The organism is Actinomyces naeslundii (genome assembly GCF_001956585.1).
GTDB lineage: Bacteria > Actinomycetota > Actinomycetes > Actinomycetales > Actinomycetaceae > Actinomyces > Actinomyces naeslundii.
The window spans coordinates 1-41,723 of the sequence record NZ_MSRR01000028.1; the positions used below are offsets into that span (position 1 = coordinate 1).

The 41,723-nt window shown below is 68.4% G+C and carries 38 protein-coding genes; 21 read left to right on the forward strand and 17 right to left on the reverse strand.

From position 1 onward, the window contains the following. Positions 1-66 precede the first annotated feature (66 nt). From rpsT to BKH33_RS11515, 13 genes are all read right to left on the reverse strand, one after another. A complete protein-coding gene (rpsT, locus tag BKH33_RS11455; protein ID WP_003780210.1) occupies positions 67-327 on the reverse strand; it encodes a 30S ribosomal protein S20 in 261 nt (86 codons plus the stop codon). Positions 328-567: 240 nt separating this feature from the next. Next, a complete protein-coding gene (locus BKH33_RS11460; RefSeq protein WP_003780188.1) occupies positions 568-1,212 on the reverse strand; it encodes a type II toxin-antitoxin system PemK/MazF family toxin in 645 nt (214 codons plus the stop codon). 141 nt (positions 1,213-1,353) lie between these two features. Continuing rightward, a complete protein-coding gene (locus BKH33_RS11465; protein ID WP_003780186.1) occupies positions 1,354-2,865 on the reverse strand; it encodes a hypothetical protein in 1,512 nt (503 codons plus the stop codon). Between the two features lie 172 nt (positions 2,866-3,037). Beyond that, on the reverse strand, positions 3,038-4,615 hold the full coding sequence (locus BKH33_RS11470) for a hypothetical protein (RefSeq protein ID WP_050998456.1): 1,578 nt from the start codon (positions 4,613-4,615) through the stop codon (positions 3,038-3,040). Positions 4,616-4,770: 155 nt separating this feature from the next. Further along, positions 4,771-6,300, reverse strand: coding sequence for an immunoglobulin domain-containing protein (locus tag BKH33_RS11475; RefSeq protein WP_003780190.1), 1,530 nt, complete (start codon positions 6,298-6,300; stop codon positions 4,771-4,773). Positions 6,301-6,495: 195 nt separating this feature from the next. Beyond that, positions 6,496-7,152, reverse strand: coding sequence for a hypothetical protein (locus BKH33_RS11480; RefSeq protein WP_003780201.1), 657 nt, complete (start codon positions 7,150-7,152; stop codon positions 6,496-6,498). 212 nt (positions 7,153-7,364) lie between these two features. After that, entirely contained in the window at positions 7,365-8,240 is an 876-nt protein-coding gene (gene trpA, locus BKH33_RS11485) for a tryptophan synthase subunit alpha (protein ID WP_076071297.1), read from the reverse strand. 1 nt (position 8,241) lies between these two features. Beyond that, positions 8,242-10,512, reverse strand: coding sequence for a tryptophan synthase subunit beta (gene trpB / locus BKH33_RS11490; RefSeq protein ID WP_003783032.1), 2,271 nt, complete (start codon positions 10,510-10,512; stop codon positions 8,242-8,244). Positions 10,513-10,521: 9 nt separating this feature from the next. Next, entirely contained in the window at positions 10,522-11,634 is a 1,113-nt protein-coding gene (gene trpD / locus BKH33_RS11495) for an anthranilate phosphoribosyltransferase (protein WP_003783010.1), read from the reverse strand. A 111-nt stretch (positions 11,635-11,745) separates the two neighbouring features. Then, positions 11,746-12,468, reverse strand: coding sequence for an anthranilate synthase component II (locus tag BKH33_RS11500; protein ID WP_003783012.1), 723 nt, complete (start codon positions 12,466-12,468; stop codon positions 11,746-11,748). A gap of 3 nt (positions 12,469-12,471) precedes the next feature. Beyond that, a complete protein-coding gene (locus BKH33_RS11505; protein ID WP_003783022.1) occupies positions 12,472-14,178 on the reverse strand; it encodes an anthranilate synthase component 1 in 1,707 nt (568 codons plus the stop codon). Between the two features lie 211 nt (positions 14,179-14,389). After that, complete coding sequence (locus BKH33_RS11510; RefSeq protein WP_232621447.1) at positions 14,390-15,988, reverse strand: S8 family peptidase; 1,599 nt, start codon at positions 15,986-15,988, stop codon at positions 14,390-14,392. A 146-nt stretch (positions 15,989-16,134) separates the two neighbouring features. Further along, on the reverse strand, positions 16,135-16,623 hold the full coding sequence (locus tag BKH33_RS11515; protein ID WP_003783034.1) for an SNARE-associated domain-containing protein: 489 nt from the start codon (positions 16,621-16,623) through the stop codon (positions 16,135-16,137). A gap of 193 nt (positions 16,624-16,816) precedes the next feature. On the opposite strand from BKH33_RS11515, the gene lepA reads away from it, so the two are divergent. From lepA to hemW, 5 genes are all read left to right on the forward strand, one after another. Next, positions 16,817-18,700: a translation elongation factor 4 gene (gene lepA, locus BKH33_RS11520; protein WP_003783029.1), complete on the forward strand. Its 1,884-nt coding sequence runs from the start codon at positions 16,817-16,819 to the stop codon at positions 18,698-18,700. Positions 18,701-18,775: 75 nt separating this feature from the next. Beyond that, positions 18,776-19,600, forward strand: coding sequence for an MOSC domain-containing protein (locus BKH33_RS11525; protein WP_003783008.1), 825 nt, complete (start codon positions 18,776-18,778; stop codon positions 19,598-19,600). Positions 19,601-19,676: 76 nt separating this feature from the next. Continuing rightward, the gene (gene trmB, locus BKH33_RS11530) at positions 19,677-20,687 is read left to right on the forward strand and encodes a tRNA (guanosine(46)-N7)-methyltransferase TrmB (protein WP_003783014.1); all 1,011 of its coding nucleotides are present in this window, start codon (positions 19,677-19,679) and stop codon (positions 20,685-20,687) included. After that, the gene (locus BKH33_RS11535) at positions 20,684-22,003 is read left to right on the forward strand and encodes an MFS transporter (RefSeq protein WP_003783038.1); all 1,320 of its coding nucleotides are present in this window, start codon (positions 20,684-20,686) and stop codon (positions 22,001-22,003) included. Before trmB ends, BKH33_RS11535 begins: the two co-directional genes overlap by 4 nt. Continuing rightward, positions 22,000-23,274, forward strand: coding sequence for a radical SAM family heme chaperone HemW (gene hemW / locus BKH33_RS11540; RefSeq protein ID WP_003783023.1), 1,275 nt, complete (start codon positions 22,000-22,002; stop codon positions 23,272-23,274). The genes BKH33_RS11535 and hemW overlap by 4 nt, the downstream gene beginning before the upstream one ends. Positions 23,275-23,700: 426 nt before the next feature. Here the strand turns inward: hemW and BKH33_RS11550 are convergent, their stop codons facing one another. Continuing rightward, entirely contained in the window at positions 23,701-24,072 is a 372-nt protein-coding gene (locus BKH33_RS11550; RefSeq protein ID WP_003783015.1) for a VOC family protein, read from the reverse strand. Between the two features lie 66 nt (positions 24,073-24,138). On the opposite strand from BKH33_RS11550, the gene BKH33_RS11555 reads away from it, so the two are divergent. The 5 genes from BKH33_RS11555 (at position 24,139) to BKH33_RS11575 (ending at position 29,150) form a co-directional block, all read left to right on the forward strand. Continuing rightward, entirely contained in the window at positions 24,139-24,570 is a 432-nt protein-coding gene (locus BKH33_RS11555) for a MarR family winged helix-turn-helix transcriptional regulator (protein ID WP_043539311.1), read from the forward strand. Positions 24,571-25,038: 468 nt separating this feature from the next. Next, on the forward strand, positions 25,039-25,671 hold the full coding sequence (locus tag BKH33_RS11560) for a DUF2189 domain-containing protein (RefSeq protein ID WP_043539309.1): 633 nt from the start codon (positions 25,039-25,041) through the stop codon (positions 25,669-25,671). A gap of 168 nt (positions 25,672-25,839) precedes the next feature. After that, the gene (gene hemH / locus BKH33_RS11565; RefSeq protein ID WP_076142760.1) at positions 25,840-26,883 is read left to right on the forward strand and encodes a ferrochelatase; all 1,044 of its coding nucleotides are present in this window, start codon (positions 25,840-25,842) and stop codon (positions 26,881-26,883) included. 133 nt (positions 26,884-27,016) lie between these two features. After that, positions 27,017-28,438: a sodium:proton antiporter gene (locus BKH33_RS11570; protein WP_003784362.1), complete on the forward strand. Its 1,422-nt coding sequence runs from the start codon at positions 27,017-27,019 to the stop codon at positions 28,436-28,438. A 97-nt stretch (positions 28,439-28,535) separates the two neighbouring features. Continuing rightward, complete coding sequence (locus BKH33_RS11575; protein WP_003784364.1) at positions 28,536-29,150, forward strand: VOC family protein; 615 nt, start codon at positions 28,536-28,538, stop codon at positions 29,148-29,150. 72 nt (positions 29,151-29,222) lie between these two features. Here BKH33_RS11575 and BKH33_RS11580 read toward each other — a convergent pair whose 3' ends face one another. Beyond that, positions 29,223-30,305, reverse strand: coding sequence for a DUF3097 domain-containing protein (locus tag BKH33_RS11580; RefSeq protein WP_076142761.1), 1,083 nt, complete (start codon positions 30,303-30,305; stop codon positions 29,223-29,225). Between the two features lie 210 nt (positions 30,306-30,515). Here BKH33_RS11580 and hrcA point away from each other — a divergent pair, with 210 nt between their 5' ends. Beyond that, positions 30,516-31,595 carry a heat-inducible transcriptional repressor HrcA gene (hrcA, locus tag BKH33_RS11585; protein WP_003783993.1) on the forward strand — a complete coding sequence of 360 codons (1,080 nt, stop codon included), beginning with the start codon at positions 30,516-30,518 and terminating at the stop codon, positions 31,593-31,595. Positions 31,596-31,688: 93 nt separating this feature from the next. Beyond that, the gene (dnaJ, locus tag BKH33_RS11590; RefSeq protein WP_003784024.1) at positions 31,689-32,813 is read left to right on the forward strand and encodes a molecular chaperone DnaJ; all 1,125 of its coding nucleotides are present in this window, start codon (positions 31,689-31,691) and stop codon (positions 32,811-32,813) included. Between the two features lie 43 nt (positions 32,814-32,856). On the opposite strand, the gene BKH33_RS11595 is transcribed toward dnaJ, so the two are convergent. Then, complete coding sequence (locus BKH33_RS11595) at positions 32,857-33,657, reverse strand: YggS family pyridoxal phosphate-dependent enzyme (RefSeq protein WP_043539521.1); 801 nt, start codon at positions 33,655-33,657, stop codon at positions 32,857-32,859. Between the two features lie 60 nt (positions 33,658-33,717). On the opposite strand from BKH33_RS11595, the gene BKH33_RS11600 reads away from it, so the two are divergent. From BKH33_RS11600 to BKH33_RS11630, 7 genes are all read left to right on the forward strand, one after another. Further along, positions 33,718-34,530 carry a 16S rRNA (uracil(1498)-N(3))-methyltransferase gene (locus BKH33_RS11600; protein ID WP_076142762.1) on the forward strand — a complete coding sequence of 271 codons (813 nt, stop codon included), beginning with the start codon at positions 33,718-33,720 and terminating at the stop codon, positions 34,528-34,530. 86 nt (positions 34,531-34,616) lie between these two features. Then, positions 34,617-34,841: a hypothetical protein gene (locus BKH33_RS11605; RefSeq protein WP_050998531.1), complete on the forward strand. Its 225-nt coding sequence runs from the start codon at positions 34,617-34,619 to the stop codon at positions 34,839-34,841. Then, a complete protein-coding gene (locus BKH33_RS11610; protein WP_232621446.1) occupies positions 34,832-35,176 on the forward strand; it encodes a type II toxin-antitoxin system PemK/MazF family toxin in 345 nt (114 codons plus the stop codon). Before BKH33_RS11605 ends, BKH33_RS11610 begins: the two co-directional genes overlap by 10 nt. Before the next feature lie 153 nt (positions 35,177-35,329). Beyond that, positions 35,330-35,947 (forward strand): TetR/AcrR family transcriptional regulator, encoded by a 618-nt coding sequence (locus tag BKH33_RS11615; RefSeq protein ID WP_003783996.1) that lies wholly within the window; start codon positions 35,330-35,332, stop codon positions 35,945-35,947. A gap of 333 nt (positions 35,948-36,280) precedes the next feature. Then, positions 36,281-36,985: an ABC transporter ATP-binding protein gene (locus tag BKH33_RS11620; protein WP_003783989.1), complete on the forward strand. Its 705-nt coding sequence runs from the start codon at positions 36,281-36,283 to the stop codon at positions 36,983-36,985. Then, on the forward strand, positions 36,985-37,731 hold the full coding sequence (locus BKH33_RS11625) for an ABC transporter permease (RefSeq protein ID WP_003783992.1): 747 nt from the start codon (positions 36,985-36,987) through the stop codon (positions 37,729-37,731). Before BKH33_RS11620 ends, BKH33_RS11625 begins: the two co-directional genes overlap by 1 nt. A gap of 87 nt (positions 37,732-37,818) precedes the next feature. Beyond that, positions 37,819-38,688 carry an EamA family transporter gene (locus BKH33_RS11630; protein ID WP_003783998.1) on the forward strand — a complete coding sequence of 290 codons (870 nt, stop codon included), beginning with the start codon at positions 37,819-37,821 and terminating at the stop codon, positions 38,686-38,688. A 77-nt stretch (positions 38,689-38,765) separates the two neighbouring features. On the opposite strand, the gene BKH33_RS11635 is transcribed toward BKH33_RS11630, so the two are convergent. Further along, positions 38,766-39,710, reverse strand: coding sequence for an AraC family transcriptional regulator (locus tag BKH33_RS11635; protein WP_003783984.1), 945 nt, complete (start codon positions 39,708-39,710; stop codon positions 38,766-38,768). A 342-nt stretch (positions 39,711-40,052) separates the two neighbouring features. On the opposite strand from BKH33_RS11635, the gene BKH33_RS11640 reads away from it, so the two are divergent. Together BKH33_RS11640 and BKH33_RS11645 are read left to right on the forward strand one after the other, a co-directional pair. Beyond that, positions 40,053-40,550 (forward strand): anthrone oxygenase family protein, encoded by a 498-nt coding sequence (locus tag BKH33_RS11640; RefSeq protein ID WP_076142763.1) that lies wholly within the window; start codon positions 40,053-40,055, stop codon positions 40,548-40,550. 126 nt (positions 40,551-40,676) lie between these two features. Further along, positions 40,677-41,543, forward strand: coding sequence for an NmrA family NAD(P)-binding protein (locus tag BKH33_RS11645; protein WP_003784020.1), 867 nt, complete (start codon positions 40,677-40,679; stop codon positions 41,541-41,543). Positions 41,544-41,723 lie beyond the last annotated feature (180 nt).

The following is a 41,723-nucleotide window of genomic DNA, read 5'->3' on the forward strand; positions in this document are numbered from 1 at the left end:
ACGGAAAAAGGGGAGGGCGCCTCCCCGGTGGGAGGCGCCCTTCAGATGCTCACTGCTGCGGTGGCCTCAGATCGAGGCGACGCGCTTGGCGAGCTTGGACTTGCGGTTGGCGGCCTGGTTCTTGTGGATGACACCCTTGGAGACGGCCTTGTCCAGCTTGCGGGAGGCGGCCTTGAGGTGCTCGAGCGCGGCGTCCTTGTCACCGGCCTCGACGGCCTCGCGCACGCGGCGCACGTAGGTCTTGAGCTCGGACTTGACGGACTTGTTGCGCAGGCGGGCCTTCTCATTGGTCTTAATGCGCTTGATCTGGGACTTGATGTTCGCCACGGTGAAACTTTCTCGCGTCTGATTGGTCGATGGCCGGAGAGAGGGTTCGCGCCACGGGCTGACATGAGGTGGTGGGGCACCTGGCTGACCCGGTCGCCGGACCCCGCAGCCGGCCAGGCCAGAGGTCCAGTAGGCGACTGTATCATTCAGGATCCCCGTGTCCCCAGGCGTGAAACGGGGTGCAGGCGTGAGGTGTATCGCCCCATGACCCGCTGCGCTCGGGCTGCGCTGTGCAGGCGCTCAGGAGTGGTGGTGGCGCAGGGCGGCCACGACGCCGTCGAAGACCTCCCGGTTCATCGTGGCCCCCTCGCGTCGCACCGAGGCCGGCTCCACCAGGAGCAGGCGGTCCAGGCGCACCTCGCTGGGGCGGCCCTGGCGGTCCCAGTCGCCAGTGCCGACGTCGTGCCAGAAACGGCCCCAGCGCGCCTCCTGGGCGGCATCGCGGTCGTGGTCCTTGCTCGTCATCTGGGCCACGACCAGGCGAGTCTCATGACGTGCCAGGACCAGGACCGGCCGGTCCTTGCCCTGAGCGGGATCCTCCTCGAAGGGAACCCAGGCCCACACCACCTCACCGGGGTCGGCGTCGCCGTCGGGGTCGGGGGAGTAGCCGAAGGCGGGCAGCCCCAAGGTGGAGACGTCGTAGACGCTGACGCCTCGCGACGAGGGGGCCGCCGCTCTCGTCGAGGAGCCGTTGTCGTGGGAGCGGGGATGAGGCGGGGTCGGCTTCGTCGTCGATGACGGCTTGGGATCGCGAGCCCGCGCGGGCGCGGCGGAACCGGAAGCCGTGCTGCCGGAGGTGCCTGACGGCGCGGAAGGCTTCTGAGTGAGGGCGTCGGAGGCGGCACGCCCGAGCAGGGTGAGGATCCGGTTGAGAAGGCTGGCCATGGGCGTCACCCTACCGTCGGACGTGATGGCGGTTCATAGACGACTCGGCGGTCCTCTCCCAGGTGTGGTGAGAGGACCGCCGGTGATGGCGCCAGTGACCGCGACCGTGCGGCGCGCCCGGAGGCTCGCCTTGGTGAGGTGCTAGTTCCCTGTGCGTGTCACGGGGGTACAGATCGTGTGGGTCCCGGCCTCGGTACCGCCCTCACTGCCGGCGAGGTCGATTCGGGTGGTCAGTCCCTTGGAGGGGTCTTTGGGATCGCAGGTGCCCAGGGACTTCCAGGTCTCCGCGGTGACCGCCTCGGCGTTGACCTGGTAGGTGCTGGTGAAGGTCATCGTGGTTGACGAGTGGGCGTTCAGGGAGTCACCGGTGCGCAATGACAAGGAGCCGTCATCCTGGATGGCGTAGCTGTCCGGGCCGACCCACCACGGGGTACCGGTACCTGTCACGCTCTTGAGGGAGAAGCCGGCCGGAACCCCGGGCCGCAGGACGATATCGGAGCTGGATCCGTTGGCGTCGGTGGTGTTGGTGAAGGTGACGGTGTAGCCGACCTCGACCTCGTAGGTGCCGGTGGGGGCGGCCTCGACCAGGAGATCCGTGGGATGAGTCTCCACCTCAATCACCGGCCGGTGGTTGACGTAGTCGCTGGAGAAGGTCTGGTTGCCGGTGGTGAGTGCGGCCTTGACCCGGTTGCGTCCCACGACGCCGGTCAGGTCCACCTGGCAGGTGATGTCCTTGCCCTGGGGGACCTTCGCTGTACCGCTGGAGACGGTGAGGTTCTCGGCCGGTCCCGTGGCGGAGACGACCTTGCCTCCGAAGGCGGTCAGGTCGCAGGTCAGGGTGCCCACCTGGGCCTGTCCCTTGGTCCGGCCGGCGGAGATGGTGAAGTCGGACAGGGGCGTGGTGGAGTCGTTCCTCGCCGTCATGGTGAAACGGGAAGTGTCCTTGGCGGCGCCGTCGACCCTGACGTCCTCGACGGACACGGTGGCGTGAGCCTCGCTGGCAGCGGGCTTGTGCGCGCTGACAGTGGGCCGAAGAATCGCGTTGCGTGTGGAGACCTCGATGGTGGGGGTGAAACGGTAGCTGCGCGCGTCCGCGCCGGGAGCCGCCACCGTGGTCCCCAGATCCAGGTCGAGGTAGCTGCTCTTGTCCCATTGGGTGTAGAAGTTGATCTCATAGGTCAGCTTCAGGTGCTCAGGAGTGCAGGAAACGGCTTTGACCGAGCCGATGGGCTCACCCAGCAGTGGGTTGTACAGCTCAGAGATGGAACTCAGCTCGGAGTCCACGATCAAGGCCGGGGGCTCACCCTCGCCCTTGTCGATGTAGAAGGAGCTCGTCCCGGCCACCTCGTCACCGTTCTGGGAGGGGCAGGTCCAGGTCCACTGGCCCGGCACGGAGTCGGCCTCAATGGTGACGTCCGTGGCGCTCTTCGGGGCAATAGCTGATGGGATGCGGACCTTCCAGCTCAGGCAGCCCTCGGCATTGCCGGAGCCATGGCAGCCGGCACCGGCCGTGTGGTAGAGCCCCTCCACGGTGATGTCGGTATCAGCGGAGGCCGGGGCTGCGACGGCTGCGGCGGCAAGCAGGGGAAGAGCCAGGGCAATGCGCAGGAGGCGCCGCCAGGGAAGAGCGGGTGGGGAGGATGGGAAGTGCATGAGCACGCCTTTCGGTGAGGTGAATGGAGTAAGGAACGAATTGCGTCTTCAACGGACTGCTTCTTACTGAATGGGATTCCCGTTGTGGGAGACAGCCATATGAAGGTCGGATAGGTGAAATACTCACCTATCCGACCTTCAACCAGCCAGGTTGACCGGCCTGAGCTCGTGCTCAGTTCTTCGTGCGCGTCACGGTGGTGCAGGTCGAGTAGGTGCCGGGCTCAACCCCATCGCTGCCGACGACGTCGATCTGGGTGGTCAGTCCCTTGGAGGGGTCTTTGGGATCGCAGGTACCCAGGGCCTTCCAGGTGTCCTCGGTGACCGCCTCGGCGTTGACCTCGTAGAAGGTGGTGAAGGTCATCGTGGTTGATGAGTTGGCGTGCAGGGTGTCTTCCGTGGACAGCGGCACGGAGCCATCCGGTTGGATCGCGTAGTCGTCCATGCTGATCCACCACGGGACACCGCTGCCCCACACGTACTTGAGGGTGAAGCCGGCGGGGACCCGGGGGTGCAAAACGATATTGGAGGTCTGTCCGTCGGCGTCGGTGTTATTGGTGAAGGTGACGCTGTAGCCGACCTCGACCTCATAGGTGCCGGTGGGGTCGGCCTCAACGCCGCGATCAGTGGGCTGGACCTTCACCTCGCTGATGGGGTGGTCCTTGGTGTAGTCGCTGGAGAAGGTCTGTCCGTCGGTGGTGAGTGCGGCCTTGAAAGTGTTACGTCCCACGACGCCGCTGAGGTCCACCTGGCAGGTGATGTCCTTGCCCTGGGGGACCTTCGCTGTACCGCTGGAGACGGTGAGGTTCTCGGCCGGTCCCGTGGCGGAGACGACCTTGCCTCCGAAGGCGGTCAGGTCGCAGGTCAGGGCGGTCACCTGGGCCTGTCCCCTGGACCGGCTGGCGGAGATGGTGAAGTCGGACAGGGGTGTGGCCGAGTCGTTCCTCGCTGTCATGGTGAAGCGGGAGGCGTCCTTGGCGGCGCCGTCGACCCTGACGTCCTCGACCGACACGGTGGCGTGAGCCGCGCTGGCAGCCGGCTTCTGAGCCGTAGCGGTGGGCGTGAGAACCAGGCTGGCCGCGGAGGTCGTGATCTTCGGGCTGAAGGTATAGCTGCGTGCGTCTGCGCCGGGAGCCACCACCGTGGTCCCCAGGTCCAGGTCGAGATAGGAGCTCTGGTCCCAGGCGGCGTCGAAGTTGACCTCATAGGTCAGGCTCAGGTGCTCAGGGGTGCAGGAAACCGCTGTGACCGAGCCGGCGCTGTCCCCCTTCTGGTTGTAGTACAGGTGGTCGAAGAAGCCCAGGCCGGAATCGGCCAGCTTCGATGCGGGCTCGTCCTTGCCCTTGTCGATGTAGAAGGCGCTGGTCCCGGCTACCCTGTCGCCGTCCGGGGAGGGGCAGGACCAGGTCCACTGACCCGGCACGGAGTCGGCCTCAATGGTGACGGTGGTGGATGAGTTCGGGGCGACGGTCGAGGGGACGCGCACACCCCAGCTCAGGCAGCCGTCGGCACTGTCGGAGCCGTGGCATCCGGCGCCGGCCGGGTGGTAGCGCCCCTCCACGGTGATACCGGTGTCCGGGGTGGCGGTCGGGACGGCTGCGCTCACCGGAGCGGCAACGGCGCCGACGGTGAGCAGGGGAAGAGCGATGGCGACGCCCAGGAGGCGTTGCCGCAGCCCAGCGGGAAGAGAAGGTGGGGTGTGCACGAGCACGCCTTTCTCCGAGGGGATCGGGATGGGAACCAATTGCCTCATTAATATATCGTCAAGAAGGACATTATCAAAAGGTTGGAATACTCCCTACATGCGACCTTTTCCCCGTTAGGAATGGCGAAGACGAAGGTCGGGTAGGCGACGACTTTCGCCTACCCGACCTTCGTCCAGTCGGATCGACCGACCGATATTCCTGGTCAGCTCTTCGTGCGCGTCACGGTGGTGCAGGTCGAGTGGGTCCCGGCCTCGATGCCGGCGTAGCTGCCGGCGATGTCGATCCGGGTGGTCAGTCCCTGGGAGGAGTCCTGGGGGTTGCAGGTGCCCAGGGCCTTCCAGCCCTCCTCGGTGATGGCGTCGGCGTTGACCGTATAGGTGTTCGTGAAGGTCATCGTGGTGGAAGAGTTGGCGTACAGGGCATCGCCCGTGGACAGCGGCACGGAGCCATCCGGTCGGATCGCATAGTCGTCCTCGTGGATCCACCAGGGGGTACCAGTACCTGTCACGTTCTTGAGTGTGAAGCCGGCGGGGACCTGTGGTCGCAGGACGATATCGGAGCCGGATCCGTCGGCGTCGGTGGTGTTGGTGAAGGTGACGGTGTAGTCGATCTTGACGTCGTAGGTGCCGGTGGGGGCTGCCTCGACGTTGCTCTGCGCACCCTTGACCGAGACCTCTCCCACTGGGCGGTCGTTGATGTAGTCGCTGGAGAAGCTCTGGTCGCCGGTGGTGAGGGCGGCCTTGAAGGTATTGCGTCCGACGACGCCGGTCAGGTCCACCTGGCAGGTGATCTCCTTGCCCTCGGGCACCTTCGCTTTGCCACTGGAGACCTTAAGGCTCTCGGCCGGGCCCTTGGCGGAGACGACCTCGCCGCCGAAGGCGGTCAGGTCGCAGGTCAGGGCGGTCGCCGAGGCCTGCCCCCTGCTGCGCGAGACGTCGATGGTGAAGTCGGACAGAGGAGTGGTCGAGTCGTTCTTCGCCTTCATGGTGAAGCGCCCGGCGTCCTTGGCGGCGCCATCGATCGTGACCTTCTCGGTGGTGACGGTGGCGTGAGGGGTACTGGCGGCAGGCTTCTGCGCCGTGGCGGTGGGGGTCTGCGGCGTGCCATCAACCGAGGTCGTGATCTTCGGGCTGAAGGTGTAGGAACGCGCGTCCACACCGGGGGCTGCGACTGTCGTCCCAATGCTCAGGTCCAGGTAGGAGCCCTCTTCCCGGACCAGTGAATCGATCTTGTAGGTCAGGCTGAGGTGCTCGGGTGTGCAGTCCACGTTGGTGGGAAATCCAGCGCTCAAGCCGTGCTTGTCGTAAACGAGCTGGTCGGCTACTCCAAGGTCGGAGGAGGCCAGCTGTTTGAGCTCTCCGTTGGCGGAGTGGTTGAAGAACGCCGCCGTGCCGGCGACACGGCTCGTCGAGGGGCAGGTCCAGGTCCACTGGCCCGGCACGGAATCAGCCTCGACAGTGACGGTGAGCTCCTGTTTGGGCGCGATGGTGGACGGGACTCGCAGGCCCCAGCTGAGGCACTCGGCGGAATTCTCCTTGCCGTGGCAGCCCGAACCGCCGGGGTTATAGCTTCCGGACACGGTGATTCCGCTGTCCGTCGGAGCCTGAGGCGCCGGCTCCGCCTGAGCCGGGGAGGTGATGAGGCCGGCGACCAGGAGTGGAAGGGCCATGGCGACGCCGAGCAGGCGCCGCCATGGCCGTGAGGGATGGGAACGTAAAATACTCATGAGCATGCCTTTCTCCGAGGTTATCGGCTGAGGTGGGTTGTCTCATCAACATATAGATGAGTTGGTCGATATTGGATGTGTATTATTCCCCTCCAATCGGGTCGTCTGGAGTTGGATGAGAGTGGGGCGCCCATAACGACAGAGGTCGGGCGCGCGAAGGTTTTGAAGCGCCCGACCTCTGTCATTCCGTTTTCCGTGGCTCTAACGGGGCACTGCGTTCTCAGCAGGCTTCTTCACAGTTGCTGTGATCTTCTGAGGTGTGTTGTCTGCGGAGGTCGTGACAGTCGGCGAGAAGGAGTAGGTGTACTCGCCGGACCCTGGGGTCGTCGTAGTCGTTCCAAAGCTCAGGTCGAGGTATGAGCCTCCGGAGCGCACCAGGTGATCGATCTTGTAGGTGATGCTCAGATGCTCCGGGGTGCACGTGACGGCCTCGACCTGTCCGGCGCTGTCTCCGTATACGCCGTAATGAAGCTTTGCGGAGGACTTGAGGCTGGACTCGCTCAGCTTGTTGCTCGGGGAGTCGTAGAACGCTGCCGTGCCGGCGATCCGGTCGCTCGCGAGGCAGTTCCACGCCCACCGGCCGGGGGTGGAGTCGGCCTCGATGGTCACGGTGAGGTCCTTCTTCGGTGTGATGGTGGACGGGACTCGCAGGCCCCAGCTGAGGCAGTCGGCGCTGGTGCCCGAGCCCTGGCATCCGGCGCCGCTCGAGTTGTAGATCCCGGAGGCGATGATGCTCTCGGGGGCGGGGGCGGCCTGCGCTGGTGAGGCGAGCAGGCCGGCGACGAGTAGGGGCAGGGCTGCGGTGACGCCGGCAAGGCGTTGCCATGAGCGCGTGGAATGGGTGCGTAGTAAGCGCATCGGTCTGCCTTTCTCTGGGGTGGCCGGGTGGGTGCCGGGTGGATATGGACTGTCCGACCAACATATAGTCCGAACAGTCAATATCGAAGGGGGATTGTTCCCCGTGGAGTTCTATCCCCGGCGAGCAGGACACCGACGACGAGGGTCGGTGACACAGGTGCTTCCGTGTCACCGACCCTCTGCTGTCCCGGACGGCCTGCTGATGTCGGCCGTCAGTGCTGACGCGTGGCCTCCTTCATGGTGGCGGTGAAGGCGACGAGATCGCTGCGCAGCGCCCCGAGCGCGTAGTGGCGCCGCTCCTCATTGCCGCTCCCGTCGCTGCTGGCGGAGGCGGTGGCCACGATCTCGGGGGCGTAGCGCTCAACGATCTTGACCGTGGCCGAGCCGCTGATCGCGCCGTCGGCGCCCGCGGCGATGGCCTCGGAGACCTGCTCAGGCGTGGAGATGCCGAAGCCCAGCATGACGGGAGCGGCGGCGTCGGCTCGCAGGCGCTCCACCGACTCGGCGAGCCCCACCGTGGACGAGGCTCTCTCGGTGCCGGTCACGCCCACCCGGGAGACGGCGTAGACGTAGCCGCGTGAGGCGGCCGCGACCGCGTCCAGGGTCTCGGTGGCGGCCGACGGCGGGGCGATGTAGACGGCGTCGATGCCGGCCTCCTCGGCGGCGCGGCTGAAGAGCGCCGACTCGCGGATCGGTACGTCGGGCAGCAGCACTGAGTCGATGCCGGCCTGAGCGCATTCGGTGTAGAAGCGCTCCAGGCCCATCGCGAAGGGGACGTTGCCGTAGATGAGCATGCCGATGGGCGTCTGCGGATGGCGCCGGCGCACCCGCGTGACCACCTCCAGGCAGTCGCGGAAGCCGGCCCCGGCGGCCAGGGCCCTCACGTGCGCCTTCTGGATCGTGGGCCCGTCAGCGACCGGGTCGGTGAAGGGCACGCCCAATTCCAGGGCGTCGGCCCCGCCGGCGATGAGGGCCTCAATGACGGCCTCGCTGGTGGCCGGGTCGGGGTCGCCGACCATGACGAAGGGGACGAAGGCGCCCTCACCGCGCTCCTTGAGAGCGGCGAACATCGCGGGGTAGCGGCTCATGTCAGAACTCCTCGTCCGGGCCGGTGCTCGTGCCTGCGTTCAGGCCGGCGTACTCAGTGCGCTTGCCCATCTGCTCCACCATGCGTGCGGCCCGGGCGACGGCACCGTCGGTGGAGAACGAGCCTCCCAGTCGCGCCCGCACCTGATCAAGGTCCTTGTCCCCGCGACCCGACAGGCACACCAGCAGGATCGGGGACTCCTCGCCATCGGGCACCTCCCGGGCCATGGCCAGGGCCTGGGCCAGGGCGTGGGCCGACTCCACGGCCGGGATGATCCCCTCGTGGCGCGAGAGCAGCCGGAAGGCCTCGATCGCGTCGTCATCGCCGATGCCGACGTAGCGGGCCCTGCCGGTGTCCGACAGCCAGGCGTGCTCGGGTCCCACACCCGGGTAGTCCAGACCCGCCGAGACGGAGAAGGACTCCTCGACCTGTCCCTCGGAGGTGCGCATGAGGTAGCTGCGGGCCCCGTGAAGGATGCCCACCAGCCCCTTGTTGATGGGGGCGCCGTGGCGGGGCGTGTCCAGCCCCTCACCGGCGGGCTCGACGCCGATCAGCTCGACGCCGGGGTCATCGATGAAGTCCGCGAACATGCCGATGGCGTTGGAGCCCCCACCCACGCAGGCGATGACCGAGTTCGGCAGACGCCCTGTCAGCCCCAGGACCTGGGCGCGGGCCTCACGGGAGATGACCCGGTGGTACTCGCGCACGATCGTGGGGAAGGGGTGGGGGCCGGCGGCCGTGCCCAGAAGGTAGTGGGTGTCGGCGAAGGAGGCGGTCCAGTCGCGCAGCGCCTCGTTGACGGCGTCCTTGAGCGTGCCGGCGCCGCTGTCCACCGGCACCACCGTGGCGCCCATGAGCTCCATGCGCTCCACGTTGGAGGCCTGGCGCACGACGTCGGTGGCCCCCATGTAGATGGTGCAGTCCAGTCCCAGCAGGGCGCAGACCATGGCGGTGGCCGTCCCGTGCTGGCCGGCACCGGTCTCGGCGATGATGCGCTGCTTGCCCATCCGCTTGGCCAGCAGGGCCTGGCCCAGGACCTGGTTGCCCTTGTGAGCGCCGCCGTGGACCAGGTCCTCGCGCTTGAGCAGGATGCGGGCGTTGCCCTCCAGCGGCAGGTTGCGCAGCTCGGTGACGGTTGTGGGGCGGCCCAGGTAACGGGTCATGAGCGTGTCCAGCTCGGCGGCGAAGGCGGGGTCCGCCTGGGCGTCGATGAAGGCGTCCTCGAGCTGGTCCAGGGCCGGGATGAGCAGCTCGGGCACGAACTGTCCACCGTAGGGTCCGAAGAAGGCGGGCAGGCGCGGGTGGTGTCCCTCCCTGCCGCCCTCGTCCGGCTCCCGGCCCGACGACGATGCTCCCTCCCCGTCCGGCTGAGGCAGTGGCACCGCGGTGGCCAGGTCCCTGGCGGACTCGCCCGGGTCCGGGGCACCGGACAGGGACGAGCCCACCAGGAGGGCGTCCACCAGTCCGGACAGGCGCCGTACGTCGTCGGACGTGCTGACCCCCGACTCGCCGATGAGGACCACCCCGGCCGGGGCCAGCGGGGCCAGCTCCTCAGTGCGAGCCAGATCCGTGGCCAGCGTGCGCAGGTCGCGGTTGTTGATGCCGATGACCTCGGCGCCCAGCGCCGCTGCCCGGTGCATCTCCTCAGGGGTCGAGACCTCCGTGAGCACCTCCATTCCCAGGCTGTGGGCCAGCTCGGCCAGCTCGCGGTAGACGTCGTCGGGCACCACCGAGAGCATGAGCAGAACCGCGTCCGCTCCCAGGCTACGGGCCGCCAGCACCTGGACCTCATCGACGATGAAGTCCTTGCACAGGACGGGGACGTCCACGACCTCGCGCACGGCCGCCAGGTCGTCGAAGGAGCCATTGAAGCGGTCGGGCTCGGTGAGCACCGAGACCGCGGCGGCATAGGGCGCGTACTGCGCGGCCAGCGTGGCCGGGTCGTAGTCGGAGCGGATGGTCCCGCGAGAGGGCGAGGCCGCCTTGCACTCCATGATGAGGGCCGGCTGCGGGCTGCGGCTCCGGCCGCTGCGGGTGCGCAGGGCTGCGGCGAAGGAGCGCTGCGAGCGCGGCAGCTCCTCGGTGCGCAGGTGCCCGAAGCGGGTGCGCAGCTCCTCAATGCGCTCACGGCGCGCCTGGACGATCGAGTCCAGGACGGTGCCCGTGGCGATGAGCCGGGCCTCCACCGGCTCGCGGTGCGCGCGCTCGCCGGGGCCCTCGGCCGGGGAACCGGGATCCACGGAGTCAGTGGGGGCGGTATTGGGGGTCGTCACAGTCTCTCCTCAGGCCCGCTCGGCGGCTGAATCACTGGCCGGGTCACTGGCCAGATCGTCGGCTTTGGTCATGGACTCCAGGTGACGGGCCACGCCACCGGAGCGAATCTGCTCCAGCGCCATGGCGGTCCCGTCGGCCAGGTTGTCGGCCGGACCGGCCAGATACAGCAGGGCCCCGGCGTTGACGGCGATGGCGTCGCGGTGCGCCGGCTTGCCCTCACCCGAGATGGCCTCGCGCAGCAGGCGGGCGTTGTCGGCCGGCTCCCCGCCCAGCAGGTCGGCCAGCTCGTAGGTGGGCACTCCCAGATCCTCGGGCGTGACCTCATAGGCCTTGACTCCGCGGGGAGTCGCCTCGCGCACAAGGGTCGGCCCGTGGACGGCGATCTCGTCCAGACCCGAGCCGTGCACGACCAGTGCCCGCTTGCGCCCCAGCTGCACCATCGCCTCGGCGATCATGTCCAGCATGTTCGGGTCCCACACGCCCATGAGCTGGAAGGTCAGGTGGGCCGGGTTCACCAGCGGCCCCAGGACGTTGAAGATCGTGGGGGTCGCCAGCGCCCGGCGCACCGGAGCCACGTACCGCATGGCCGGGTGGTAGGCCTGGGCGAACAGGAAGGTGAAGTGGTCGCGCGCCAGCAGCTCGACCGCCGTGGCCGGGTCCACGTCCAGGGGCAGTCCCAGCTCGGCGATGACGTCGGCCGCCCCCGTCTTGGAGGAGACGGCCCGGTTGCCGTGCTTGGCCACCGCGATCCCCATCGAGGCGGCCACCAGACCCGCCCCCGTGGAGATGTTGATCGTGCCCACGCCGTCGCCCCCGGTACCGACGACGTCCACCAGCGGGAAGGTCACCGATGGGAAGGCCCTGGCGACCTGGCGGAAGGCGCTCGCGGCTCCGGCGACCTCCTGGGGCTCCTCGCCGCGGGCGTGCAGCGCCGCCAGCAGTGCCGCCGTCTCCGCCTCGGACAGGTCCCCGGCGCCCAGGGCGGCGAAGACCGTGGAGGCCTGCTCACGGGTGAGCCGCCGGCCCTGAACGACTTCGCGCAGCAGCTCGTGGGCCTCCTGCGCCGTGGCAACATGCGTGCCGTCCGTGGCGGCGGGGGCCGCGCTGTTGGTCTCACTCATCGGTCTGTGGCTCCTTCGCGGGTGGTTGAGGCTTGGGGTGCCCGGGGACGATTCTGCCCGAGCGGTGGCGCAGACGCCGGGATCTGCGGAATGACGGGGCGGTGGCGTGGCTCAGGGAGTCCGGGCCAGGCCCGCGGTGATGGCCCTGAGCAGGGCCGGTCCCTGCGGGGTGAGGATCGACTCGGGGTGGAACTGCAGCCCGATCGCCGGCAGCGACCGGTGCCGGGCCGCCATCACGATGCCGCCGCTTCCGCCGTCGTCCACCTGTGCGGTACGGGCCAGGCTGACAAGCGCCTCGGGCAGCGTGCGTGTGCCCAGGGAGTGATAGCGGGCCACGTCCAGCGGTCCGCCGTCGAGAACCTCGAAGGCCTCATCCGCGCGGCCCGCCTCAGTAACCTCGACGCGGTCGGAGCGGCCGTGGACCGGGCCGACCGGGGTGACCCGTCCGCCGCAGGCCTCGACGAGGGCCTGGAACCCCAGGCAGATACCCAGCGTGGGAACGGCCTGCTCCAGGGCGGTGGTGGTGAGCTCCATGAGGCAGCCCGACGTCGCCGGGTAGCCCGGGCCGGGGGACAGGCACAGGACCGGGCGCCTCCCGGCCTCCCTCTCGGCCGCAGTGGGCTCGAGGGCGGTGAGCACTCGAGAGGCTGGCACGTTGTTGCGGTAGACCTGGATCTGGGAGCCCAGCGTGGCGAACTGGTCCACGAGGTTGTAGACGAAGGAGTCGCGGTTATCGAGCAGAACCACCCGAGCCGGGGCCTGGGCGGCTGCGGTGGCGTCCTCGGGATGCTTGCCCACGTTCGGTCCGTGGTGCTGAGGGTTGCTGATGGTCATGGCTCAGGCCTCCTTGCCGGTCGTGTCGATGACGAGCGCGGCACCCTGTGCGGCGGCGACCGCCTCCAGGACTGCCCGGGCCTTGTGGACGGTCTCAGCGGCCTCGGCGGCCGGGGAGGAGGCCGCCACGACGCCGGCCCCGGCCTGGACCAGGGCGGTGCCGTCGACCACGAAGCCGGAGCGGATGACGATGCAGGTGTCCAGCTCGCCGTCGCCGCGGATGTATCCCACCGAGCCGCCGTAGGAGCCGCGGCGCACGCCCTCGGCCTGGCGAATGAGTTCGGCGGCCCGCAGCTTGGGGGCACCGGTGAGGGTGCCCATCGTCATGGAGGCGCGGAAGGCGTCCAAGGCGTCCAGGTCCTCGGCCAGCTCACCGGAGACCTCCGAGACCAGGTGCATCACCCGGCTGTAGCGGTCCACGCGCAGGAGGTCCTGGACACTGCGGGTGCCCGGGCGGCTGACCCGGGCGACGTCGTTGCGGGCCAGGTCCACGAGCATGACGTGCTCGGCGACCTCCTTGGCGTCGGTGCGCAGCTCCAGCTCCAGACGGGTGTCGCGCTCGTGGTCCACCGAGCCGTCGGGGTGCAGGCCGCGCGGCCGGGTCCCGGCGATCGGGCGGATGGCGACCCGGCCGCTGCGCACCGAGTACAGCAGCGCCGACTCCGGGGAGGCTCCGAAGAGCTCGAAGTCCGGGGCGGCCAGGTAGAACATGTAGGGACTGGGGTTGGCGTGACGCAGCACGTGGTAGGCGGCCAGAGCGTCGGGGCAGTCAATGGTGAAGCCCCGCGAGGGCACCACCTGGTAGACGTCGCCGTCGGCGATGTAGCCGCGCATCGTCTCCACAACCGCCTCGAAGTCGGCATCCGAGGTGGTGGGCACGGCGTGCAGGACCGCGGAGTCGGCGGCCACCTCGGGCGGAGCCGGAGAGTGCTCGGCCGCGTCGGCTGCAGTGTTGATGGCGGCGGCCAGCGCGTCCAGGCGCCGCTCCAGCTCCGCGGCGTCGACCGAGGCCCCCACCAGGGTCGCCTCCTGCGTGGGGTGGTCGACGACGAGGATGATGCGCGCGTCGTAGAAGAGGTAGTCCGGGCAGGTGTTGGCGCCCTGAGCCACCTCGGGCAGGGACTCGAAGGTGGACAGGTAGTCGAAGGCGAAGGCCCCCGCCTCCAGCGGCAGGTGGGGGTGGTCGACCTCTGCCTGGGCCAGTACCCGCAGCGGCTCGATCGTGGACAGGGCCGTCAGGCGCTCGCGCTCCTCGATAGTGGCGTCGTCGTCGGCGCTGGTGGGCAGGGCGAGAGTCAACCGGCCGGGGGAGCGGTCGGCGAGATGCTCGCTCAGGCGCTCCTCCAGGCGGGCCAGGGCCGCGAGGCCGTCAGCTCCGGGACCCTCGCCGTCGACGGTGGACAGTGCCTCAGCGGTGACGGTTCCGCCCCAGCAGGTCAGCCTGGCCGACGCCTCCAGGACGGCGACCGTGGTGCGCGAGGCCTTGGTCGTGATGTCGGCGCTCTCCAGCAGCACGCAGTCCACAGGGCGTACGCCGGCGGCCTCGCCATCGTCGACAGAACGTCCGGCGGAGCGCAGCAGACCGGCACGGGTCAGGTGCTCCAGCAGCGCACCGCCGTCGGCGTGGTAGCGCACCGGGCGCGTGAGAACGGTAGGTGAGGTCGCGGACGGTGCGGCGGGAGGTGCAGTGTCAGACACGGTGGGCGGCATGGGGCCCCTTTCCTGAGATCGTGGGTCAGGCGGGCCTCTCACTCATGCGTCGGGCGGGCCCGCGGTGAGCGAGCCGATACGTCCTAGCGCGTCAGGGTGGCGGCTCGCCTCAGGGGGAGCCACCACCACTGGCGGTCGCGGAACGCTGTCATGGCACCGAGGGTAGAACGATGTCATGAAGCGACCAAATCGTCGGCGAGGGATGAGACGCTCATCCGCGTCGGCTGCCGCGGCGCAGGGATCTCTCAACGGGGGTGGCACTGGGCTTGGGGCTCTTGCCGGTTACCTGGGACACGGCGGAGGCTGCGTTGACAATACCGGCGCCGCAGGAGTCGCGGTCGCATCCGGCCATTGTCGTGGCCGTGTCCTGAAGTATGGTGACGATCTCCTCGGTCTTCAGGTCGGGGTTGGCGGCCAGCATCAGCGCGATGGTGCCAGCCACGTGCGGGGCTGCCTGGCTGGTGCCCACCATGGTGGCGTAGGTGGAATCCTGCGGGGCTGTTGTGGACTTGTCGGTCAGGGACAGGATTCCGGTCTCGACATCCATGTCGCCGCCGGGGGCGGAGATGTCGACGCTGGCGCCGTAGTTCGAGAAGGGGGACCGGACGCCGTTGTTCGTGGAGGCGCCGACGGTGACGACGTTCTCACAGCTCGCAGGGGCGACTTTACTGGCGTCCTGATCCTCGTTTCCGGCTGCGGCGACGATGACTGCGCCGCGTGCGACGGCAGCATTGATGGTCTTCTGGTAGAAGCGGGGGCAGGTACCGGGGCCGCCCATGCTCATGTTGATGATCCGGGCGGGGTTCTTGTTGACCGGCACGCCGTTGACCTCGCCCCCCGAGGCCCAGGTGATGGCGTCGATGGTGTCGGCGCTGGTGGAACCGCATCGGCCCAGGACGCGGATGGGCACGATCTTGGTGTCCGGGGCGACACCTGCTACGCCACCATTGTTGTTCGTGTGTGCGGCGATGGTGCCGGCCACATGAGAGCCGTGCCAGCTCGAGCTCTGGCCCTTGCTGGCTCCGCTTCTGGAAGGGCAGACACCCGGCTCGGCCCAGTCGCCCTCGTCGGATGGATCCGCGTCGTAGCCGTCATTGTCGCGGGCTCTCTCGGCGTCGGAGATGAAGTCGTAGCCGGGCAGGAGCTGCCCCTCCATGTCCGGATGGTTGGTCAGGATGCCGGTGTCGATGACGGCGACCGTGATGCCCTTGCCGGTGGACTGCGACCATGCGTTGGTGGCGTTGATGCCGTAGGATCTCGAGGTCATGTCCCACTGCTCGGAGAAGTAAGGATCGTTGGGGACGTTGCTGTCCTTGGTGGAGCTGTTGTCCAGGGCGGTCATGTGCATGTCGGGCTCGACTGCCTCGATGCCGTCGGCGGCCTCGAGCGTGGAGATGAAGTCCTTGACCTGGTCCACGGTGAGCTCGTCACTCAGCTTGACGGCGGCCGTGCTCATGGCGTGAGCGGTAACGGACTCCAGCTTGACCGAGAACTTTCCAGCTGCGGCGGTCAGTGCCTGCCTGTCCTTGGCGGGCAGGGAGTCGAGGACGTTCTCGCCGTAGGCCTTCGCAGAGGCGATGACCTTGGCCGCCCCCGAACCCTCGGCGTAGGAGATGATGAAGCGGTCGCTGGGCTCGGTGGCGTTCGCGGCAGCGCGGCTGCGTTCAGAGGCTGTTGCCGACGCCGCTGCGGAGGCGCCGCGGCCGCCGAGGACTCCGGCACGAACCAGGCCGACGGCGATGACGGAGACCACCGCGATGGCGGCGGCAATGATGATCAGGACGCGTTTTCTGCTGAGGGTCATAGCCATGTGGAGAGACTTTCGGTGGGGACGCCCCGGGGCTGGGGTGGTCGGGAGCCCGGAGTGCGACGAGTCTGGCATGGAACGGCGGCACAGGCCCATCGGCGACTGTGGGTAGGTCTCCCCAGCAGGTTCCGCGAACAGGTCTGGCTGGTTCAGAGGTGCTTGCCGCGCCTGCTGCCCTGGTTGTCGCGCACGACCCGACCGCCACGAATCACAACGATCACCACCAGGACCGCGACCGTCAGGAGGCAGACGATGCGGCCGATCGGGCCGGTGATCCAGGCCGTCAGGATCGCCATGCCGATGGTCGTGTAGACGCTCGCCCAGGCGATCGCCCCGGCGGCCGTGGCCGCCGCGTAACGGTGCAGCGGCATGCGGGCCACGCCCGTGGAGATCTGGATGAAGCTCTGCAGGCCGACGGTCAGGAAGGACATCGGCACGGCCAGCACACCCCAACGGGCCGACCACGCCTGAGCGCGGGCGTACATGGGGGACTCGATCAGCGAGACCCACCGGGTGCGGGCGGTGCCCGCGGTGATGCCTCGACCGATCCAGTACATGGTGTGCGAGCGCATCATGGCCAGGCACCAGAAGAACAGGAAGACCCAGGGATAGGGCAGGCTGTGGATCCGTTCCAGCATGCGAGGAAGGCTAGCCTAAGCTGATCGCTGCCCGGTTGTGGAGTCGCCTACGCCCATGGGAACCATGGGAGGCCGGTGCGCGGCCGCACCTCACACCGCGGGCGGCCCGGCGGGCTGGGGCAGGGGGCCGCAGGCGTGGGACACTTAGGCCAGACCCATGCCAGTTTTGAGGAAGAGTCAGGAACCGAGCTCCGTGTCACCGATCCCCACACCAGAGCAGATGACCAGCGTCCAGCCCGCCGCCACCGAGCAGGCGCGGCTGCGCAACTTCTGCATCATCGCGCACATCGACCACGGCAAGTCCACCCTGGCCGACCGCATGCTCCAGGCCACCGGCGTCGTCCAGCCCCGCGACATGCGCGCCCAGTACCTGGACCGTATGGACATCGAGCGCGAGCGCGGCATCACCATCAAGTCCCAGGCGGTGCGCATGCCCTGGGCCCTCGAGGGCGACGACGGCGTCACGCGGGCCTACGCCCTCAACATGATCGACACCCCCGGGCACGTCGACTTCTCCTACGAGGTCAACCGCTCGCTGGCCGCCTGCGAGGGTGCGGTCCTCCTGGTCGACGCCGCCCAGGGCATCCAGGCCCAGACGCTGGCCAACCTCTACATGGCCATCGAGGGCGACCTGACCATCATCCCGGTCCTCAACAAGATCGACCTGCCCGCCGCCGAGCCGGAGAGGCACGCCGAGGAGATCGCCTCCCTCATCGGCTGCGACGTCGACGACGTCCTCAAGGTCTCCGGAAAGACCGGACAGGGCGTGCCCGAGCTGCTCGACCGGATCGTCGAGACCGTCCCGGCCCCGCACGGCGCCCCCGACGCCCCGGCCCGCGCCATGATCTTCGACTCCGTCTACGACACCTACCGCGGCGTGGTCACCTACGTGCGCGTCGTCGACGGCGCCCTCAAGCCCCGTGAGCGCATCGAGATGCTCTCCACCGAGGCCGTCCACGACCTGCTGGAGATCGGCGTCATCAGCCCCGAGCCCACGCCGTCGGCGGGGCTGGGGGCCGGCGAGGTCGGCTACCTCATCACCGGGGTCAAGGACGTGCGCCAGTCCAAGGTCGGTGACACGGTCACCTCCGCGGCGGCCCCGGCCGCCGAGCCGCTGTCGGGCTACCAGGACCCCAAGCCGATGGTCTTCTCCGGCCTGTTCCCGGTGGACGGCTCGGACTTCCCGGCCCTGCGCGATGCCCTGGACAAGCTCAAGCTCAACGACGCGGCCCTGACCTACGAGCCGGAGACCTCGGTGGCCCTGGGCTTCGGCTTCCGCTGCGGCTACCTGGGCCTGCTGCACCTGGAGATCATCCGTGAGCGCCTGGAGCGCGAGTTCAACCTGGACATCATCTCCACCGCCCCCTCCGTGGTCTACGAGGTGACCATGGAGGACCGCACTGTGCACACGGTGACCAACCCCAGCGAGTTCCCCGAGGGCAAGGTCGCCTCCGTCTCCGAGCCGGTCGTGCGGGCCACGATCCTGACCCCCAGCGAGTTCGTGGGCACGGTCATGGAGCTGTGCCAGTCGCGTCGCGGCACCATGCAGGGCATGGACTACCTCTCCGAGTCCCGCGTGGAGATGCACTACGTGCTGCCGCTGGCGGAGATCGTCTTCGACTTCTTCGACGCCCTGAAGTCACGCACCCGCGGCTACGCCTCTCTGGACTACGAGATGGACGGCTCTCAGGACGCCAACCTGGTCAAGGTCGACATCCTGCTCAACGGGGACAAGGTGGACGCCTTCAGCGCCATCGTCCACCGGGACTCGGCCTACTCCTACGGTGTCATGATGACCAAGCGTCTCAAGGACCTCATCCCGCGCCAGCAGTTCGAGGTGCCCGTGCAGGCGGCCATCGGCACCCGGGTCATCGCCCGCGAGACCATCCGGGCCCTGCGCAAGGACATGCTCGCCAAGTGCTACGGCGGCGACATCACCCGCAAGCGCAAGCTGCTGGAGAAGCAGAAGGAGGGCAAGAAGCGCATGAAGGCCATCGGCCGCGTCGAGGTGCCCCAGGAGGCCTTCATCGCGGCCCTCGGCGCCGACACGCCCACCGGCGCCAAGCCCGGCAAGTAACGGCGAGCGGCAGACGGGTACGGTCAGGACGACTCAAGGCAAGGACACACGGACCAGGGAAGGATGAACACCGACATGGCCGACATGACAGGGAGGAACCCGGACGGCGCGGTCGAGGCGGCCTTGAGCGACGACGGCTCCGGCCTGGCCCTCACCCGCGAGCTGGCCCGGGTCCTGGGGGAGCCGCACGCGGGTGCTGACGGCCGCCACCGCGACGAGCCCTCCCCGTTCCACGACGGCGACCTGGTGGGAACCGTCAGTGCCGTGTGCACCGTCCAGCGGCTGCGGCCCGACGCCGGCCCGGCGGGCGTCTCGGCGATCCACAAGGGCGCCGTCGACGGGCCGGTCGAGGTCGGCCGGACCGGCATCCTCACCGACGAGCACGGGGACCGCGCCCACCACGGTGGCGCCGACAAGGCCCTCTACGTCATGAGCGCCGCTGAGCAGCGCCACTGGTCGCAGGTCCTGGGCGGTATCGAGCCGGGCAGGCTGGGGGAGAACCTCCTCATCGAGGGCGATATCGACGACGTCGAGATCGGCGCGATCCTGTCCCTCGGCGACCCCTCCGCCGGAGGACTGCGGGTCAGGGTGACCGGCGTGCGCAACCCGTGCGCCACCTTCGCCCGAGGTGTCGGCCGGGCGGACTGGGTGGAGGTCTTCTCCGCGCGCAACCGGGTGGGCGTCTACCTCGCGGTGCTCAATGAGGGCGTGGTGCAGGCCGGCGACGAGGTGCGCATGGTCTCCTCCCCGGGCCACCGGGTCACCTGTCGGCGCTGGTTCGCCCACCACGACCCGCGCGACGCCCAAGGGCTGCTCAACTCCGAGATCTTCGGCAACTGCGTCATCGCGCCCTTCACCAGGAAGTACGTGAGCGCCGCCGCCCACGAGCAGGTCGGTTGACGACGTTGCTCAGCACCAGCCGGCACCAGGCAGACGGTATCGAGACGTCACAGAAGTAAAGGACCCAAGGCTCCGCATGGCTCAGCACCACCCGCCCCGCTCCCACGCCATCCACTCGCGGGTGCGCTCCTTCTCCCGTGCCGGCGGCAGGCTGCGTCCCGTCCAGGCCGAGGCCCTGGCCGAGCTCGGCCCCCGCTACGTCGTCAACGTGCCCCGGGCCGACGCCGTGCGCACCGTGTCCCCGAGCTTCCGCCTGGAGCCGGACCGGCTCTTCGGGCACGTCGGGCAGGTGCGGCCCCTCATCATCGAGGTCGGCTCGGGCAGCGGCGAGGCGCTGCTGGCTCACGCGGCCGCCCATCCGGGCGCGGACTACCTGGCGGTGGAGGTCTGGGAGACGGCGATCGCCCGTCTGGTGACCTCCATCCACCGCCAGGGCCTGCACAACGTGCGCGTGGTTCCGGCCGACGCCTCCCAGCTGCTGGCCACGGCCCTGCCGGTGTCCTGTGCCAGCGAGGTGTGGGTCTTCTTCCCCGACCCCTGGCGCAAGCCCCGCCATCGCAAGCGCCGCCTGGTGACCACCGCCTTCGCAGACTCGGTGGCGCGGGTGCTGCGTCCCGGCGGCATGTGGCGCCTGGCCACCGACTGGGCCGACTACGCCTGGCAGATGCGTGACGTCGTCGAGGACGTGGCGGCCCTGCCCGCCGGCTTGAGGCCCGACGCGACCCTGCCCTACTTCCGACACGACGACGCCGGCGCCCACCCCGACCTGGGGGCCGAGACCGCTGAGGACGGCAGCCTGGGCAACGGCCTGGACCCGGGCTCCCCAGCGGGCGTGCGCGGTGGCTGGTCATCCCGTTACGAGGGGCGGGTGATGACCCGCTTCGAGCAGCGGGGCCTGGACGCCGGGCGCACGATCCGCGATCTGACCGCTGTGCGCACCGAGGTGGCCTGGATCCCAGAACGGGGTGCCTCCATGCTGGAGCGGCTCGAGGCCGAGGGCCAGGCCTGGGACCATCTGGAGTCCCAGCCCTGGCGCCTGCGTGAGGGGCGTGGCGACGGTCTGCTGCACCCGGCGGACCGACCGTGAGTGCTGCTGCCAGGCTGCCCCGCCGCGCCTGGCTCATGGTCATCGTCGCCGGCTTCCTGGGCTTCTGCGCGGTGCTGCGGGCGCCGGTCGGCGTCATCCCGCCCCTGCTGACGCGCTTGGGGCAGGACCTGGGCATGGGGGAGGTGGCCCGCGGCGCGCTGACCTCGGTGCCGATCCTGTGCTTCGGGCTGCTCACGCCGCTGGCCTCGATGGTGGTTCGCCGTGTCGGCATCAACACCGCGGGTCTGCTCACCCTGACCATGGCGCTGACCGGGGCGCTGCTGCGCTCGGCCGGCACCACCTGGGCGGCCTTCGCCGGAACCGTCATCATCGGGGCCGGGCTGACGATGGGAAACCTGGTGGCTCCCATGGTCATCGGCCGCGACTTCTGGCACCGCACGTCGCTCATGAGCGGCCTGTACTCCTCCACCTGCAACGTCATCGTCACCGCGGCCACCGCCCTGGCGGTGCCGCTGGCCCTTGTCATCGGCTGGCAGGGCTCTGCCGCTGCGTGGACAGCGATCCCGGTGCTGCTGGCCGGTGCCATGTGGCTGTGGGTCTTTCCGCCCGGCAGCCAGGCGCCCAGGCAGAGCCTGCGGGAGCGATCGGGGATGACCTCCTGGGTGACGGAGCGCTCCCTGGCCCGGCCGACGTCGTCGAGTGGTGCCGCCGTCTGGAGACGTCCGCTGACCTGGGTGATGGCCGTGGCCTTCGCCGCCCAGACCTTCTCCTACTACGCGGTCTCGGGCTGGCTGCCCACGGCCCTGGTCGATGAGCTCGCCATGAGCGAGGCCGGCGCGGGCGTGGCCGCCTCCGTGTTCTCCCTGCTGGGAATCGTGGGGCCCCTGCTGGTTCCGGTCATGTTCGAGGTGCTGCGGTGGCCGGCAAGCCGGGCACTCGGCGTCATCTGCGCCTGCTGGCTCACCCTGCCGGTCTGCCTTGTCGTGGCTCCCGGCTACTGGCTGGTGCCCTGCATGCTCTCCGGCATTGCGCAGGGCGCCTTCTTCGCCGCGCTGTTCACGCTGGTCATCCGCCGCTCGGAGTCTGTTGACGAGAACCGCCGGACAACCGCTCTCATCCAGACGACCGGCTACTGCGTGGCCGCGGTGGGACCCGTGGTGATGGGCTGGGTCCATGAGCGCAGTGGCGGCTGGATGGCCCCTTTCGCCATGGTGACGGGGGTCGTGGTGCTCATGACCGTGTGCGCCCAGATCGCGGCCCGCGCAGGCGACGACGGCAGACCTGAGACGGCCGTTCCTGCCGGCGTTTTGGAGGGCGGCGACGAGCGGCCCGAGGCTCAAGGCGGTACCGAGTGAGCCCGGCCCAGCCGGTGGGCGAGCCCCTGCCGGGAGCGGGTGAGCTGCCCGCTCAGGTGGCCGCGCCCGCGCCGGATGGGAGTGCACGCCCGTTCTCGGTGTACCTGCACGTGCCCTACTGCCGGGTGCGTTGCGGCTACTGCGACTTCAACACCTACACGAACCTGACCATGGGGCAGGGTGCCTCGGTAGAGGACTTCCTGGGAACTCTTGCCGGCGAGCTTCGCGACGTCCGCCGTGCCATGGACACTGTGGGCCTGCCGGTGCGTCCGGCCCAGACCGTCTTCGTGGGCGGGGGAACCCCCACCATGCTGCCCGCCTCCGACCTGGTGACCATGCTGGAGCTGGTGCGCGAGTGCTTCGGCCTTGCACCGGATGCGGAGGTGACCACCGAGGCCAACCCGGACTCCGTGGACGAGGCGGACCTGGTGGCCCTGGCGGGAGGCGGCTTCACCCGGGTCTCCTTCGGGATGCAGTCGGCCGTGCCTCACGTGCTGAAGGTCCTGGAGCGCACCCACGAGCCCGCCCGGGTGCCCCGCGTGGTGGACTGGGCACGGCGGGCGGGCCTGAGCACCTCCCTGGACCTCATCTACGGGGCGCCGGGGGAGTCGCTGGAGGACTGGCAGCGTTCTTTGGATGCGGTGACCCGGATCGGTCCGGACCACGTGAGCGCCTACGCCCTGGTCATCGAGGAGGGCACCAGGATGTGGGGACAGGTCCGTCGCGGAGAGCTGCCGATGCCCGAGGACGACGACGAGGCCACCAAGTACGAGATGGCCGATGCCGCCCTGCGCCGGGCCGGCTATGAGTGGTACGAGATCTCCAACTGGGCGCGCCCGGGCGCCGAGTGCCGACACAACCAGGCCTACTGGCTCGACTGGGACTGGTGGGGCGCCGGGCCCGGTGCCCACTCCCACCTGGGTGATGTGCGTCTGTGGAACACCAAGCACCCGGTCGCCTGGGCCGGACAGATCTCCACCGGTCACCTGCCCGTGGCCGGGCACGAGGTCATCGACGCGGGCTCGCGCGAGCTGGAGCGGATCATGCTGGGCATCCGCCTGCGTGAGGGCATTGCGCTGGCGAGCCTCGGGGGCGCCTCAGTGTCCTCGTCCGACGACGTCGGGGCCACACCGCCGCACCTGGTGCCCGTCGTGGCCGGTCTCGTGGCCGATGGGCTGCTCGACGCAGGCGCGGCCATGAGGGGCCGAGCAGTCCTCACCCTGCGCGGCCGCCTCATGGCAGACACCGTCACCCGCGCCCTGACCCAGTGAGTCGGCGCTTGCCGATCCAAAGGCCCGGTAGATTGAGCGACGTCGGATCCACACTAAAAGGAATCCCAGTCGTGCGGCTCCGATGGTGGCTGGCTCGAGCGGTTTGTCATTGACGACAGCGTCAGTGATGTTTGCCAGGGTTCAGGTGCTTGATCGCTATCGCTGACTGACAGCATGTACTCCTGGATCGCTTGGAACAGCTCAGGCGACAGCTCCACGTGGCCGAAGCGTAGTTTTGGTGCTACGTCGCTCCCGCCCGGCAGTGTGCGCAGGACATCAAGCGAAACCTCTCGCACCAGCCTCTGCCACTCGATATCTCGCCTGCAAGCTTCCTTCCTACCGTGTCGGGCTCGGCCTGTACGCCGGTGCGTAGCCGGTATGGCCACCAGGGCCCATTTTGCCTTTCGTCGGCGTCAACGGTTCTGGTCACGACTCCTTCTCGTGAACGGTAATGGCGTAGCCGTCCGGATCGGCGAAGGTGAAGGTGCGGCCGAAGGGACTGGGAGCGGGATGAGTCAGGATCGCAGCTCCTGAGGCCTTGAGTGAGTCATGCAGCTCCTGAACCGCGTCGCAGTGCAGCCAGAGCGCCACCCCGAGACCGGGACGAGGGGTTTCGGAGAGGTCTACCCCGGGAAAGGGCTCTCGAACCGCGAAGGGGATCGGCGCTGTGGTGAACAGGACGGCGCCAGGAGGTGAGGCCGGGGCGCGTCGCAGCCCCAGGGCGTTCTCGTAGAACTCCGCGGAACGCTCGAGGTCGCTCACCTGCAGGGCGATGAAGTCAGGACCGGTGACGGTCACAGTGGTCTCCTCTCAGACAATGTATGTCAGGTTTCTGACATATTGAGAGTATGTCAGAATACTGTCATGAGTCAAGACGACCCCAGGGAGCTTCTCGGTTACCAGCTCAAGCATGTTCAGGCTGTGCTTCGAACGCGTATGGACGAGGCGCTCCGCCCTCTGGGGCTGAGTGCTCCGCAGTACCTCTGCCTCGAGCTGCTCGGTCGCGCACCGGGTGCCTCAACCTCCGACCTCGCCAGGGAGGCCTTCGTGACCCGCCAGACCATGAGCACGCTCCTGCGTGCCTTAGTGGATCGAGGTCTGGCTCAGCGTGCGGCCCAGGCGTCTTCTGGTCGTGCACTGCCTCTGCAGCTCACCCCCGCAGGGCGGAGTCTCCTCAAGGAGGCGGCGAGGGTGACGGTGGAGGTCGAGCGGGTCATGATCGCGCCTCTCAGCGAGTCTCAGCTGCGTACGGTGCGGGAGGCGCTCTCAGCCTGCGTCGCCGCGCTTGAGGAATGATGCTGACGTCGTGGGGTGGAAGGCCGGAGAAGTGGCGGGCTGGGGAATGTGGCCTGGAGCGGGAGGGAGGTCATTGTGGTCGTCGACCGGCTTCGGGTTGCTCAAGATCTCCCTCGGTCGGAGCGCGTCCAGGAGGATTTCAGGGGGTGGTGACAACCTGGCTGGATGACTACTCCGCAGTATCCAGGTTACCCAGACGACGGTTCCCAGCACGGTGGCATCCCTCAGGGTGCGGGTGCCCCTGGCTACGGGGCGCAGCCCGGTTATGATCCCCAGGCTGGCGGCGCTCCAGGCTATGGTCCGCCACCCGGGTATGGGGCCCAGCCTGATGTAGGTCAGCAGCCCGGTTATGGAGCTCAGCCAGGAGATATTCCGGGCTACGGGGCGCAACCCGGTACGGCCCCGGGTTATGGTCCTCAGCCCGGCATGGGCGCCGGGGGAGGGGTGCCTCCCTATCCGGGAGGTGCGATGGGCGGCGTGCCGATGAGTGTCGGTGACGGCTTTTCCTGGGCTTGGTCCAAGTTCAAGGACAACGCGCTCATTCTCACTGTTGGGATCGGTCTGTGGACTATTCTCTCAAGAGCTGGATTCGATGCCCACTTCACCGTCGGTGACCAGGAATATGGTTTCAGTACGGGAATTCCTTTCGGTAACGTCATCTCCTTTGTTGTTGGACTGTTTGCACCCATTGTGATCGCAAACATTTCGCTCAAGGTGGCATCTGGTCGGCCTTTGGAGTGGAGTGACCTCTTCTCCTTCCCGAACTTGGGGGCAGGTATTTTAGCGGTACTTCTGAGTACGCTCGCCACTTTGGTCGGTTTACTCCTGTGCATCATTCCGGGATTCATCGTCGCCTTCCTCCTCTACTATGCTGTCTACTTCACCGTGGATAAGGGCGTGGACGGCATCGCGGGAATGAAGGCGTCATGGGCAACCCTGTCCAGCCATGTCGGAGAGCTCTTCCCCTTCGCTCTGACCGGTGTCGGTCTCTACATCCTCGGTGGGATCACACTGATCGGTTGGCTTGTGACGGTGCCGCTGGTGGCGCTCCTCAGCGCTTATTCCTACGTGCGTATCCAGGGTTACGACGTCGTTCGCTGACCTGTCCCGTCGTCCCTGTTGCCACCCTTCGTCTGCGCCCCGCATGCTCTGGCCTGCGGGGCGCAGACTTGTTGTGATCCGGAGGGCATCCCCGTTCGGCTAGAGTGAGGCCGACGCCGATCGACGTCGTCATTCCCAATCGCCACCCTGCCCGTCGCAAGGACTTCCGTGCCCTCGAGCCCTGCCGCCCTCGACCCGCGTGATGCGGACGAGCGCCCCGCCCTCATCCTGGCAAACCTCGGCACCCCGGCCGAACCACGTCCCAGAGCCGTCCGCTCCTTCCTGCGGGAGTTCCTCTCCGACCGCCGCGTCGTCGAGACGCACCCCCTCCTGTGGCGTCCCGTTTTGGAAGGCATCATCCTGCGGGTGCGTCCCCGGGCCTCGGCTGCGAAGTACGCCACCGTCTGGCGTCCGGGTGAGGAGACCAGCCGCTCCGGCTCCCCGCTCATGCACTACAGCGAGCGACAGGGCGAGCTGCTCCAGCAGGAGTTCGGCGAGTCGGTCCAGGTCCGGATCGCCATGCGCTACGGGCAGCCGGCCCTGCGGCATGTCATGGACGAGCTCATGGAGGCCGGCTGCCGCCGGATCGCCCTCCTCCCGCTCTACCCGCAGTACGCCGCCTCCTCGGCCGGCACCGTCGTCGACGAGGCCGCCCGATTCATCCTGGCCTCCCGCAACCAGCCCGAGCTGCGCACCGTCCGGTCCTTCGAGACCGCCCCGGCCTACATCGAGGCTCTCGCCACCGCCCTGGAAAAGCACTGGCGGGTTCACGGTCGCCCTGACCCGGCTGCCGGCGAGCGCCTGCTGCTGTCCTTTCACTCCATCCCCCAGGCCATGCACGACGCCGGGGACCCCTACCGAGCCGAGTGCGAGCGCACTGTTGAGCTCCTCTCGCAGCGGCTCAACCTGCCCGACGGGCTCGCCCAGCTCACCTTTCAGTCCGTCTTCGGACCCGCCGCCTGGATCGGACCGGCCACTATCGATGCGGTCGGCGAGCTGGGGCGCGCCGGCTGCCCCCGCCTCGATGTCATCTGTCCCGGCTTCGTCTCCGACTGCCTGGAGACTCTTGAGGAGATCAACCAGCTCAACCGCGAGACCTTCACCACTGCCGGGGGCGGCACCTTCCACTACATCCCCTGGGGCAACGACTCCGACGGCGCCATCGCCACCTTGGCTGAGCAGGCCCGAAACGTGCTGGCCGGCTGGATCTGAGTCGGCCTCCCTCTCTGCGGCGTCGGCCCCGAAGGTCGGTCTCAGCACGAGAGACCACAGGCCCTCGCCGGGGAAACTGATGCTCGGGACGGTATGGTGACGTGAACAACCCCGATTCTGTGAGGAAGTCGCCGTGCATCTTGAGTGGTGGTCCGTCCTGCCCTTTGCGGGCATGCTCGCCTGTATCGCCGTCCTACCGCTGATTCCGGCCACGGCCCACTGGTGGGAGAGGCACTCCAGCCAGCTGCTCGTCGCCGTGGGCCTGGGTGTGCCGGTGGCCGCCTGGATGTGGGTCCTCGGTGGCTGGGAGGTCGTCTTCGCCGCTGTGGTGGAGTACTTCCAGTTCATCTGCCTGCTGCTGGCCCTGTTCGTCGTCTCCGGGGGCATCTTCCTCAAGGGCGACATCCGGGCCACTCCCCGCAACAACACGATCTTCCTGGCCATCGGCGGGACCATCGCGTCCTTCGTCGGTACCACCGGCGCCGCCATGCTCCTCATCCGGCCCCTGCTGGCCACCAACAAGGAACGTCACTACCGGGTGCACACGGTGCTCTACACGATCTTCATCGTGGCCAACTGCGGCGGCCTGCTCACGCCCCTGGGTGACCCGCCCCTGTTCCTGGGCTTCCTGCGCGGGGTGCCCTTCACCTGGACCTTCAACCTGCTGCGCGAGTACCTCTTCGTCAACATCATGCTGCTGGTGAGCTACTACGCGCTGGACTCCTACTACTACTCCCAGGAGCCGGCCAAGGCCGTGCACGACGACGACACCGAGATCGAGCCGCTCGGCCTGAAGGGCGCGCTCAACTTCGTCTTCTTCGCCGCCATCATCGCCGCCGTCGCCTTCGCCCCCTCCGTCGACGTCCACGCCATCGAGGAGGGACATGCCGCCCTGGGCGACTGGATCCCCGTGCGCGAGCTCATCATGCTCGCCGCCGCGGCCGGCTCCTACTTCCTGGGAAGCCGCGAGGTCCGCTTCAAGGACAACCAGTTCACCTGGGACCCCATTGCCGAGGTCGGCATCCTCTTCATCGGCATCTTCCTCACCATGATCCCGGCACTGCACTACCTCGACGAGGTGGCCGGCTCGCTGCCGCTCAACGAGGTCACCTTCTTCGTCTTCACCGGCGGGCTCTCCTCCGTCCTGGACAACGCCCCCACCTACGCCACCTTCTTCGAGATGGCCGGTCAGGTCGCTCATCCCGGCGGTGCTGACGTGGCCGGGGTCCCCGAGCTCTACCTCGTGTCCATCGCGCTGGGGGCGGTCCTGTGCGGCGCCATCACCTACATCGGCAACGGCCCGAACTTCATGGTCAAGTCCGTGGCCGAGTCCGACGGCGTCGAGATGCCCAGCTTCGGCGGCTACGTGGGGCGCTCCATGAAGCACCTGGTGCCGGTCATTGCGGCCATGGTCCTGCTCTTCATCGCCCCGGGCGTCCTGTGGAAGGTCCTGGGCGGGGTGCTCACCGTGGGGCTGCTGGCGCTCGACGCCCGTCTGCTGTCCCGGTCCCGCCGTCTGGCCCTGGCCGACCAGTCCGAGGGCCCGGACGACTGAGCCGACTGAGCCGGCTGTCCGACTGCCGGTCCACCAGTCGCATCCGCCCTCGCAAGGGCGGGTTCCCTCCCGGATTACGTGTGCGTAGCCTGAGCGCGTGCAGCTGGGACACGTCATCTACAAGGTCAAGGACCTCTCTCGGGCCGTGGCCGACTTCGAGGCCAGGGGCTTCGCCGTCGAGTACGGCACGGTGAAGCGTCCCTACAACGCGCTCATCTACTTCTCCTCCGGCCCCTACCTGGAGCTCCTGGCCCGCACAGGCATGCCGCCGCTCCTGGGGCGCCTGCTCGCGCTCGGCCCGCGTGGGGGCGCGGCTCGCCGTTTCCTGTCCTGGGACCGAGGCCCCGAGGGGTTGTGCGGCCTGTGCCTCGAGGGCGATGCCTCCGAGCTGGAGGAGGGGACGACCCTGCTGAACGGCAAGGGCCTGCGCCTCAAGCCCAAGCGCGTGGACCCCCACGGGCGGGAGCTGCGCTACGAGGTCTTCTTCCCCGACGACGTCGACCTGCCGTTCCTCATGAGCCACTTCAGCACCGACCCCAGACCCCAGGGCTTCACCCACCCCAATGGGATCGGCTCCATCACCCACGTCGCCTACCCGATGCCCGAGCGCAAACGGGACACCGTCCTCAGGCTGAGCGAAGACGATCGGCTCGAGCTCATGGAACCCGGGCAGGCCATGACGGTGACTTTCGACGACGGCAGTGTCCTGTAAGACTCTCCGTGAGAGCTCTGCGTTGAGGACCGTGGCTCCTCGGTGGCTCCGCGGTGATTCGTCGGTGACTCCTCAGTGCGTGCCGGGGGCGGTGACGAAGTCGATGAGCTCCTCCATCCGCCCCAACAGGCTCGGTTCGAGGTCCTTGTAGGAGCGCACCGTCGCCAGGATGCGCTGCCATCCGCGGGCGACGTCGGCCTGCGAGGCGTGAGGCCAGCCCAGTGCCTCCAGAGTGCCGTGCTTGATGTCGGTGCCCCGCGGGACCTCCGGCCAGCGCTCCAGCCCCACCCGGGCCGGCTTGACCGCCTGCCACACATCCACGTACGGGTGACCCAGGACCAGCACGTTCTCCCCACCGGGCATCTCGGCCACCCGCTGGGCGATCCGCGACTCCTTGGATCCGGCCACCAGATGGTCCACGAGGACCCCGGCCCGCCGCTCGGGGGCCGGGCCGAACTCGGCCATGACCTCCTCGAGGTTGTCGACGCCGTCGAGCATGAGCACGACAACGCCCTCGTGGCGCAGGTCGTCACCCCAGACCTTCTCCACCAGCTCGGCGTCGTGCTTGCCCTCCACCCAGATGCGCGAGGCACGCGCCACCTTGGCCCGCTCTCCCTCGACGGCGTAGGAGCCCGACGCCGTCAACCGCCTCCCGGCGGCGCTCACCGGGCCGGTGGGCCTGCGCCTACGCGCCACCGGCGGGTCCAGGATCACCGGGCGGCCCTCGATCCAGAACCCCGGCCCCAGGGCGAAACCTCGTCGCGTGCCGTGGCGGTCCTCCAGGACCACGACGTGCTGACCGCCTGACTTCTCCACCGCCACCGCGGCGCCGACGAACCCGGTCTGCCGGTCCTCAACCACCAGGCCCGGAGTCACCGGCACGTGCACCGACTCCGGACGTACGGCACCGGGCCCCGTTCGGTGCGGGTTCACCGACAGGACGTCCCCGCCGTAGCGGTCGCTCGACGACGGCCTCCGGGCAGCGGGCGCCTTCGCAGCCGCACCGCGAGCCGCGCGGGAGCGCGAGCCGGTCGGGGCGCCCTGCGCCTGCTGCTTCTGCTCGGCCTCGGCTCGGGCTCTCAGGGCGGCGCGGCGGGCGGCTGTCGAACCGGGAACGGGGGAGCGGTACGGGGCGGGCGTGTTCACCCTCGGCACGGTAGGGGAAACTCACGGCCTGGAGGCGCTGGACCCGCCGGGCCACGGCGTAGGATGGCACTCACGAGGAGTGAGTGCTAATCGCTCGCCCGTACGAGCCGGCGCGGCGGACAGCCGCACCACATCACTGCGCCGGCACTGGACCAGTACATGACCGGCACCGAAACCGTGACGACCGTGACCCGGCACTGACGAGGGAGAGGAGGACCCATGGCCAACGACCGACGGCTCAAGGTCCTGTCCGCCATCGTCACCGACTACGTGCGCACGCGTGAGCCCGTGGGCTCCAAGGCCCTCGTGGAGCGCTACCGCCTGGGCGTCTCCCCGGCCACCATCCGCAACGACATGGCGGCCCTGGAGGACGAGGGCTACATCCACCAGCCGCACACGTCGGCCGGGCGCGTGCCCACCCAGAAGGGCTACCGGCTCTTCGTCGATGAGGTCGCCCGCATCAAGCCCCTGTCCGCTCCCGAGCGTGCAGCCATCACCGCTCTCCTGTCCGGGGCGGTCGACCTGGAGCAGGTGGTGGCCCGTACCGTGCGGGCCCTGGCCCAGCTGACCGGGCAGCTCGCCGTCGTCGAGTACCCCAGCCTCAGGTACGCAGCCCTCCAGCACCTCGAGCTCGTGGCCCTGGGGCCCGAGCGCATCCTGCTGGTCATCATCACCGACACCGGCCGCGTCGACCAGCGCACCGTGCCCCTCAGGACCCGGGCCGGCTCGGGAGGCCGTCATGAGCCCGGCTTCGACATCTCCGACGTCGTCGACCCCCTCGTCCTCGAACGCCTGCGCACCCGCCTCAACGGTGCCCTCGTGGGCCGCCGCGCCGCCGACGTCGGCCCCGTCCTCGCAGCCCTGGCCGAGCAGGCCTCCGCCGACGAGCGACACCTGCTCGATGCCGTGACCGACGAGCTCATCGCCGCGCTGCGCCCCGACGCCGAGGAGCGGCTCGTCGTCGCCGGGACCGCGAACCTGGCTCGCTCCACACCGGACTTCTCCTCCCTGGGGCCCCTCCTGGACGCCATTGAGGAGCAGGTGGTGCTGCTGCGCCTGTTTACCGATGACGCCCCGGCCGGCGAGAACCGGATGCGCGTGAGCATCGGCTCGGAGAACAACGACGACGCCCTGGCCGAGGCCTCCGTCGTCACCACCACCTACGGGCCGGGAACCGGTGAGGCCGTCGCCCACCTCGGGGTCATCGGCCCCACCCGCATGGACTACCCGGCCACCATGACCGCCGTGCGGGCCGTGGCCCGCTACCTGTCCAGGTTCCTGTCCCCGCCGGAGACCTAGGAGCCGGCCGGGCGGGTCCCGCCCCAGAGCCATTCATCCAAGCACGTCACCAGACAACCACCGCAAAAGTCGTAGCCGTAAAGGAAGCACGCAGTGAGCAACTACTACGAGGTCCTCGGCGTCAGCCGCGATGCCAGCCCCGAGGAGATCAAGAGGGCCTACCGCAAGAAGGCCCGCCAGCTGCACCCCGACGTCGCCGGGCCCGGCCACGAGGATGAGTTCAAGGAGGTCTCCACCGCCTACGAGGTCCTCTCCGACGCCGACAAGCGACAGATGTACGACCTGGGCGGCGAGGACGCGGTGCGCGGCGGGGGAGGCTTCGGCGGAGGATTCGCCGGCGCCGACTTCGGCGACCTGGGCGGCATCTTCCAGTCCTTCTTCGGCGGGGGAGCTGCCAGCCGGGGACCCGCCTCCCGAGCCCGGCGCGGCCAGGACTCCCTCGTAGCCGTGGACGTGGAGCTCTCCGACGTCGCCTTCGGGGCGACCCGCTCCATCCCCATCGACACCTACGTCACCTGCGCCACCTGCGGGGGCTCGTGCTGCGCGCCCGGAACCGAGCCGGTCACCTGCTCGCAGTGCAACGGCGTCGGCAACGTCCAGCGCATGACCCGCACCCTGCTGGGGCAGGTCATGACCTCCTCGCCGTGCCCGGGCTGTCAGGGCTACGGCACCGTCATCGTCACCCCCTGCAAGGACTGCTCCGGTGAGGGGCGCACCCGCGTGCGCCAGGACCTGGAGGTCTCCATCCCCGCCGGGGTGTCCACCGGGACCCGTATCCGCATGTCGGGGCGCGGTGAGGCCGGTCCGGCCGGTGGTCCCAACGGCGACCTCTACCTGGAGATCCACGAGAAGCCGCACGAGTTCCTCGAGCGCGACGGCGACGACCTCTACACCGAGCTGCGCGTGCCCATGACCGCGGCCGCCCTGGGGGCCGTCTTCCCGCTGCAGACCCTCGACGGCGAGCAGAACGTCACCGTCAAGGCCGGCAGCCAGCCCGGGGACGAGGTCGTGCTCGACGGCCTGGGCGTGGGGCGCCTGCGCCGCAAGGGCCGCGGGGACCTGCACGTGTCCATCGTCGTGGAGACCCCCACCCGCCTGGACGACCGCCAGCGCGAGCTGCTGGCCGAGCTGGCCCGCCTGCGCGGGGAGGACGACGTCGAGCCCGTGCGCGACTCCAGCGTCATGGGCAAGCTCAAGGAGCGCTTCTCCGGGCGCTGAGAACACGGCGGTCTGCGCCCGCAGCCCGGCTTCTTGCCTGCGGCTACTCGGCCTGAGAGGACTCGGGCCAGTAGTGCGAGTCCGGGGTGGCCCTGGCCCCGAAGATCGCCTGGCCCACCCGCACGCAGGTGGAGCCGCCCTCGATGGCGGCCTCGAAGTCGCCGCTCATCCCCATGGACAGCAGCCCGTCACCGATCGTGCCGGCCTGAAGGGCGGCATCGCGCAGCCGGCGCATGATGCGGAAGCACTCGCGCACGCGCGCCGCGTCGTCGGTGTGGGCCGCCAGGGTCATGAGTCCGCGTACCCGCAGCGAGGAGTAGGCCGGCAGTGCGGCGAGGAAGGCGGCGACGTCGTCCGGCTCCAGCCCGAACTTGCTGGGCTCGCCCGAGGAGTTGACCTGCACGTAGACGTCCAGGGAGCGTCCGGCCGCCTGGAGGCGGCGGTCGAGGGCCTCGGCCAGGCGTAGGGAGTCCAGGGCCTGGAACTCGTCGGCGAAGGCGGCCACGTTCTTGGCCTTGTTGGTCTGCAGGTGGCCGATGACCGACCAGGAGATGCCCAGGTCCGCCAGGTTCTCGCTCTTGCGCTGGGCCTCCTGGACCTTGTTCTCACCCATCTGGATGATGCCCGCAGCGAAGGCGGTGCGCAGGCGCTCCTCGAGGACGGTCTTGGAGACCGGCAGCAGACGGATCTCGGCGGCGTCCCGACCGGCGCGCTCGGCAGCGGCGTCGATCCGGGCGCGGATGGCGGCCAGGTTGCGGCGGAAGTCCTCCACCGTGACGGCGGTGGTGTAGGAGGGGGCTGGGGACGACTGCGGTGAGCGGGAGGTGGCTGAAGACTCGGTCATGTTCGCTGACGCTAGCACCGCCGGCGGTCGCTGGTTCGACACCGCCCGTAGGCTGGGGGCGTGACCGCACCTGTCTTCGTCTTCACACCCGAGACCATCGAGCCCGCCGATGCCGTCGCATCGGCCGGGCCCGGAACCATCCTCATGCTCACCGGGCCCGAGGCCCGCCACGCGGTGACCGTCAAGCGCCTGCGTATGCAGGAGCGCGTGGATCTCGTTGACGGGGCCGGCCGACGCCTGGTGTGCGAGGTGACCGGGGCCGGCGTCGGTGGGGCCAAGGATCGTCTGGCCGTGCGGGTCCTGGAGCGGATCGAGGAACCGACGCCGCCGCTGCGGCTGACCCTCGTGCAGGCCCTGGCCAAGGGCGGGCGTGATGAACAGGCCGTGGAGACGGCCACCGAGGTCGGAGTGGAGTTGGTGCTGCCCTGGCAGTCCGAGCGCTGCGTGTCCGTGTGGCAGGGGGCCAAGCAGGCCAAGGGGCGCCAGCGCTGGCAGACCACGGCGCTCCAGGCCGCCAAGCAGGCGCGGCGCACCCGTGTGCCCGCGGTCGACGAGGTACGCGACACCCGGGCGCTGATCGCCTGGGTGGCGCAGACGGTGCAGAGCGGGGGAGTGGTGCTGGTCCTGCACGAGGAGGCCAGGACGCCCATCAGCACCGCCATGGAGTCAATGCGTCTGCCCGCGCCGGGGTCGGCGCCGCTGGTGCTCGCCGTCGTCGTCGGGCCCGAGGGCGGTATCAGCCCCGAGGAGACGGCGGCCCTGGAGGCTGCCGGGGCGATGACGGTGCGGCTGGGCCCCCACGTCATGCGCACCGCCTCAGCCGGCCCCGTCGCCCTGGCCGTCCTCGCCCACGCCAGCGGCCTGTGGGAGTGAGACGCGCGAGTGCGTTGCTCGAGTCCTGACCAAGGAATGGAGTGAGCTGCCTTCACAAGGGTATGACTGTCATACATACTGTGAGTATGAGCAGCATGACGACGATCAAGGTGGAGCGCAGCACGAGGGACGGCTTGCGGGCCCTGGCGTCAGAGCGAGGGGTGACCATGGATGCCGTACTCAAGGAGCTGCTTGAGGCGGCGGCACGTGAGCGGCGCTTTGCTGAAGTGCGGCGTGCAATGGAGGCTCATCCGCCGGACGAGACCTATCTCAAGGAGCTCCGTGAGTGGGAGTCGGAAGCATGGAGCTAGATGCCCCGGTTGACGCGGGCGAGGTGTGGTGGGCACTTCCTGATCCTGCTGTCAGGCGAGAGCAATCCGGGCGTCGTCCAGTCCTCATTGTGTCGAATGAGCAGTTCCATCGAACGGTGACGACGCTTGTCGTTGTGGTTCCCGTGACAACGAAGGATCGGGGCTGGCCGAATCACGTGGAGCTCAATGCGGGAGCAGGAATGAAACAGCGGTCGTTTGCCATGACCGAACAGGTTCGCACGATCTCACGTCAGCGTCTCACCAAGAAGATCGGAGTCGTGGAGGAGTCCGTCCTTCAGAACGTGCGCGAATGGCTGGTCGACTACATCAGATAGCACGCGCTGAAAGGACCCAGGAGCTTTGTAGGTGGCGCATGTGGGGGCCTGCATGATGTTGAAAACTGCGCGGCGGATGGGAGGCGTAGCGCGGCTGCTTCCCAATGGAGCGGCTTGCAGGCATGCTCTGACTATGAGTGAGACGAGTGAGCGATGAGCCCGAGGGGGCGGCGGCCGGCGGGGAGCCCGGACACGCGTGAGGCCATCCTGGCGGCAGCCCGCACCGCCTTCGCCCGCGACGGCTACCAGACCTCCCTGCGCGGCATCGCGCGCGACGCCGGCGTTGACCCGGCCCTGGTCCACCACTACTTCCCGGACCGGGCCACGCTCTTCGCCAAGGCCGTCATCGAGTCGACCGCCGGGGTTGACGCCAACCTCATGCACCGGGCGGCCTCCATCACTGAGCTCGAGCCCGAGCAGCTGGGGGAGGGGATCGTGCGTGCCGTGATCAGCCTATGGGACGAGGCTGGTGCAGACCGCTTCACGGCGGTCATCCATGCCGCGCTCGGCCAGGGGAGCGACGTCGAGCCCTTCCGTGACTTCATCGCCACCGGGATCCTCTCGCCGATCGTCACTCACTTCTGCCCCGACCGCCCCCAGCTGCGCGCCCAGCTCATCGCCAGCCAGATCATCGGTCTCGGCCTGGCCCGCTGGGTCGCCCGCATGGACCACATCGCCGGCCTCGACGTCGAGGCGGCCGCCGCGCTCGTCGGCCCCACCATCCAGCGCTACGCCTTCGACGACCTGCCGGACGTCGCCAATCCAGCCTGATCGCTGCGATCGGTTGAGTTCTCCAGCCGAGTTTTGTCCATATGGGACGACTTTGAAGCCGCGTTTCCGGCTTGGAACCAAGCTAAGCCGCTCTGACCTGCACAGATGTGAACTGCCCTGGCTGAAGGGGCGTTCAAAGTCGTCCCATACGGACAGTTTTCCGGCTCCAGGCTCTGGACAGCGGGTCGCCGTCGACCTATATTCATCATATGATGAAAAGCGATGAAGGAGACGCGCCCCGGGAGTCGGGGGGCCAGTAACCGATCGCACGACTCAAGCCCTCACTCCGCAGCTGCTTCGGCGCCGTCGGCTGTCACCGCGACGGACCTGCGCGTGACCCGCGGGCGCAAGGAGATCCTCCATGGCCTGGATCTGAACCTGGCGCCCGGCACCATCACCGGCCTGCTCGGTCCCTCGGGCTGCGGCAAGACCACCCTTATGCGCACCGTCGTTGGGGTTCAGCGCTACCGCGGGCAGGTCGAGGTCCTCGGGCACGCACCGGGCGCCGCCGCCGTGCGCGGCCGGGTCGGCTACGTCACCCAGGACCAGGCCGTCTACACCGACCTGACGGCCCGCCAGAACCTGCGCTACTTCGCGTCCCTTGCCGGCAGCCGGGCCCGCGACCTGGACGAGGTCCTCGACGTCGTCGGGCTCACCGCCCTGGCGGATCGGCCCGTGTCCACCTACTCCGGCGGCGAGGCCGGGCGCGTGAGCCTGGCCTGCGCGCTCGTGGCCGACCCCGACCTGCTCGTCATGGACGAACCCACCGTCGGCCTGGACCCGGTCACCCGTGAGGAGTTGTGGACCACCTTCCACGCCCTGGCCGAGCGCGGCGCCACCCTCCTGGTCTCCAGCCATGTCATGGACGAGGCCTTCCGCTGCGACCAGGTCCTCCTCATGCGCCAGGGCCGCATCCTGGCCACCACCACGGCCAAGGACCTCCTGGCCAGCACCGGGGCGGATACGGTCGACGCCGCCTTCCTGACTGTCATCGCCGAGTCCGAGAACCAGCCCGAGCAGAAGGGAGGACAGCGCTGATGCACCTGCGCACCTACCTGGCCACCACCCGCCGCATCCTCACCCAGTTGCGCGCCGACCGGCGCACGGTCGGCCTCATCGCGATCGTGCCCGCCGCGCTGCTGACCCTGCTGTACTTCGTCTACCGCGACTACCCCGGCGCGGACCTGCTGTTCAACCACATCGCCGTCTCCATGATGGCGATCCTGCCGACGACGGTCATGTTCCTGGTCACCAGCGTCGCCATGCTGCGCGAGCGCGTGAGCGGCACCCTGGAGCGGCTGTGGACCACCCCGATCCACCGGGCCGACCTCCTGTTCGGATACGCCACCGCCTTCGCGCTGACCGCCATCATCCAGTCCCTCATCCTGTGCGCCGTGGCCGCCTGGGGCCTGGATGTGGACATCTCTGCCGCCTGGGGGTGGGTGGTGCTCACCGCCCTGGTCGACGCCTTTGTCGGGGTGTCTCTGGGGCTGCTGGTCTCAGCCTTCGCGCGCACCGAGTTCCAGGCCGTCCAGTTCATGCCGGTGGTCATCGCACCCCAGCTGTTCCTGTGCGGGCTCCTGGTTAGCCGCGACCAGCTGCCGCGCGCCCTGGAGGTGGTCGGCGATGCCCTGCCCATGAGCTGGGCGGTCGACGCCGTCACCGAGCTCACGACGGCCAGCGAACCCTCCGAAGATTTCTTCCGATACCTGGCCTACCTGATCTGCTTCGGCCTGGTGGTCCTGGGGGTGGCGGCCTCCACCGTGCCGCGCAAGACCCGCTGAACCGGGAGGAGCCCGCAACGGCGGGCACGAGGGTGAGGGCCGTCGCGCCCGCCGTGCGGTGGCGCCAGGCGGAGTTAGGGTTGCCTTATGTGGATCGTCTTCGCCTGCGGCTCAGCACTTTTTGCCGGCATCACCGCCGTCCTGGCCAAGGAGGGGATCCGCACCACCGACTCGACCGTGGCGACGGCGCTGCGCACTATCGTGGTGCTGGCGGGCGCCTGGGGCATGGTGCTCATCGTCGGTTCACAGGCCGAACTGGCCCACCTCGATGCCCGCAGCACTGGGCTGCTGGTGCTCTCGGGGTTGGCGACCGGGGCCTCCTGGCTGTGCTACTTCAAGGCGCTCCAGCTCGGCAGCGTCAGCAAAGTGGTGCCGATCGACAAGCTGAGCACAGTGCTGACAGTGCTGCTGGCCCTCATCTTCCTGGGGGAGAGGGTGAGCCTTATCGGGGCGCTCGGGGTGGCTCTGATCGCTGTCGGGACGTTGTTGATGCTCGACGCCGATGACCTGCGCGGCCTGCCCCGGGCTGTGCGCGACGGCGGGGGCTGGCTGCTCTATGCGCTCGGTTCAGCCTTCTTCGCCGCGCTCACCGCGATCCTCGGAAAGGCCGGCATTACGGGGGTGGAGTCCAATCTCGGTACCGCGATCCGTACCGGGGTGGTCCTGGTGATGGCCTGGGTGATGGTGGCCGTCACCGGCAAGCTTCGCGAGGTCCGTACTGTTCCGCGTGGTGAGCTCGGCTTCGTCCTGGCCTCCGGGGTTGCGACGTGTGCCTCCTGGCTCTGCTACTACCGGGCGCTGCAGGACGGCCCCGCCAGCGTGGTCGTCCCCATCGACAAGCTGAGCGTGCTCGTGACCGTCCTCTTCTCCGCCCTCGTCCTGCGGGAGGCTATCGGTAGGAGGTACCTCGTCGGGCTGGCCCTGCTCGTCGGTGGGACTCTCGCCATGCTGATGTGAGAGAAGGCCATGAGGGCTATTCACAGGCATGCTGACCATCCGTGCTTGCCCAGGTCATCAACACCGGTGGGAAGTGGCTAGTGGGTACGTGACGTGGCAGCCTCGGCGCGGAAGTCACGGGGACTGAGGCCGTATCGGCTCTTGAATGCGGAGGAGAAGCTGAAAGGACTGGCATACCCCACCTGGTGGGCAATGGCGGACAAGGTGGCATCGCTGCGATCCAGGAGATCGGCAGCCATTGCCAGCCTCCACTGGGTCACATAGGTCATGGGGGAGACACCGAGCGTGGCATTGAAACGCCTTGTGAGAGAAGCTCGGGAGACACCTGCTAGAGCCGCGAGCGAGTCCACCGTCCAGTCTCGTGAGGGGGCCGCCTGTACCGACTCGGTTGCCCTGCGCACCACGTCGTCCCGGGAGGCGGAGAGGAGACTGACATGGTTCTGCGTCCCGGCATTTATCCAGGCACGCAGCGTGGTGACCAACAGGACATCCAGGAGCCTGTCCAGGACACTGGACTGTGCAAACCCGTCATGGACGGTCTCGCGGTTCAACAGACTGACCAGTTCCGGGTCAGGGGCACGCACCAGGAACCACGGCGGCAGCGACTGCAGCATCAGTCGCCCCAGCTCGGAGTGGTGCCGGTAGGTGCCCACCAGCAGCTGATCCTCGCCCTGCGGATCATTGCCCCACGTACGCACCCCGGTGCTCATCTCTTCGGACAGGTCGCGGCCGTCTGGGCCCGAGCAAACCTGGCCGGCTCCGATCCTGGTACCACCGTCGTGCTTCTGGCTCGAGCTCAGGGTGTAGAGGGTGGGAGAGCGCACCACAAGGATCTCACCGGCCTCGAATCGGTGCGGGCGTGATCCGTTTGCAGTGATCCATCCTCCGCCCCTCAGTGCGGGGATGATGGATAGCGGTGCCTTGTCCTCCACCGACAACGACCAGGGACGCCCCATGACCACGCGCAGCAGGAATGCGTCGCGAGCGTGAGGCTGGGCCAGGAAATCCTCCAGCAGGTCCATACCTCTGAGTCTAGGTGGTTGATTCCAAGGTGGTGTGGGGCGATCGCACCGTTGCTGTGTATCGATACCGAACGATGTTCCCTGTGCTTCGCCTGCAAGCATCTGGCCGGTTGGGCTGGCACAACGGCACCCCTGCCATACGCTCCCTGACCTCCGACGACCGCGAGCCACTTCCTCTGGAATCAACCATCGAGGGGTGCTTCGAGCCGATGTCGCATGAAGGTGAGCCGCTGGCCCATGGAGCTGTGGACGCCTCGCCAATGGAATGGAGGTATGCAAGCAGCGATCGGAGAAGCGCTGCCTTGCGTCGGATGTCACCCCGGTTCTTCGGAAGAGAGAGTCATGTCACTGAACAACATTGTGTCCGCATGCGGTGCGGTGGGATCCGCCGTTGTCGGGGGTATCTACACCAATTTTTCGGCCAGGGTGATGCCTTGGCTGGGTTCGTTGCCGGACGCTGAAGCAATCGAGACCATGCAGAAATTCAACCGCACTGCCGTGCAGGTGCCGTTCACGACCTTCTTCTTTGGCACAGCGGTCGCTAGCACGTGGACAGTGGTGCACAACGTGCGTAAAAAGGATCGGGGTATCGGAGACCAGATTTCCGCTACGGGAGGCCTTCTGTATCTGGCGGGCTGGGTGCTGACTATCGTCTACAACGTTCCGCGCAACAACCGCCTGGCCGACGTCGTAGCGGGGACTGCTGAGGGGGCCCGGGTCTGGCACATGTATCTGGATGAGTGGACCTCCGCAAACAGCGTGCGAGCCGTTCTCTCACTCCTGGGTACTGTGGGACTGGGAGTTGGAACCGCCATGAACATTTTCTCCAAATCGCGGTGACCGGCAGGGCCGGCTGACAGGCGCCAGCCTGTCGAAGTCGAGCGACCAGACCGTGCTGCAACGACGCTCGTGCCAGTTGCGCGCACCTTGCCTGAAAAGAATCAGCCATACAGAACAGGAGCCACCATGTACGTCATCTCTGGAGCCAGCGGCCGTATCGGTTCAGTCGTTGCCGACCGTTTACTCGATTCCGGCCACCCCGTCCGTGCTGTCGTCCGTCGTCCAGAAGCAGCCGCCGATTGGATCTCTCGAGGGGCTGAAGCGGTCGTCTTGGACCTGCGCGACAGCCAGAAGGTCACCGAGGCCTTGAACGGTGCAACGGCCTTTTTCGCCATGATGCCCTTCGATCTGTCCGTGCCGGACCTGGAGCAGTACGCCGCAGAAGTGGTGCAATCGGTCTCCAACGCGGTCAAGGACGCCGGCGTTCGACACACGGTAATGCTCTCCTCCGGCGGTGCGGATCTGACCGAAGGCACCGGACCGATTCTGGGCCTGCACCACATGGAACAGGCACTCGCACAGACGGGGACCGTCTTGACTGCCCTGCGCCCGGGACACTTCCAGGAGAAGTTCGGGGATGTCCTCGGAGCCGTTCTGCACGAGGGGATCTTCCTGGTTTTCGCCTCAAGTGCGGACACGCCCCTGCCCATGGTGGCCTCCCGCGACATCGCCGAGATCGCGGTCCAGGAGCTGCTAGCGGATACGCAGACCAGCGAGGCCGTGGACATCGTGGGGCCGGAGTACACGGAGCGCCAGGTTGCCAGGTCGCTGAGTGTTGTCCTGGGCAAGCCGCTTGAGGTCGTGCCGATCCCCGAGCCCGGTTGGATGAAGGCCCTGGTGGAGGCCGGCTTCGCACCGCACATCGCGGAGAGTCTGGCAGACCTGTATCGGGCGGACGAGCAGAAGCGGCTGGGGCCGCGTGGTGATCGGAGCATCCGTGTAACCACGGATATTGACACCACGGTCCGGCACGTGCTCGCACAGGAGGTCTGATCCCTCCGCCCACGTCGGCAGTTCCCTGAACGACAGTGGCTCTGTCTGGCGGCTGCGAGTAACTGTGCTGCCGGCGCCGACCTCGAAGTCCGCCGCCGACTGCGTTCCAGATGCGAGGCCCGCATTAGCCTCGAGTTTTCATTGTTGGGGTGTTGAAGACGGGGTGAAGGTGTCGCTTCG

Bases quoted from the DNA above. Each gene is read 5' to 3' on its own strand.
- hrcA (WP_003783993.1), top strand. From the start codon at position 30,516: ATGGCCAACGACCGACGGCTCAAGGTCCTGTCCGCCATCGTCACCGAC.
- BKH33_RS11630 (WP_003783998.1), top strand. From the start codon at position 37,819: ATGTGGATCGTCTTCGCCTGCGGCTCAGCACTTTTTGCCGGCATCACC.
- trmB (WP_003783014.1), top strand. From the start codon at position 19,677: ATGGCTCAGCACCACCCGCCCCGCTCCCACGCCATCCACTCGCGGGTG.
- BKH33_RS11475 (WP_003780190.1), bottom strand. From the start codon at position 6,300: ATGCTCATGAGTATTTTACGTTCCCATCCCTCACGGCCATGGCGGCGC.
- BKH33_RS11560 (WP_043539309.1), top strand. From the start codon at position 25,039: ATGGGCGGCGTGCCGATGAGTGTCGGTGACGGCTTTTCCTGGGCTTGG.
- trpA (WP_076071297.1), bottom strand. From the start codon at position 8,240: ATGAGCCGCTACCCCGCGATGTTCGCCGCTCTCAAGGAGCGCGGTGAG.
- BKH33_RS11555 (WP_043539311.1), top strand. From the start codon at position 24,139: ATGAGTCAAGACGACCCCAGGGAGCTTCTCGGTTACCAGCTCAAGCAT.
- BKH33_RS11615 (WP_003783996.1), top strand. From the start codon at position 35,330: ATGAGCCCGAGGGGGCGGCGGCCGGCGGGGAGCCCGGACACGCGTGAG.
- BKH33_RS11505 (WP_003783022.1), bottom strand. From the start codon at position 14,178: ATGCCGCCCACCGTGTCTGACACTGCACCTCCCGCCGCACCGTCCGCG.
- BKH33_RS11510 (WP_232621447.1), bottom strand. From the start codon at position 15,988: ATGGCTATGACCCTCAGCAGAAAACGCGTCCTGATCATCATTGCCGCC.
- BKH33_RS11500 (WP_003783012.1), bottom strand. From the start codon at position 12,468: ATGACCATCAGCAACCCTCAGCACCACGGACCGAACGTGGGCAAGCAT.
- BKH33_RS11525 (WP_003783008.1), top strand. From the start codon at position 18,776: ATGGCCGACATGACAGGGAGGAACCCGGACGGCGCGGTCGAGGCGGCC.
- BKH33_RS11640 (WP_076142763.1), top strand. From the start codon at position 40,053: ATGTCACTGAACAACATTGTGTCCGCATGCGGTGCGGTGGGATCCGCC.
- BKH33_RS11635 (WP_003783984.1), bottom strand. From the start codon at position 39,710: ATGGACCTGCTGGAGGATTTCCTGGCCCAGCCTCACGCTCGCGACGCA.
- BKH33_RS11460 (WP_003780188.1), bottom strand. From the start codon at position 1,212: ATGGCCAGCCTTCTCAACCGGATCCTCACCCTGCTCGGGCGTGCCGCC.
- BKH33_RS11610 (WP_232621446.1), top strand. From the start codon at position 34,832: ATGGAGCTAGATGCCCCGGTTGACGCGGGCGAGGTGTGGTGGGCACTT.
- BKH33_RS11605 (WP_050998531.1), top strand. From the start codon at position 34,617: ATGAGCAGCATGACGACGATCAAGGTGGAGCGCAGCACGAGGGACGGC.
- BKH33_RS11625 (WP_003783992.1), top strand. From the start codon at position 36,985: ATGCACCTGCGCACCTACCTGGCCACCACCCGCCGCATCCTCACCCAG.
- BKH33_RS11515 (WP_003783034.1), bottom strand. From the start codon at position 16,623: ATGCTGGAACGGATCCACAGCCTGCCCTATCCCTGGGTCTTCCTGTTC.
- BKH33_RS11595 (WP_043539521.1), bottom strand. From the start codon at position 33,657: ATGACCGAGTCTTCAGCCACCTCCCGCTCACCGCAGTCGTCCCCAGCC.
- BKH33_RS11465 (WP_003780186.1), bottom strand. From the start codon at position 2,865: ATGCACTTCCCATCCTCCCCACCCGCTCTTCCCTGGCGGCGCCTCCTG.
- BKH33_RS11470 (WP_050998456.1), bottom strand. From the start codon at position 4,615: ATGAGGCAATTGGTTCCCATCCCGATCCCCTCGGAGAAAGGCGTGCTC.
- BKH33_RS11480 (WP_003780201.1), bottom strand. From the start codon at position 7,152: ATGCGCTTACTACGCACCCATTCCACGCGCTCATGGCAACGCCTTGCC.
- trpD (WP_003783010.1), bottom strand. From the start codon at position 11,634: ATGAGTGAGACCAACAGCGCGGCCCCCGCCGCCACGGACGGCACGCAT.
- BKH33_RS11645 (WP_003784020.1), top strand. From the start codon at position 40,677: ATGTACGTCATCTCTGGAGCCAGCGGCCGTATCGGTTCAGTCGTTGCC.